Annotated in this window: 63 protein-coding genes, 1 tRNA gene, 5 pseudogenes and 1 riboswitch (2 of these 70 cut by a window edge); of the genes and pseudogenes, 28 read left to right on the top strand and 41 right to left on the bottom strand. The window is 58.2% G+C overall.

Translation table 11 applies throughout. The annotated features are described in order from the left end of the window. From CYB_RS14585 to glmU, 6 genes and pseudogenes are all read right to left on the bottom strand, one after another. The gene (locus CYB_RS14585; RefSeq protein ID WP_148202773.1) for an IS5-like element ISSoc13 family transposase occupies positions 1-312 on the bottom strand (it extends 431 nt beyond the left edge of the window). Within the gene, positions 1-312 belong to an annotated coding region that runs on past the window's edge; the region does not span the whole gene. A gap of 31 nt (positions 313-343) precedes the next feature. After that, positions 344-625, bottom strand: a complete 282-nt coding sequence (locus CYB_RS12550) for a transposase (RefSeq protein ID WP_083757664.1) — start codon at positions 623-625, stop codon at positions 344-346. Positions 626-645: 20 nt separating this feature from the next. Next, positions 646-829, bottom strand: a pseudogene (locus tag CYB_RS15740) (hypothetical protein); the annotation flags it as partial. 48 nt (positions 830-877) lie between these two features. Continuing rightward, a complete protein-coding gene (locus CYB_RS12545) occupies positions 878-1,330 on the bottom strand; it encodes an RNA-guided endonuclease InsQ/TnpB family protein (protein ID WP_041437627.1) in 453 nt (150 codons plus the stop codon). Between the two features lie 90 nt (positions 1,331-1,420). Beyond that, positions 1,421-1,927: a PPC domain-containing DNA-binding protein gene (locus CYB_RS15450; RefSeq protein WP_238376989.1), complete on the bottom strand. Its 507-nt coding sequence runs from the start codon at positions 1,925-1,927 to the stop codon at positions 1,421-1,423. Positions 1,928-1,969: 42 nt separating this feature from the next. Further along, a pseudogene (gene glmU / locus CYB_RS12540) lies at positions 1,970-3,319 on the bottom strand (bifunctional UDP-N-acetylglucosamine diphosphorylase/glucosamine-1-phosphate N-acetyltransferase GlmU); the annotation flags it as partial. A gap of 138 nt (positions 3,320-3,457) precedes the next feature. Between glmU and CYB_RS12535 the strand changes: the two are divergent. From CYB_RS12535 to CYB_RS12515, 5 genes are all read left to right on the top strand, one after another. After that, a complete protein-coding gene (locus CYB_RS12535; RefSeq protein WP_041436820.1) occupies positions 3,458-3,886 on the top strand; it encodes an SHOCT domain-containing protein in 429 nt (142 codons plus the stop codon). Positions 3,887-4,020: 134 nt separating this feature from the next. Next, the gene (locus tag CYB_RS12530; RefSeq protein WP_011434188.1) at positions 4,021-4,479 is read left to right on the top strand and encodes an MAPEG family protein; all 459 of its coding nucleotides are present in this window, start codon (positions 4,021-4,023) and stop codon (positions 4,477-4,479) included. A gap of 151 nt (positions 4,480-4,630) precedes the next feature. Further along, positions 4,631-4,900, top strand: a complete 270-nt coding sequence (locus CYB_RS12525) for a hypothetical protein (RefSeq protein WP_011434187.1) — start codon at positions 4,631-4,633, stop codon at positions 4,898-4,900. Positions 4,901-4,936: 36 nt separating this feature from the next. Beyond that, positions 4,937-5,617: an energy-coupling factor ABC transporter ATP-binding protein gene (locus CYB_RS12520; protein WP_011434186.1), complete on the top strand. Its 681-nt coding sequence runs from the start codon at positions 4,937-4,939 to the stop codon at positions 5,615-5,617. Positions 5,618-5,874: 257 nt separating this feature from the next. After that, positions 5,875-6,087, top strand: coding sequence for a CP12 domain-containing protein (locus tag CYB_RS12515; RefSeq protein ID WP_011434185.1), 213 nt, complete (start codon positions 5,875-5,877; stop codon positions 6,085-6,087). 398 nt (positions 6,088-6,485) lie between these two features. On the opposite strand, the gene CYB_RS12510 is transcribed toward CYB_RS12515, so the two are convergent. Then, a complete protein-coding gene (locus tag CYB_RS12510; protein WP_011434184.1) occupies positions 6,486-7,289 on the bottom strand; it encodes an FTR1 family iron permease in 804 nt (267 codons plus the stop codon). Positions 7,290-7,338: 49 nt separating this feature from the next. Continuing rightward, complete coding sequence (gene msrB, locus CYB_RS12505; RefSeq protein ID WP_041437625.1) at positions 7,339-7,830, bottom strand: peptide-methionine (R)-S-oxide reductase MsrB; 492 nt, start codon at positions 7,828-7,830, stop codon at positions 7,339-7,341. A gap of 275 nt (positions 7,831-8,105) precedes the next feature. On the opposite strand from msrB, the gene CYB_RS12500 reads away from it, so the two are divergent. The 7 genes from CYB_RS12500 to CYB_RS14145 all read left to right on the top strand — a co-directional run bounded on the left by CYB_RS12500 (position 8,106) and on the right by CYB_RS14145 (position 15,321). Beyond that, a complete protein-coding gene (locus tag CYB_RS12500) occupies positions 8,106-8,549 on the top strand; it encodes an NAD(P)H-quinone oxidoreductase subunit N (RefSeq protein ID WP_011434182.1) in 444 nt (147 codons plus the stop codon). A 94-nt stretch (positions 8,550-8,643) separates the two neighbouring features. Next, positions 8,644-9,678: an LdpA C-terminal domain-containing domain gene (locus CYB_RS12495; protein ID WP_238376802.1), complete on the top strand. Its 1,035-nt coding sequence runs from the start codon at positions 8,644-8,646 to the stop codon at positions 9,676-9,678. A 15-nt stretch (positions 9,679-9,693) separates the two neighbouring features. Next, positions 9,694-11,613, top strand: coding sequence for a R3H domain-containing nucleic acid-binding protein (locus CYB_RS12490; RefSeq protein ID WP_011434180.1), 1,920 nt, complete (start codon positions 9,694-9,696; stop codon positions 11,611-11,613). A gap of 237 nt (positions 11,614-11,850) precedes the next feature. Continuing rightward, on the top strand, positions 11,851-12,420 hold the full coding sequence (locus CYB_RS12485) for a Uma2 family endonuclease (protein WP_011434179.1): 570 nt from the start codon (positions 11,851-11,853) through the stop codon (positions 12,418-12,420). A gap of 240 nt (positions 12,421-12,660) precedes the next feature. After that, positions 12,661-13,113: a ubiquinol-cytochrome c reductase iron-sulfur subunit gene (locus CYB_RS12480; protein WP_011434178.1), complete on the top strand. Its 453-nt coding sequence runs from the start codon at positions 12,661-12,663 to the stop codon at positions 13,111-13,113. 93 nt (positions 13,114-13,206) lie between these two features. Beyond that, the gene (locus CYB_RS12475; RefSeq protein ID WP_011434177.1) at positions 13,207-14,346 is read left to right on the top strand and encodes a glycosyltransferase; all 1,140 of its coding nucleotides are present in this window, start codon (positions 13,207-13,209) and stop codon (positions 14,344-14,346) included. 117 nt (positions 14,347-14,463) lie between these two features. Beyond that, positions 14,464-15,321: a PRC-barrel domain-containing protein gene (locus CYB_RS14145; protein ID WP_238376801.1), complete on the top strand. Its 858-nt coding sequence runs from the start codon at positions 14,464-14,466 to the stop codon at positions 15,319-15,321. A gap of 144 nt (positions 15,322-15,465) precedes the next feature. Here the strand turns inward: CYB_RS14145 and CYB_RS12465 are convergent, their stop codons facing one another. Continuing rightward, positions 15,466-15,774 (bottom strand): alpha/beta fold hydrolase, encoded by a 309-nt coding sequence (locus CYB_RS12465; RefSeq protein ID WP_011434175.1) that lies wholly within the window; start codon positions 15,772-15,774, stop codon positions 15,466-15,468. Between the two features lie 84 nt (positions 15,775-15,858). Between CYB_RS12465 and CYB_RS15735 the strand changes: the two are divergent. Further along, positions 15,859-16,042, top strand: a pseudogene (locus tag CYB_RS15735) (hypothetical protein); the annotation flags it as partial. 38 nt (positions 16,043-16,080) lie between these two features. Here CYB_RS15735 and CYB_RS12460 read toward each other — a convergent pair. From CYB_RS12460 to rplC, 23 genes and pseudogenes are all read right to left on the bottom strand, one after another. Next, entirely contained in the window at positions 16,081-16,725 is a 645-nt protein-coding gene (locus tag CYB_RS12460; RefSeq protein WP_041436812.1) for an alpha/beta fold hydrolase, read from the bottom strand. A gap of 23 nt (positions 16,726-16,748) precedes the next feature. Continuing rightward, complete coding sequence (gene infA / locus CYB_RS12455; protein WP_011434173.1) at positions 16,749-16,973, bottom strand: translation initiation factor IF-1; 225 nt, start codon at positions 16,971-16,973, stop codon at positions 16,749-16,751. Between the two features lie 130 nt (positions 16,974-17,103). Continuing rightward, positions 17,104-17,877, bottom strand: coding sequence for a type I methionyl aminopeptidase (map, locus tag CYB_RS12450; protein WP_011434172.1), 774 nt, complete (start codon positions 17,875-17,877; stop codon positions 17,104-17,106). Positions 17,878-17,915: 38 nt separating this feature from the next. Next, positions 17,916-18,497 carry an adenylate kinase gene (locus CYB_RS12445; protein WP_011434171.1) on the bottom strand — a complete coding sequence of 194 codons (582 nt, stop codon included), beginning with the start codon at positions 18,495-18,497 and terminating at the stop codon, positions 17,916-17,918. After that, a complete protein-coding gene (gene secY, locus CYB_RS12440; RefSeq protein WP_011434170.1) occupies positions 18,497-19,795 on the bottom strand; it encodes a preprotein translocase subunit SecY in 1,299 nt (432 codons plus the stop codon). Before secY ends, CYB_RS12445 begins: the two co-directional genes overlap by 1 nt. A gap of 152 nt (positions 19,796-19,947) precedes the next feature. Continuing rightward, positions 19,948-20,400 (bottom strand): 50S ribosomal protein L15, encoded by a 453-nt coding sequence (rplO, locus tag CYB_RS12435; protein ID WP_011434169.1) that lies wholly within the window; start codon positions 20,398-20,400, stop codon positions 19,948-19,950. A 37-nt stretch (positions 20,401-20,437) separates the two neighbouring features. Beyond that, the gene (gene rpsE / locus CYB_RS12430; protein ID WP_011434168.1) at positions 20,438-20,974 is read right to left on the bottom strand and encodes a 30S ribosomal protein S5; all 537 of its coding nucleotides are present in this window, start codon (positions 20,972-20,974) and stop codon (positions 20,438-20,440) included. 18 nt (positions 20,975-20,992) lie between these two features. Then, positions 20,993-21,361, bottom strand: coding sequence for a 50S ribosomal protein L18 (gene rplR, locus CYB_RS12425; RefSeq protein WP_011434167.1), 369 nt, complete (start codon positions 21,359-21,361; stop codon positions 20,993-20,995). Positions 21,362-21,392: 31 nt separating this feature from the next. After that, positions 21,393-21,938: a 50S ribosomal protein L6 gene (rplF, locus tag CYB_RS12420; protein WP_011434166.1), complete on the bottom strand. Its 546-nt coding sequence runs from the start codon at positions 21,936-21,938 to the stop codon at positions 21,393-21,395. Between the two features lie 33 nt (positions 21,939-21,971). Further along, positions 21,972-22,382, bottom strand: coding sequence for a 30S ribosomal protein S8 (gene rpsH, locus CYB_RS12415; RefSeq protein WP_011434165.1), 411 nt, complete (start codon positions 22,380-22,382; stop codon positions 21,972-21,974). A 46-nt stretch (positions 22,383-22,428) separates the two neighbouring features. Continuing rightward, positions 22,429-22,971 (bottom strand): 50S ribosomal protein L5, encoded by a 543-nt coding sequence (gene rplE / locus CYB_RS12410; RefSeq protein WP_011434164.1) that lies wholly within the window; start codon positions 22,969-22,971, stop codon positions 22,429-22,431. 68 nt (positions 22,972-23,039) lie between these two features. After that, positions 23,040-23,438, bottom strand: a complete 399-nt coding sequence (gene rplX / locus CYB_RS12405) for a 50S ribosomal protein L24 (protein ID WP_011434163.1) — start codon at positions 23,436-23,438, stop codon at positions 23,040-23,042. Continuing rightward, complete coding sequence (gene rplN, locus CYB_RS12400) at positions 23,438-23,806, bottom strand: 50S ribosomal protein L14 (protein WP_011434162.1); 369 nt, start codon at positions 23,804-23,806, stop codon at positions 23,438-23,440. The genes rplX and rplN overlap by 1 nt, the downstream gene beginning before the upstream one ends. Further along, on the bottom strand, positions 23,803-24,054 hold the full coding sequence (rpsQ, locus tag CYB_RS12395; RefSeq protein ID WP_011434161.1) for a 30S ribosomal protein S17: 252 nt from the start codon (positions 24,052-24,054) through the stop codon (positions 23,803-23,805). Before rpsQ ends, rplN begins: the two co-directional genes overlap by 4 nt. Next, positions 24,054-24,275 carry a 50S ribosomal protein L29 gene (gene rpmC, locus CYB_RS12390; protein WP_011434160.1) on the bottom strand — a complete coding sequence of 74 codons (222 nt, stop codon included), beginning with the start codon at positions 24,273-24,275 and terminating at the stop codon, positions 24,054-24,056. Before rpmC ends, rpsQ begins: the two co-directional genes overlap by 1 nt. Positions 24,276-24,288: 13 nt before the next feature. Then, positions 24,289-24,756, bottom strand: coding sequence for a 50S ribosomal protein L16 (gene rplP / locus CYB_RS12385; RefSeq protein WP_011434159.1), 468 nt, complete (start codon positions 24,754-24,756; stop codon positions 24,289-24,291). A gap of 55 nt (positions 24,757-24,811) precedes the next feature. Then, positions 24,812-25,582 (bottom strand): 30S ribosomal protein S3, encoded by a 771-nt coding sequence (gene rpsC / locus CYB_RS12380; protein WP_011434158.1) that lies wholly within the window; start codon positions 25,580-25,582, stop codon positions 24,812-24,814. Positions 25,583-25,624: 42 nt separating this feature from the next. Then, positions 25,625-25,999, bottom strand: a complete 375-nt coding sequence (rplV, locus tag CYB_RS12375; RefSeq protein ID WP_011434157.1) for a 50S ribosomal protein L22 — start codon at positions 25,997-25,999, stop codon at positions 25,625-25,627. Between the two features lie 45 nt (positions 26,000-26,044). Further along, the gene (gene rpsS / locus CYB_RS12370; protein ID WP_011434156.1) at positions 26,045-26,326 is read right to left on the bottom strand and encodes a 30S ribosomal protein S19; all 282 of its coding nucleotides are present in this window, start codon (positions 26,324-26,326) and stop codon (positions 26,045-26,047) included. Between the two features lie 66 nt (positions 26,327-26,392). Next, a complete protein-coding gene (rplB, locus tag CYB_RS12365) occupies positions 26,393-27,277 on the bottom strand; it encodes a 50S ribosomal protein L2 (RefSeq protein WP_011434155.1) in 885 nt (294 codons plus the stop codon). Positions 27,278-27,326: 49 nt separating this feature from the next. Next, on the bottom strand, positions 27,327-27,626 hold the full coding sequence (locus CYB_RS12360) for a 50S ribosomal protein L23 (protein WP_011434154.1): 300 nt from the start codon (positions 27,624-27,626) through the stop codon (positions 27,327-27,329). 316 nt (positions 27,627-27,942) lie between these two features. Then, positions 27,943-28,569: pseudogene (rplD, locus tag CYB_RS15445) on the bottom strand (50S ribosomal protein L4); the annotation flags it as partial. Positions 28,570-28,619: 50 nt separating this feature from the next. Further along, positions 28,620-29,264 carry a 50S ribosomal protein L3 gene (gene rplC / locus CYB_RS12350; RefSeq protein WP_011434152.1) on the bottom strand — a complete coding sequence of 215 codons (645 nt, stop codon included), beginning with the start codon at positions 29,262-29,264 and terminating at the stop codon, positions 28,620-28,622. Between the two features lie 470 nt (positions 29,265-29,734). Between rplC and CYB_RS12345 the strand changes: the two genes are divergently transcribed. The 6 genes from CYB_RS12345 to CYB_RS14580 all read left to right on the top strand — a co-directional run bounded on the left by CYB_RS12345 (position 29,735) and on the right by CYB_RS14580 (position 36,575). After that, on the top strand, positions 29,735-30,742 hold the full coding sequence (locus tag CYB_RS12345) for a hypothetical protein (protein WP_187147240.1): 1,008 nt from the start codon (positions 29,735-29,737) through the stop codon (positions 30,740-30,742). An 18-nt stretch (positions 30,743-30,760) separates the two neighbouring features. Then, positions 30,761-31,747, top strand: coding sequence for a hypothetical protein (locus CYB_RS12340; RefSeq protein ID WP_148202771.1), 987 nt, complete (start codon positions 30,761-30,763; stop codon positions 31,745-31,747). 369 nt (positions 31,748-32,116) lie between these two features. Further along, positions 32,117-34,495, top strand: coding sequence for a tetratricopeptide repeat protein (locus CYB_RS12335; protein ID WP_148202770.1), 2,379 nt, complete (start codon positions 32,117-32,119; stop codon positions 34,493-34,495). A gap of 184 nt (positions 34,496-34,679) precedes the next feature. Continuing rightward, entirely contained in the window at positions 34,680-35,207 is a 528-nt protein-coding gene (locus CYB_RS12330) for a hypothetical protein (RefSeq protein WP_011434150.1), read from the top strand. Between the two features lie 36 nt (positions 35,208-35,243). Then, the gene (locus CYB_RS12325) at positions 35,244-35,762 is read left to right on the top strand and encodes a MogA/MoaB family molybdenum cofactor biosynthesis protein (RefSeq protein WP_011434149.1); all 519 of its coding nucleotides are present in this window, start codon (positions 35,244-35,246) and stop codon (positions 35,760-35,762) included. Between the two features lie 70 nt (positions 35,763-35,832). Next, a protein-coding gene (locus CYB_RS14580; RefSeq protein ID WP_076611515.1) for an IS5-like element ISSoc13 family transposase occupies positions 35,833-36,575 on the top strand; the annotation gives its coding sequence in 2 pieces (ribosomal slippage) (positions 35,833-36,151 and positions 36,151-36,575; 744 coding nt in all). A 28-nt stretch (positions 36,576-36,603) separates the two neighbouring features. On the opposite strand, the gene metK is transcribed toward CYB_RS14580, so the two are convergent. Both metK and CYB_RS12305 read right to left on the bottom strand, forming a co-directional pair. After that, positions 36,604-37,863, bottom strand: coding sequence for a methionine adenosyltransferase (gene metK, locus CYB_RS12310; protein WP_041436796.1), 1,260 nt, complete (start codon positions 37,861-37,863; stop codon positions 36,604-36,606). A gap of 298 nt (positions 37,864-38,161) precedes the next feature. Then, positions 38,162-38,273, bottom strand: a riboswitch (SAM riboswitch). 67 nt (positions 38,274-38,340) lie between these two features. Next, the gene (locus CYB_RS12305) at positions 38,341-38,709 is read right to left on the bottom strand and encodes a hypothetical protein (RefSeq protein ID WP_011434147.1); all 369 of its coding nucleotides are present in this window, start codon (positions 38,707-38,709) and stop codon (positions 38,341-38,343) included. A 159-nt stretch (positions 38,710-38,868) separates the two neighbouring features. On the opposite strand from CYB_RS12305, the gene cobO reads away from it, so the two are divergent. Together cobO and CYB_RS12295 are read left to right on the top strand one after the other, a co-directional pair. After that, positions 38,869-39,609: a cob(I)yrinic acid a,c-diamide adenosyltransferase gene (gene cobO, locus CYB_RS12300; RefSeq protein WP_083757680.1), complete on the top strand. Its 741-nt coding sequence runs from the start codon at positions 38,869-38,871 to the stop codon at positions 39,607-39,609. Between the two features lie 16 nt (positions 39,610-39,625). Beyond that, complete coding sequence (locus tag CYB_RS12295) at positions 39,626-41,038, top strand: cobyrinate a,c-diamide synthase (RefSeq protein WP_011434145.1); 1,413 nt, start codon at positions 39,626-39,628, stop codon at positions 41,036-41,038. Here CYB_RS12295 and CYB_RS12290 read toward each other — a convergent pair. Further along, a complete protein-coding gene (locus CYB_RS12290) occupies positions 41,035-42,282 on the bottom strand; it encodes a URC4/urg3 family protein (RefSeq protein WP_011434144.1) in 1,248 nt (415 codons plus the stop codon). The two genes, CYB_RS12295 and CYB_RS12290, sit on opposite strands and share 4 nt — an antisense overlap. A gap of 485 nt (positions 42,283-42,767) precedes the next feature. On the opposite strand from CYB_RS12290, the gene CYB_RS12280 reads away from it, so the two are divergent. Next, complete coding sequence (locus CYB_RS12280; protein WP_011434143.1) at positions 42,768-43,115, top strand: DUF1815 family protein; 348 nt, start codon at positions 42,768-42,770, stop codon at positions 43,113-43,115. A 310-nt stretch (positions 43,116-43,425) separates the two neighbouring features. Here the strand turns inward: CYB_RS12280 and CYB_RS12275 are convergent. Further along, positions 43,426-43,498: transfer RNA gene (locus tag CYB_RS12275), tRNA-Glu, on the bottom strand. A 390-nt stretch (positions 43,499-43,888) separates the two neighbouring features. Between CYB_RS12275 and clpP the strand changes: the two genes are divergently transcribed. The 4 genes from clpP (at position 43,889) to CYB_RS12255 (ending at position 47,240) form a co-directional block, all read left to right on the top strand. Continuing rightward, positions 43,889-44,491, top strand: a complete 603-nt coding sequence (gene clpP / locus CYB_RS12270) for an ATP-dependent Clp endopeptidase proteolytic subunit ClpP (RefSeq protein ID WP_011434140.1) — start codon at positions 43,889-43,891, stop codon at positions 44,489-44,491. A 509-nt stretch (positions 44,492-45,000) separates the two neighbouring features. Then, on the top strand, positions 45,001-46,425 hold the full coding sequence (locus CYB_RS12265; RefSeq protein ID WP_011434138.1) for a form I ribulose bisphosphate carboxylase large subunit: 1,425 nt from the start codon (positions 45,001-45,003) through the stop codon (positions 46,423-46,425). A 66-nt stretch (positions 46,426-46,491) separates the two neighbouring features. Next, positions 46,492-46,899 (top strand): RuBisCO chaperone RbcX, encoded by a 408-nt coding sequence (locus CYB_RS12260; RefSeq protein ID WP_011434137.1) that lies wholly within the window; start codon positions 46,492-46,494, stop codon positions 46,897-46,899. A gap of 8 nt (positions 46,900-46,907) precedes the next feature. Continuing rightward, the gene (locus tag CYB_RS12255) at positions 46,908-47,240 is read left to right on the top strand and encodes a ribulose bisphosphate carboxylase small subunit (RefSeq protein WP_011434136.1); all 333 of its coding nucleotides are present in this window, start codon (positions 46,908-46,910) and stop codon (positions 47,238-47,240) included. A 185-nt stretch (positions 47,241-47,425) separates the two neighbouring features. Here CYB_RS12255 and CYB_RS12250 read toward each other — a convergent pair whose 3' ends face one another. The 3 genes and pseudogenes from CYB_RS12250 to CYB_RS12245 all read right to left on the bottom strand — a co-directional run bounded on the left by CYB_RS12250 (position 47,426) and on the right by CYB_RS12245 (position 50,283). Beyond that, positions 47,426-48,184 carry a TIGR00297 family protein gene (locus CYB_RS12250; protein ID WP_011434135.1) on the bottom strand — a complete coding sequence of 253 codons (759 nt, stop codon included), beginning with the start codon at positions 48,182-48,184 and terminating at the stop codon, positions 47,426-47,428. Positions 48,185-48,278: 94 nt separating this feature from the next. Beyond that, positions 48,279-48,832, bottom strand: a pseudogene (locus CYB_RS15440) (IS5 family transposase); the annotation flags it as partial. A 98-nt stretch (positions 48,833-48,930) separates the two neighbouring features. Beyond that, positions 48,931-50,283 (bottom strand): serine/threonine protein kinase, encoded by a 1,353-nt coding sequence (locus CYB_RS12245; RefSeq protein WP_011434134.1) that lies wholly within the window; start codon positions 50,281-50,283, stop codon positions 48,931-48,933. Positions 50,284-50,434: 151 nt separating this feature from the next. On the opposite strand from CYB_RS12245, the gene CYB_RS12240 reads away from it, so the two are divergent. Continuing rightward, entirely contained in the window at positions 50,435-52,006 is a 1,572-nt protein-coding gene (locus CYB_RS12240; RefSeq protein WP_011434133.1) for a photosystem II high light acclimation radical SAM protein, read from the top strand. 129 nt (positions 52,007-52,135) lie between these two features. Then, on the top strand, positions 52,136-52,963 hold the full coding sequence (locus CYB_RS12235) for a DnaJ domain-containing protein (RefSeq protein ID WP_011434132.1): 828 nt from the start codon (positions 52,136-52,138) through the stop codon (positions 52,961-52,963). Here CYB_RS12235 and CYB_RS12230 read toward each other — a convergent pair. Further along, a complete protein-coding gene (locus CYB_RS12230) occupies positions 52,960-53,655 on the bottom strand; it encodes a chorismate pyruvate-lyase family protein (protein WP_238376800.1) in 696 nt (231 codons plus the stop codon). The genes CYB_RS12235 and CYB_RS12230 overlap by 4 nt on opposite strands. A 132-nt stretch (positions 53,656-53,787) precedes the next feature. Beyond that, on the bottom strand, positions 53,788-53,912 hold the end of the coding sequence (locus CYB_RS12225; protein ID WP_238376799.1) for an AbrB family transcriptional regulator. 379 nt of this gene lie beyond the right edge of the window; the window shows 125 of its 504 coding nt (coding positions 380-504); the start codon falls outside the window, past its right edge — the gene reads right to left on this strand; its stop codon occupies positions 53,788-53,790.

Genomic DNA, 53,912 nt, shown 5'->3' with positions numbered 1-53,912 from the left:
AGCACAGGAGTGCGCTCGAACCATGGTTGAATCAATAATGAGATGCTCTAAATCAGGGTCGTCAATAAAATACTTGAACATCCGTTCCCACACTCCAAAACGACTCCACCGGTGGAATCTTTGATAGATGGTGTACCATTTGCCATATCCTTCTGGGAGGTAGCGCCAAGGAGCACCGGAACGGGCTATCCAAAGAACTGCTTCAATGAACTGTTTGCAGTTTGCTTCTTTCCCAATGTTAACTCTCTCTTCTGTCTGTAAAAAAGCCAATATCTTCTGCCATTTGTTTTCATCTAAAAAAACCAACTTCATCCTCTTTCCTCTATAAATTATTCTCTCTATCCTAACATAAGATCAACACGACCCCCAACTGCACCACCGCCTTCTTGCGGTTGGCAGAGCCTTTCTGCTTACGGCTCAGCCGCCGTTGCAGCCTGACCAAACGCCGCTGGGCCTTGCGGTAGGGCTTGGGATTGGGAAACACTTCCCCGCCGGAGCAGGTGGCCAGGTGATGGATACCCAAATCCACTCCCACCACCTCTCCGGTCTTCTCCACCTGGGGTGTTGGAGCTTCGTACTTGAAGGAGATGTACCAATGTCCGGCTGATACATTTACGCTGAACACTGCTGAACATCACTGTTCAACTATGCAGCGATAGCATTCTGTTTGTTTCCAACCAGAATGGCGGTATCCCGCAAAGCTTTGAGTAGAATACCCAAAGCGCAGTTTCCGTGTCGTCTTACTACCAATTTTCTGCTTTGCTTTGGCTACCATGTTGGCAGACTCGAAAGTAAACAGAAAGATCAACTGGTAGTAATCCGTACTGAACATATTATACATTATTTTCAGTATAGTTGAGCTTATTATTGACTAGAGTCATGCTCTCAAGCTAACAACCACGTTCTTGGGTGTGGTCACCGGGAGCAGCTCTGCACAGCGCAGCCAACCGAAGATAGGTACCTTGATGCGGTTGCCAGAAGTGCGAATACTCCCTTCCAGGTAAAAGCTGTCTCGCACTCCCTTGCGTTTGAAGCGGGGAAACTTCCCCAACCCACCCCGCCAGCGCTTAAGGGCTTGCTCCAGGTTGCGTAATGCATGCTGAGGGGCGCATTTGGAGACCTGGTAGTACCAGCGATGTTCTTTCTTCACCTCGGCCACTAGGCGCTTGTGCAGGTCAATGGCGGTGGGAAGTTTTTGCTGGTTCTCCAGGGCTTGCCGACAGACTTCTAAGCCCCAGTTATAGGCGTGGCGGGCTACCCCAGCGTGTTGGGCGGCTAGAGTTGTTTGCTTGCGGTTAAGAATGAGTTGCGTCCGAAAACCCAGTAACATGCCCGCCACACCGCAAAGCGTCCATGAGTTCCGTGAAGCTTTCGGCTTGGCGCTCACAAGCCCCCTTTAGCTTTAGGTAACTCGTGTTGACTACTGTAGGCTTTTCGGCCTGCTGTTGTCAGCCTCTGGTTTTGTCTGCTGGTTTTGCTGGGGTTGGGGGGGTGGGGACGGCCAGCAGGGATCCCCTGCCACGGGTTGGATGTGCAACTCCAGGTAGCCGGTGGCCGGATCCGGTTGACGGGAGAAGCGATACTCCGGGCTGTCGGCGAGGACAATTTCGGCGGTGGTGTAGATGAGGCAGCCGGGGCGCAGGTGTCCCCCCCAGGTTTGGCCTCGGGCATCGGCAACGGTGAGATGGAGATGGACTCCGTCAGGGCACAGGGATCCACTCAGGGCCAGGATCTCCAGGCGTTCCGACAACAGGTGATCCCCCGTTTGGTCGGCCAGGCGCAGGGTGGCTTGGCTGAGGCTGCCGACAGCGCTGAGGACAAACCCCGCTTGCAAGGGCTGCTGCCGGGCCAATCGCTCTAGTTCCTGCTTGAGATCTTGGCCGGGGAAAAGGCGCAAGGGATAAATCTTGAGGGATCCCGGCGGCATGGGCTGGGGCTCCTGGGGGCGGGAAGAGCGGATCCCAAGTCGCCAACCGGGCTTGACCACCGGGCGGGAGCGAGCGATCACCAAGCAGTCATCCGGCAGGGGGTAGCGGGCAGGGATGGTGGAGCCGGCAGCAATGGTGACATCGGATCCCACCTGCAAAGGAGCCACCAGAACCGAGTTGGCGCCTGTTTTGCTGCGATCCCCAATTTCGGTAAAGTGCTTTTGCTGGCCGTCGTAGTTGGCGATGATGGTGCCCGCCCCGATGTTGACCTGGGATCCCAGCTTGGCATCGCCCAGGTAGGCCAAGTGGGCGGCGTTGCTGTGGGATCCGATCTGGGCATTTTTGGTTTCCACAAAGTTGCCGATGCGGCAGTGATCCCCGATCTGGCTGTGGGGGCGCACGTGGGCGTAGGGGCCTATCCAGACGTGGTTGCCGATGCGGCTGTGGCTGACCACCGAGTAGAGAATGTGACACCCAGATCCAATCTCGCTGGACTCGATCCAACTGCCCGGCCCCAGGCGGGTTCCCGGCCCAATGCGGCACACCCCTCGCAGATGGGTTTGGGGCTCGATCACCACATCGGGGGCCAATTCCACCGTTTCCTCGAGGCTGCTGCTGTCGGGATCCACAAAGGTGACCCCGGCTTCCATCCAGGCTTCTTTGAGGCGATCCTGCAAAATCTGGTACGCCTGGGCCAGTTGGCGGCGGTCGTTGACGCCCACAATTTCTTGCGGATCGGCAACATCCAGAGCGATGGCTTTGCCCACCCGCTTGACGGCATCTGTTAGGTAGTACTCCTGCTGTGCGTTGTTGCGATTGAGATGGGGCAAAACCTGAGCCAGAGCCGGCCAGTGAAAACAATACACCCCACTGTTGATGCGGCGATTTTGCCGTTGGGCTGGGGTGCAGTCTCGCTCTTCCACCAGTTCCAGCACTCGCTGTTGGGCATCGCAGAACACCCGTCCATAGCCATAGGGATCCGCCACCTGAGCCGAGAGCAAGGTTACCTCTGGGTTCACCTGGCGGTGGCGCTCCACCAGAGCTTGCAGGGTTTCTGCCCGCAGCAGGGGCACATCCCCGTTGATCACCAGCAGATCCCCCTGAAAACCGCCCAGGACGGGCAACAGCTGTTGAACGGCGTGTCCGGTGCCCAATTGCTGGGCCTGCTCCACAAATTCAACCGGGTACTCCCGCAGGGCTTGGCGCACCTGCTCTTGTTCATAACCCACGACCACCAGACAGCGGTGGGGCTTTAACGTCAGCACCGTGCGCAGCAGCCGCTCGATCAAAGACAGGGATCCCAGTTTGTGCAGCACCTTGGGCAACTGCGACCGCATCCGGGTACCTTTGCCCGCTGCCAAGATCGCTACCGATAGTTCCCGCTCTGCCATGTTCCTTCCCCGAACCGCCCCCATCAAGTATAGGCGGCGGGATGCTGCTCAAAAATCTTCTAAGGTTGGATCCAAGTTCCTGAGCCCTGTGCGGCCAAAACTGAGCTAGCTTAATGGCACATCTAGCTGGTGCAGTCTATGGCCGAGAGCAGGGATCCTGATACGCCCCCACAGGATCGTCGGCGGTTAATCCGAGAGGTGGCCGGTTGGCTGGCGATGCTGGGGGTGCTGATCCCAGGGTTGCAGCGCTTCTATATGGGGCACCAACGCTGGGGCTGGGGCTACTTGGTGGCGGGGCTGATGGTGTTCGTTCCTTCCATCCCGCTGCAGATCCTCAGCTACGGGGTACGCGCCCTTTGTTTGCTGGAAGGGCTGTGGATCCTGACCATGAGCAATGCCGATTTCGATTTTCGATTCAACCGAGAGTTGATCGAGCTGGAATGGACCAGTGTGGAAGGGCGAGAAGCCCGGGATCCCGAACAGCAGTTGGAAAGCCTGTTGAAACAGGGCTTGATCACCCGCGCTGAATATGAGGAGCGCCGCCGGCAAATCCGCAAGATTTCCTGACGCAAGCATCTGCCTGGATAGACAGCCCGATAGATGGATAATGGTTCTGGTGTTGATTTTCCCGGCAATAGTTCCCACCCAAGCTGGGCTCTTTTCTCTCCTCTGTCATTGTGCACCGCCCTTTTGCCTATCTTATGTTGCCAAATCCTCCTCTCGTAGCCATCCCCCTGTTCTCTATTGCGGCAGCCATGCTCTTGGTCTATCTGCCCATGGGGGTGGTGGGCTATGCCCGTGCCCGCGTCGGCTACGACCTGCATGCCCCTCGGGCTATGTTCGATAGGCTACCTCCCTACGGGCAACGGGCCACCTGGGCCCACGCCAACGGGTTTGAGACCTTTGGGATGTTTGCGGCAGCAGCGTTGATCGCCTACATCACCGGCCCTCACTCGGATCCCTGGTATTTTGGCCTCAGCGGAGACGAAGGGGTAGCCGTGCTGTGTGGGGTGTTTCTGCTGGCGCGGCTGCTCTACAACTTTTTCTACATTGCCGATATTCCCATTGGGCGATCCCTCTCCTTCTTGGCGGGATCCCTGGCCACGTTGGGCCTGTTGCTGATTAGCCTGCTGCCTTTTCTCGGCACCGGCCTGGCCTAATCTGGCGAGAGAAACTCCCCCGTCATTTGTTGAGCCTGCCGGTACCCTGGCCCAACCTGCGATACTGGAAAAGGACTTCGTCCTGCTGTCGCCAACGGCGTCCTCTGGGTGCCTCTCTTTTGTCCCACGGCCCACTACGCAACGGTCAGCCATGTACACTCTGGAACTGCTCCTGAAAGGGAACCCTGCCCCCATCGTTGTCCACCAAAAAGAGGAAGAAGCGGCCAACCGGGCCTACCAAAGCATCGTCAATGCTCTGCAGAGTGGATCCCCTCAGAGTTTGGAGCTGACCTGCGACCGCACCGGCAAAAAGGTGTTTCTGCTCACCGGTGAGTTGTGTGGCGTGCAAATGACTTCTAAGTCGGGCAGCGCCAGCCCCATGGGAACCCGTCCCGGTTTTTTGGCCCAGTTGCAAAGCTGAGGACAGCCCTTTTCTCTCTGCCGCTAAGGGATCCCCATGTCTGAGGTGGCCATTCGGGTGGAGAGCCTGACCTTTGCTTGGCCGGAGCGTCCGCCGGTTTTGCAGGCGTGCAGTTTTGTCATTCCCAAGGGCCAGTTGTGGATGCTCTTGGGGCCCAATGGCAGCGGTAAGTCCACCCTGTTGCAGTTGTTGTCCGGATCCCTGACCCATCCCCAGCCCCTTTCGGGCCGCCTGGAGATTCGCGGTCGGCTGGGCTATGTGTTTCAAAACCCGGATCACCAACTGTTCATGCCCACGGTGGGAGCCGATGTGGCCTTTGGCTTGGGAGCAGAGGCTCTGACCTTGGCGGAAATTCACCAGCGGGTGGAAACAGCCTTGGAGCAAGTCGGATTAAAGCACCTGATCCGTCGGCCCATCCACGGCCTCAGCGGCGGACAGAAGCAACGAGTGGCAGTGGCAGGGGCTTTGGCCCGGCGCAGCGAGGTGCTGCTTTTGGACGAGCCCACAGCCCTGTTGGATCCCGACAGCCAGGCAGATTTGCTGCGGTGCATCCGGCAACTGGTGGATCAAGAAGGCATCACCGCCCTCTGGGTAACCCATCGGCTGGCGGAACTGGAATGGGCAGATGGGGCGATTTTGCTCTCGGAAGGTCAAGTGCGTCAACAGGGATCCCCAGAGCAGGTGCGGCAACGGATTGAACAACTGTTTGGGGCCTGAGGGATCCCTGCGCATCCTGATCCCAAAGAGATCGCGAAAGCGCAGCTGCACCCCCCTGCCGTCACTGTTTAGAATGGGTAATGTATCCGGTTGATCAATTCGGTTGGCACAAGGTCATTATCCTGGACTCATTCCTCATCTGGATCGGCTGGTTTTTACCTGTTGATCCTCGGTTACACCGAATCCCTACAGGTTCTGCGTCAACCGGTTACATCAGCGGGCCACCGGCCCCATCTAGTCTAAAGGAGCTTGAGAACATGGGACTGTCTGAAGTGATCGCCAAAGAGCTGGAAAATGCTCGCAACGTCTGCTCTGAGTACGGCGAAGGGGATCCCCACTGCCGTGCGGCCTGGGATGCGGTTGAAGAAGTGCTGGCAGCTCGCAGCCACCAGCCGAGGACTCCCAGCAGCCTAGAGCAGCACTGCGCTGAAAACCCAGATGCTGTTGAATGCCGGGTCTACGATACCTGATTCTCGGGAACCCCACAGAGTGGATGCTCTCTGTCGATTCCGTAGCGATCGACAGGGTTTCCTACTGGGGATCTCCGACAAAATCCAGCGGCCTGCCGGATCCCTGCCGGTAGGCTTTGCTTTCTTGGACTGGAAGGCTTGACTGGGTGCGGTTTCAGGCGCGACGTACAGAGCGCTTTCTTTTTAGGGTCATTTTGATTCAAACCAGGACACTGCACCCGCACTTAAAACGTTAGATGCACAGGGCCAGAAGGCTTTTCCCAGTACCTCGGTCGCCTTGTCCCAACCTGAAACGACTATGAAATTGTGACCTGCATCATTGCCATCCATCAAAACCAGGACAGGGATTCATCAAACTTATGGCTTATGGGATCCCCAGTGCCGGTGGAGAGCGTTTTTCACGAAGAAAGCCTCTGAGCAGAATCAGCCCGCAGCCATTGCCTCACCCACAAGGCGAAAGCTATTCCCAGCAGCAGCAGTTGGGGGAGCAGCGTCTGCCAAGTGGGATATATGCCCAGCCAGCGCAGCTTTGGGATCCCGACCAGGGGGGTGATGGGCAGCCAGTCCGCCACCTGCAGAGCGTGCAGGCCACTGCCCAAAAACTTAAAGCCCAAGTAGAAAACCAGCAGACTTAGACCCCGGAAAAAAACTCCCAGCGGCAATTTCAGCCCCACCTGCAGCAGCAAGATCGCCAGTGCCACCAACACCAGGGATCCCAGGCCGATCCCCGCCCAAAAATCTTTTGCCGAGAGGGAAGGGGCCAACCCCACATAAAACAGCACCGTTTCCGCCCCCTCGCGAAACACCGCCACAAAGGCCAGAAAAGCCAAGGAAAAAACCTGACCCGTGGCCAGTGCCGCCTGCGCCTGTTCCCGCACAAAGGTTTGCCAAGAAGCCACTGCAGCCCGGCGGTGCAACCAAAGGCTGACCGAGAACAACAAACCTGCTGCCACCAGCCCGGTGATCCCTTCCAGCACCTCTTGTCGCGTGTGGGTGAGCATCTGCTGGAAAAACAGCTTCACCAGCAGACCGAGCATCACCGCTGCCAGCAAGCCCGCGGATCCCCCTATCCACACCCAGCGCTTCTGAGCCGATTGCCCGCTCTTGCTCATAAGGGCCAGCAGTGCCACCAGCACCAAGAGAGCTTCCAGGCCCTCCCGCAGCAGAATCGAAGCAGCATCCAGGAACGTGTAGTCCGACATAGGCTCACCCAGACAGGCGGCTCAGTTTTAGCTGGAGCCAAGAGGATTTCTAGGCGGTGGCTGGGATGAACTTGAGGGCAGCAGAATTGATGCAGTAGCGCAAGCCCGTGGGCGGGGGGCCATCCCGAAACACGTGCCCCAAATGCCCGCCGCAGTTGGAGCAGTGGACTTCTGTGCGGGGCACAAACAATTTCCAGTCCGTCTTGGTACCGATCACATGGGGAGCAATCGGCTCCCAAAAGCTGGGCCAACCGGTGCCACTGTCGTACTTGGCCGCCGAGGAAAACAGCTCCTGACCACAGCCGGCACAGACATAGATACCTGGGGCCTTGTTGTCGTAGTAAGCGTTGCGGAAGGGGGGCTCAGTGCCCTCTTGGCGCAGCACATAGTATTGCTCTTCGGTGAGCAGTTGCCGCCACTCGGCGTCGGTTTTGGTGAAGGGATAAGTCTGTTGGGCCATTGCTCTTTGCTCTCCTGCTAAGCTGAGGGGTGCTGTAATCAACCCGGCCACCGCCGAGGTCAACAGCTCGCGTCGTCGCATGATGAGGTTCATCTGTTGTCGCTGTGTAAGTGGCGGGGAGGCCATCCCTACTAGGGGGATCCATCCGCCTTTGTCCGCCACCTGTGGGTTGAGACCTGCAAGCAGGTTACCCGTATCTTAACCCTTCTTTACGCTCCCTTCTGCAAAACAGGGAGATAGCCAGTATTCTATGGGTTCCATTGGCAGCTTCTATCCCCAGCTTCAGTCGCCATCCCGTTACAATGAGCGCAGGTGGGCTGCTTGTCCAACCCTAGACGAGTCATGGAGTTTTTCCTATGCTGCTGGTCGGCTCAGGTGCAAAGTTTGTACAGCAACTGGAGCAAGCTGGAGCTTTGGCCATCTATGTAACCCCAGAGGGGGGATCCGAAGGGCACTACCTGCGGCGGCTGCGCGGAGCTGGGTATGAGGTGGTCACCCTCTCCAGTAAGGGAATCGGGGACCTGGCCAGCTATTTGACGCGCATTCATGGGGTACGGCCTGCCACGCTGGGCAAATCGGAGCGGCGCACCTATTTCTTTCCCGCGTTGATCGAGCAGTATCGGGCCACCTTGCCCCCAAAAGCTAAGGGGTTGGTGTTCTGGTTTTACGAAGGGCATGTGTTCAGCCAACAGGAACTCTCCTACCTGGTGAAGCTGAGTCGGGAAGACAAGGGAGTGAAGTTTGTGGTGGAACTGGGCCGAGAACGGTCAATTCGTTGGCAACCTCTGCAGAGCGCCTGAACCTCTCTTCGGGATCCTGGAAATTTCTTTGCTACCATCTCAAGTAGATGGCCTGCGGCTCAGATCCCCATCCTGCTAGCGGTTTCTCGTGCCTGTGACCTTGCCAACCGCCTCGCTGCAACAGGGTACTTGGTTTAAGCTGATCTGCGGCGCAAGTTTCCACCACTTGCCCTCGGTTCGGGAGCTGGCTTTCCTTTACACGCTGGCCGGGGCAGATTGCATTGATGTTGCTGCCGATCCGGCCATTGTGCGGGCTGCTCAAGAAGGGATCCAACGGGCACAAGCCGAAGATCCCCAGGCGGGATCCCCTTGGTTGATGGTCAGCGTCAATGACGGCGAAGACGTGCATTTCCGCAAGGCGGTGCTGACGGCTCCCGTCTGTCCTGCCGACTGTCCTCAGCCTTGTCTGGCAGTTTGTCCCCCTCATGCTTTGACCCAGGCAGCCCTTCCTGCTCAAGTCCACATCCAGACAGAGCTGTGCTACGGCTGTGGGCGCTGTGAGCCGGTTTGCCCCCACCGGCGCATTGCCACCTTCGGCTACCAGGTCGCTTTGTCAGAAGTTTTGCCGCCTTTGGTCGAGCTGGGCATTCAAGCGGTGGAGATCCACACCTGCATTGGTCGCCAGAGGTCATTCGAGCAATTGTGGGGATCCCTGAAGCCCTGGCTACCTCAGCTCCAGGCAATCTCGATTAGCTTTAACGATGGTCCGGGCCTAGAGGCTTATTTGAGGGATCTGCTGGCCCTCATGGATCCCTTGCCGGAAGTGTTGATCTGGCAGGTGGATGGCCGGCCTATGAGTGGCGATATCGGAGCTGGCACCGGCAAAGCCACCCTGAAATTGGCCGAGAAGGTGCTGAACATGGGCCTGCCGGGCTATGTGCAATTGGCGGGAGGAACCAATGCCCAAACGGTGCCGCTGTTGGATCCCCGGTGGCCGGTGGCGGGGGTAGCCTTCGGCAGCTACGCGCGACAGTTGGTGTCAGCCTATCTGGAAGAGCCAGCCCACAGCTCATCGGAGTCAGGATGGAATCCTGGATTGGTGGCAGGGATCCCGTTGGCCAAGCAGTTGGTGCAGCAAGTGAAGCGGCGATCCGTTGCCTTTAAACAAACCCGTTTTTCCTGCGTTTAACGACGTTGCTCAGCCATGAGTTTCCCCGTACAGCCCTTCAACCCGTCGGCGGATCTGGAAAGTGCTCCACACCGCTTGCACGAACGTACCGGCTTTCCCGGCCAGGTTCAATACAGCGACGACCTGAGCAAACTTTTGGATATCCTGCCTGCTCCGATTCGCGAGCGCCTAGAACAGCATCCCCACCTGGATCGGTTGGTGGAGGTGGTGCTGGATTTGGGCCGCCGCCCCGAAGCCCGCTTCCCCGGTTTTGCCGATTATCTCTTAGAGGACGTCATCACCCGGGCTGACTTGGATCAGGTGATCAGCCGAGTTGGAGAGTTCAGCAGTGACAACCGCGCAGGCATTGCCTCTACCCTGCACCGGATCAGTGCCATTCGCAACCGCCAAGGCACGATCATCGGCCTTACCTGTCGGGTGGGTCGCTGCGTTATCGGAGTGATCAGCATGATCCGCGACTTGGTGGAACAGGGGCGCTCCATGCTGTTGCTGGGCCGACCGGGGGTGGGCAAAACCACGGCCCTGCGGGAAATTGCCCGTGTGCTGGCGGATGAGCTGGGCAAACGAGTGGTTATTATCGACACTTCCAACGAGATTGCCGGCGATGGCGATGTGCCCCACCCGGGCATTGGCCGGGCCAGACGGATGCAGGTGGCCAGCCCAGAGCTGCAGCACAAGGTGATGATTGAGGCGGTGGAGAACCACATGCCCGAAGTGGTGGTCATCGACGAGATCGGCACTGAACTGGAAGCTTTGGCCTCTCGTACCATTGCCGAGCGGGGGGTACAACTGGTGGCCACTGCCCATGGCAACCGCATCGACAACCTGATCAAAAATCCCACCCTCTCCGACTTGGTGGGCGGGATCCAATCGGTCACCCTGGGAGATGAAGAGGCGCGGCGGCGCGGCTCTCAGAAGAGTGTGTTGGAGCGCAAAGCCCCCCCCACGTTTGAGATTGCCATAGAGATGCTGGAGCGATCCCGCTGGGTCATCCACGAAGATGTGGCCGCCACTGTGGATCGTCTCTTGCGCAACCGCGAGCCGCTGACCCAAACCCGCAGTTTAGACGAACACGGCCAGGTGGTGATAGTGCGGAGCACCGCTGGCGCAAACGGGCGCCCGGCTCTATCTGGCCCCCAATGGCCCCCTGCCGGCAGCACAATCTCCGCAGCACGGGAGCGGGGAGGATGGCAACGCTCTGGACGGATGGAAGCTCTGCCTTCAGAGCCGCTTGAAAGTCGCTCGCAGCAGCAAGGAGAATCGGGTTTGCTCCTGGAGAGGCGAGAGGACTCCGTCCCGCTAACGCCAGCGGGATCCCGTCCTGCCGCTCAGGTGGTGGCCGAATCCAAAGCGGAATTCGGCTCTGACGAAGAAGAAGATTTGGACTGGGAGGGATCCGCCCTAGCCCCGACAGGACGGCAGCAGAATCCGGATGGGCCGCTGATGATCTACCCCTACGGAGTGAGCCGCTTCTACCTGGAGCAGGTGATCCAAACCCTGAAACTGTCGGCGGATGTCACCAAAGATCTAGACGAGGCAGACATTGTCTTGGCCTTGCGATCCCAGGTGCGCAGCCGTTCCAAGATCCAGCAGATGGCCCACTCCCGCCAGATCCCGATTCACACCGTTAAGGCCAATACTCTGATTGCCCTGGCTCGCGCCCTGCGCCATATTCTCAACATTGAAAGCGAAGAGGGATCCGATTCCGACCTGGAGCTGTTCATTCGCGCCAGCTCAGGCGATGAAACCGAAGCTCTGGAAGAAGCCCGCCTGGCGGTGGAGCAAATCGTCATTCCCAAGTCTCAGCCGGTGGAACTTTTGCCCCGTTCGCCTCTGATCCGCAAGCTCCAACACCAGTTGGTGGAACATTACCACCTGCGGGCCCAAAGCTTTGGCGAAGAGCCCAACCGCCGCTTGCGCATCTATCCCAACTAGCCCCACACGATAGCTCAACCGATAGTTCAGCTCCGTAGAAGCTCTACCCATTGAGCCGTCGTGGTTAGAGAGGAAGGACTCCGTCTCGCTTCTGTGAACGGGATCCTGGGCTAAGATTTGGCTACGCCAAGTGCGGTTCCCGCTGTTGCGACAGCGTTGCAGTTGTCGGCCCAGTGTCGTAGGTACAGCAGCAGGGTGCCCTGGGCATAGCACCATTTATTGCTATAGGGATAGCTAATGACTGCTACAGAAGTACGCTGGACCACTCGGGATATCGAGGCTCTTCCAGAGAATGAATGGATCCGCTACGAGATCATCGACGGAGAACTGCTGGTGACTCGCTCTCCTCATCACAAACATCAGCACATTATCGGGTGTTTGTTCTCCGCACTGCATCGGTGGTCGCTAGAAACAGGATTGGGAGAACCCTCAATCATGCCAGGGATCCTCTTTTCCGAATTTGATAATGTGTCTCCCGATGTTGTTTGGGTTAGTTATGAGCGGCTATCACAGATTCAAGATGAAGCAGGACATTTTCGGGGTGCCCCTGAGCTGGTGGTTGAAGTCCTATCACCTGGAAAAGTTCATGAGGATCGAGACCGCTTGGCAAAACGGAAACTCTACTCTGTGTATGGGGTGCAAGAGTACTGGATCGTCGATCGGCTGGCTCAGAGAGTAGAGGTGTATCGCAGACAACAGGCCCAGTTGGTCTTGGTAGAAACGCTGTTGGCTCAGGATGCGTTGTCTTCTCCCCTGTTGCCCGGCTTTGTCTGCACGGTTGCTGAGCTGTTTACCTCCCGACCCTAGGCTCCAGGCGTACAACAGCCGAAAGGGATCCCATCCCATCCCATCGGCCAAATCAATGAAGCAACCAAGATGCCTGCTGCTGCGTACTCTAGCCGGAAAAAGTGCGGCTTGGCCCTGGCCGAAACCGTTCTGGTGTAACAAGATGTTAAGGGCAGCATTTGCACTGGGATCCCTTCCGAAGGGGTCAGGCTTTTGCTGGCTCATGACGCACATTTTGCACACCTCCAAGGACACATGGCCATGTACAACAATCGTCGCGGTTTTCTTCGCTGGCTGGCTCTCGGTTTGGGCTCGTTGGTGGGTTGGTTACCTGGGTTTGCCCGGCGCCGTTTTGCCCTGGCCCAGGGAACTGCTTCTGGCTCCAAGGCTTCTGAGCCTGAGTTTGTGAAAGTTGCCACCCTGGCCGATCTCAAAGATGGCCCCTTCAAGGTGGAAAACGCCTTTGGGAAAAACACCGCCACCCTCTGGCTGGTCGGGGATCCGCAAAAAGAAGATTCTCTGCTGGCTTTGGATGCCGCCTGTCCCCATGCGGGGTGTGATGTGAACTGGCGGGGGGAGAACTTTGTCTGCCCCTGTCATGGCTCGGCTTTTGCTGCCGATGGCAGCCGTACCCGTGGCCCGGCCAATGCAGACCTGGCCATCTACAAGGTCAAGGTGGAGAAGGGAGAAATTTTTGTAGCCAAAGCCTCATAAAGTTCTGGGCAGGCTGTGGGCTTTGAGGCCAGGCAGAAGGAGTCGGGTATCCGGATTGAGAAGACAATGGGCTGAGCTACCGAGGCTCTCCCTATGGCTCGTCCCTACCGCTATCTGTTCCTCTCCACCCCTGTTGGACCTCTGGGATCCGGGGCCGGTGGTGGTGTGGAGCTCAATCTTGCGAACCTGACTCGTGTCTTACTCCAGATGGGATCCCAAGTGCGGGTGTTGGCCCCTGTGGGATCCCGAATGGCGGAGTTGCCGGAGGAGGTGATCGAGCCGGTGGCGGGCCTTCCCCCGGCCTATGCGCAAACCCAGCGCCGCGATCAGCCGGTTCTGATCCACACCCCCTCTCTGCTGGCCAACCTGTGGCAGCGGGCTGCCCACCTGCAAGATCAGTTCGATCTAATCGTGAACTGGAGCTACGATTGGCTCTCGTTTTATTTGACGGATTTTTTCCGCACCCCGGTGGCCCACATTGTTAGCATGGGATCCCTCAGCGATGCCGTCGATCAGGCCCTAGAGCACATTGCCCATCGCTACCCTGGTCGGCTGGCGGTGCATTCGCGGGCGCAAGCCCAGACCTTTGCCTTTGCCCGAGCCGAGATGGCGGCAGGTCGGGATCCCTTTGTCTATCTGCCCTGCGGGGTGGATCTGCGCCTCTACGACTTTGTGCCCCAAGGGAATGGATCCCTGTGTTGGATTGGCCGCATTGCCCCGGAGAAGGGCCTGGAAGACTGTGCTGCCCTAGCCGAGAAGACGGGAAGGCCGGTGGTGATCTTAGGCCACCTGCAAGAGCCAGGCTACTGGCAGCAGATCCAAGAGCAGTACCCGCATGCCCAATTGGATTACCGAGGGTTTTTGCCCACCCCGCAAATGCAGCGGATCTTGGGGCAATGCTCAGCCTTGATCATGACCCCCAAGTGGGTGGAGGCCTTTGGCTTGGTGGCGGTGGAAGCTTTGGCCTGTGGCGTGCCGGTGATTACCTACCGCCGGGGTGGGCCCGCGGAAATTGTCAGCAATGGAGAAACCGGCTGGATCGTCGAGCCGGACAACGTGGCAGCTTTGGCAGAGGCTGTAGAGCGCCTAGATCACATCGACAGGAGCCGCTGTCGGCAACGGGCAGAAGAGCACTATTCCCTGGGCGCGATGGCAGAGCAGTTTCTGGCCTGGAGCAGGCAGATTGGCCGGGATCCCACCTGGGCAGCCCGCGAGGGAGGAGACAGGCAGTGATACTATTAACTTACTTAATTCTGGCGAACTGTGTCAGACACGCAGCCCAACAACGGGAACGTTTTGACTTACGACGGGGAAACCATCATGACGACTGGGAAAGGATCTGTTGCGCTGGTGCGATCAGAGGTTCGTCGGCGGTCACAGGTTCTGGGAACGCAGGTGATCAGCCAGGGCAACGCAGCCCGGCTTGGGGTAGTCAGCGAAGTTTGGGCGGATCTGGAAGCCAAGCAGGTTCTGGTGCTGGGGGTGCTGGAAAAAGCCCTTGCCGGATCCCCCCGTTTGATGGAGCTGCGGCAAGTAACAGCGTTGGGTCAGGATGCAGTTCTTGTCCCCAGCGAAGAAGTTTTCGATAACTTGGATTTGGAGGGCCTGAGTCGCGTGGTTGGCAGCGAGGTGGTAACCGAAGAAGGGATCCGCCTCGGCAAAGTTAAGGATTTTGAGTTCAACTCCGTCTCCGGCATCATCACGGGCTTGGTGCTCTCCAACCTTGGCCTCACCTTTTTACCTGGCTTTATCCTCAGCACCTATCTGCTCTCCACTGACGAGATTGTCTCTGTGGGCGGGGATCGCCTTATTGTTGCCGATGGCGCCGAGACCCGCCTAACCCAACTGGCCAAGGGGATTTTGGAAACCCTGGGAATCGGCAAGCCCCCTTGGGAAGCCGGAGTTAGCCCGGCTCCTGCCCTGCCCAGTGCTGTCGAGAGTTCCGCCGTCGAGGAAGATTACGAAGAAGAATACGACGAGGAATACGAGGCCGAAGAAGAAGACGTTTACGCAGAAGAAGAGCCTGAACCTGAGCCGCAGCCTGTGCGTCCACGCCCGCCTGAGCCCGCACCCGCCCCCGAACAACCGGCTTGGGAACAGGAGTATGCCAAAGAAGAGGCCCCTCCTTCTGAGCCTGCCCCTCCTCCTTCCAGCTCCACTCCTGTGGATGGTGATCCCTGGGAAGATAAGGCCGGGGAGCCCACTTGAGTTGCCGGACTCGTACCAACTCCCCTCTGCGCTCGGGATGGTCACGTCAACCGAGAGCACGGCCCTTACCCCTGGCGCTAGGGCTGCTTCTTGCGCCAATCTCCCACTTTTTTCTGCCAAGGGGCAAAGGGATCCCCCATCTGTCTATCCCGGCAGGGCAGGATCGGCTTCGGCCAAGAAGCGCAAAGCCACCGACAAAAAGGTCTGCGGCGCTTCAATGTGCGGAAAAGCAGCCCCCGGCAATCGGTATATCGGCACCTCCGGGCGCAAAGCGCGATACCGCTCTGCCTGTTCTGGGCCGGTGAGACGATTTTGTTCTCCCCAGACCAGAGCCATGGGCTTGGCCACCACGCGAAAGTCGTCTTGGATGGGCAAATTGAGCCTGCCGGTGAGAAAAGAACGGGGGGCAAATTGAGCCCCCGCCTGGTGGGCTGCCTGGTAATAGTAGTCCACCACCGCCTCATCCAGGGCGTAGCTGGGGGAGCATGACTCTAGTCAATAATAAGCTCAACTATACTGAAAATAATGTATAATATGTTCAGTACGGATTACTACCAGTTGATCTTTCTGTTTACTTTCGAGTCTGCCAACATGGTAGCCAAAGCAAAGCAGAAAATTGGTAGTAAGACGACACGGAAACTGCGCTTTGGGTATTCTACTCAAAGCTTTGCGGGATACCGCCATTCTGGTTGGAAACAAACAGAATGCTATCGCTGCATAGTTGAACAGTGATGTTCAGCAGTGTTCAGCGTAAATGTATCAGAACAAGCTCTGCTCTGTAAACAAGCGTACACTCCAGGGGGCGGTGATGCCGTTGTAGAAGGCCAACCCCAAAACGGGCAGGCTGAGAAATCCATAGGCAATCTGAGCCAAAGGGATCCCGAGGGAATCGGGGATGAGGCTGTTGTCTCCCAGAGGGGCGATGAGCAGCAGCTTCTGCCAATGGTGGGGCTGTAGGCGGGCCGAGCGCAGCACAAACCCTGCCGAGAGGGAATTGGCAATGACGTGACACGGTCGCCCGATCACCTGCTGGACAAAATCCCCGATCATCTCGGCATAGAGGCTGCCGGTGTACTCCAAATCTGGACGTTCTGAGTTGCCCCACCCCAACAAATCCAGAGCATAGACTTGATGGTGCTGCCCCAGCTCCGCCATAATGGCACGAAACTCATAGCTGGAGGAGCCTGCCCCAATGCCGTGCAACAACAACAACGGCTGGCCGGATCCCATGACCTTGTAAAACAGGCGATGGCCGCGCCAGAAGTGATGCCTTTCCTCTCCCGGCAGCAAGCTCTGCAGAGGCTGAGTTTGGGAAGAGATCCAAGCGTTGAAAACGGCTAGAGCACCCAAGCCGCCGACAGTAGTCCAGAGCCCGATCTTGAGAACTTGGCTCAGCTCTTTCATCCTCAGCAGCCCAGCTAGGGAACCTACTTTTTCTTAAGGCGGTAGGTGATGCGCCCTTTGTTGAGGTCATAGGGGCTCAGCTCCACCTTAACCCGGTCGCCGGGCAAGATCTTGATGTAGTTGCGGCGAATTTTGCCGGAGATATGAGCGAGCACGTTGAAGCCGTTGTCCAGATCCACTCGGAACATGGCGTTGGGCAGGGATTCCGTAACAACCCCCTCCATTTCAATGGCATCTTCCTTAGACAATGAGCCCTCCCAAAAACGACATAACAAACAACAGAACAATCCACAGCCGCGACGACACGCGCTGTTAAGAAATGAAAATATACTCCATCTCTTCTATCCTAACCGTTGCAGTCCTTCATCAGGGGATCCCTTAGGACTGAAAAGGCGTGCGATCGGTCAAAATTTCTGCTCCAGACTCGGTGACCAAGACCGTGTGCTCAAACTGAGCCGACCAAGAGCCATCCACCGTGACCACCGTCCACTGGTCTGGCAACACTCGGGTTGCCTCTCCCCCCGCATTCACCATCGGCTCAATGGCCACCGTCATGCCGGAGCGCAGCTTGGGATTGGGCAGATCGCGGGTGCGATAGTTGGGAAACTGCGGCTCCTCGTGCAGGTTGCGCCCCACCCCGTGACCAACATACTGCTTCACCACAGAATAGCCCCGCCCCTCGATGTAATCTTCAATGGCACCCGAGACATCCTGAAGCCAAACGCCGTGGCGCACACAGTCGATGCCCGTCTGCAGGGCTTTGGCCGCAGTATCGATCAGATCCCGAGCTGCGTCGCTCAGGGGTTCCAGGCCGATAGTGATACAGGAGTCCGCATGCCAGCCCTCGACGATGGCACCAAAATCCACTTTGACCACATCTCCCGGCTGCACCACTTTACGGGGACTGGGGATCCCGTGCACCACCTCATGGTTGACACTGACACAGACGCAGGCGGGAAAGCCGTAGTAGCCCTTGAAACTGGGCAAAGCATTAAGTTGGGCCACCCGTCTCTCGGCATAGGCATCGATATCTGCCGTGGTCCAGCCCGGCTCTAGGCGCTCCGCGATCTCCTGCAATACTTGGGCCACCACCCGACCGGCCCGCCGCATTTTCTCCACTTCGCGGCGAGATTTGATCTCAATAAGCTGCATGCCCCGCCGCTGGGAGGGATTTCCAGCTCCTGCTCTGATCACGCCGTCCTCCTGAAGCCTTCCAAAAGAGCCTGCAGATGTTCCTGTACGGATTCCATCGGCTGGTTGCCGTTGACCCGCTGCAAGCGCCCCTTGGCCTCATAAAAATCGATCAGGGGAGCCGTCTGCTGCCGATAGACCTCCAGACGCTTGAGAATCACCGACCGATCCGCATCATCGCTGCGCCCCTGTTCCTTGCCCCGGGCCAGCAGCCGGGCCACCACCACCTCATCCGGCACCTCCAAGTTGAGGACGTAGTCGTAATCTTGTCCCAGCTCTTGCAGCAGCTCTTCCAAGGCTTCTGCCTGGGCTAAGGTGCGAGGAAATCCATCCAGGATCCAACCCTGCTCCGGAGACTGCTGCAACTGCCCCTTCACCATTCCGATCAGCACCTCGTCAGGCACCAGCTCTCCCGCATCCATGTAAACCTTGGCCTGGCACCCCAGGGGCGTTTGGGCTTTCACCTCGGCCCGCAACAGATCGCCTGTGGAAATTTTGGGCGTGTGGTAAATGGCCGCCAGCCGCTCCGCCTGTGTACCTTTGCCCGCCCCCGGCGGCCCCAGAAAGATCAACCTCGGCACTACTGTTTGACCATCCCTTCGTAGCGTTGTGAGATGACATAAGTCTGGATCTGCTTGGAGGTCTCGATCGCCACCCCCACCAAAATCAGTAGCGAGGTCGCCCCCAAACCTTGGAAAGTGGTGATGCCGGTTGCCCGTTCCACCGTCGTCGGGATGATGGCCACCGCGCACAGGAACAAAGCCCCCAGCAGCGTCAGGCGGTTGAGGATCCCTTCGACATACTCGGCAGTGGCCTTGCCCGGGCGTACCCCTGGAATGCTGGCCCCCATCTTCTTCAAGTTTTGAGCCAGATCCACCGGGTTGATGAGCAAAGAGGCGTAGAAGTAGCTGAAGAAGAGGATCAGCACGAAATAAAAAGGAATGTAGAACCAGGAGGTGGGGGATAGGAAGTTGGCCACTTGCACCAAAGTCAGGTTTTGGGTGTACTGGGCCAGGGCCAGAGGCAGGGACATCACCGAGTAGGCAAAGATGATCGGCATCACCCCCCCTTGGTTTAGCCTCAGGGGCAGATAGCTTTTCTGCTCGCGGAACAGCTTGTTGCCCACCTGGCGCTTGGCGTAGACGATAGGGATCTTGCGGCTGCCTTCTTGGACAAAGACAATGCCGACAATGGTGACCAAAAAGATTGCCAGCAACAGCAAGATGCCACCGATGGTGCTGCTATCGGCACGGGCCAGGCTAATAGTCTGTCCGAGGGCACGGGGCAGAGTGGCAACAATGTTGACGAAGATCAAGAGCGAAGGGCCACTTCCCACCCCTTTCTCCGTGATCATCTCTCCCAGCCACATCACAAACAGGGATCCCGCCGCCAGAGCCAGGGTGGTGGAGGCCATGAAGGCCAACTCATTGGTGGTACTGGCAAACTCCCGCACCCAAAAGGAAATGCCAATGCCCTGGATGATGGCCCAAACCAAGGTGACATAGCGGGTGTATTGAGAAATCTGCCGCCGCCCCTGTTCTCCCTCGTTTTTCTGCAGGTTCTCCAAGGCTGGAATGGCCGAGACCAGCAACTGCATGATAATTGAGGCATTGATGAAGGGCAGGATCCCAAGGGCGAAAATTCCCAAAGCAGAAATCCCCCCGCCGGAGAAGACATCCAGCAGGCCAAACACAGGGCTGTTGGCAGCTTCGGCAGCAAAGCGGGCCCGATCGATACTGGGAATGGGGATGTAAATGCCCAGTCTGACCAACAGCAGCAAGCCCAAGGTGAGAAACAGACGGCTGCGCAGGCCAGAGGCCATAGCCATCTGCATAAAGGTCTCTTGGGCAGAAGGGGCGGAGCCTCGTGTGTCAACCATAGGGAAGAGAATCTCGCGGGAGCAAAGGGCAAGGTTAGCTATCTACCACTCTACGCTGCTGGTGGAGCAGTCGGCAAAATCAAAGCAAAATCAAAAAAGTGCAACTCAGCGCCACCCGGCAGAAGCCGGCCAGAGCAACGGGAAGAAGGGGTTTAGGATCCCAAAATCTCCACCCGACCTCCGGCTGCCTCGACCTTGACTTTGGCTGAAGCAGTAATGGCCGCCGCCCTGATCGTCAGGGGCACGCTGACTTCCCCATCCCCCAAGATCTTCAGCGGGCCATCGTTGGTGGTGACGATCCCTCGTTCCATCAGGCTTTCCAGGCTGACCTCGCTGCCGGCAGGCAGATCCGCCAAGGCGCGCAGGTTAACCAGGGTGTATTCCAGACGCCGCCTGTAGCGAGGGAAATGCTTAAGCTTGGGTAAACGCCGGTAGAGGGGAGTCTGGCCCCCTTCAAAGCCGGGCCGTGTACTGCCCCCCTTGCGGGCCTTTTGCCCCCGCATCCCCTTGCCACAGGAGGCTCCCTGTCCAGCAGAGACGCCACGACCTAGGCGCCGCCGCCGCCGCGTCGAACCTGCTTGAGGCCGAATGTCTTCCAGTCGCATGGCTACCTCTGGCTCACTTGCTCGATATACCTGTCCATCACTTGCCCAATAGGCGGCGCACATCGATGTCTCGGTCTTGGGCCACCTGCTTGAAGGTACGCATCCGCCGCAGCGCATCGATGGTGGCACGGGCATTGTTAAGGGGGTTGCTAGATCCCAGTTGCTTGGCCAAGCTGTTGCGTACACCCGCCAGCTCCAGAACGGTGCGGACTGCCCCCCCTGCAATGACTCCTGTGCCAGGAGCTGCTGGCATGACCAAGACAGTGGCACCGCCGCCTGCCCCCTGCATGGGATGGGGTACGGACAAACCTTTGGTGAGGGGCACCTCAATCAGGTGTTTTTTACCGTCCACAACTCCCTTGCGCACTGCTCCGATCACATCGTTGGCTTTGCCCACGCCAACCCCGACTTGGCCCCGCTCGTTGCCGACCACCACCACAGCGCGGAAGCTCAACTTCTTGCCGCCCTTGACCACCTTGGTGACGCGGCGAATCTGGATGACCCGCTCTTGCCACTCGGTGGGTTGCTCTTCGCGGTTTTTTTTGCTTCTGCGACGTTCCCTCTGCTCAGCCATGTGCTATTTCCTCAGTAGCTAGAACTGTAACCCTGCTTCTCGGGCAGCTTCTGCCAAAGCCTGAACGCGCCCGTGATAAAGCTTGCCCCCCCGATCGAAAACCACGCGGGAAATGCCCATCTGTAAGGCTCGTTCGGCAACTGAGCGGCCCACCAAGGCAGCCGCTTCTTGAGTAGCCGTCCCGGTTTCTTTGAATTTTTCGCGCAGCTCCCTGTCCAAGGTGGAGGCGGAGGCTAAGGTATGCTGGGCTACATCGTCGATCACCTGGGCGTAGATGTGTCGATGGGAGCGAAACACGGCCAGGCGAGGCCGCTCGGCAGTGCCAAAGACCTTGCGGCGAATGCGTCGATGACGACGTTGGGTGGTGATTTTGCGGCTGGTTTTCATAGGACTCCGTCCCGCTTTCGCAATGGGCTATTTACTTCTTCGCTTTCCCGGATTTACCCGCCTTGCGGCGAACTTGTTCCCCTAGATAACGGATCCCTTTCCCCTTGTAGGGCTCCGGAGGCCGGACCGCTCGGATGCGGGCGGCAGTATTGCCCACCAGTTCTTTATCTGTGCCTGAGACAACAATGATGTTGTTTCCCTCAACGGCAATTTGGATGCCGGGGGGAAAGGGGATCTCCACAGGGTGACTGTAGCCGACGTTCAAAACCAACTTGCTGCCTTGGATGGCAGCCCGGTAGCCCACGCCCACCAATTCCAGCCGCCGCTCAAATCCCTTGGATACTCCATCGACCATGTTGGCGACCAAGGTGCGGCAGAGGCCGTGCAGTTGGCGGGCAGGACGAGAATCGTTGAGACGGCTGACCGTGAGCATCTGAGCGTTTTGCTGGACTGTGATCAAGGGCGGCAAACTGCGGGACAGTTGACCTTTCGGGCCTTTCACTGCAATGTGTTGGCCGTCGATCTGGATCTCCACCTTGGCAGGAAGGGCGATGGGGCGTCTACCGATACGGGACATGGGAAAAACTCCTGACCAGAGAAAACTTAATGTCTAGTAGACAAGGCAGAGGACTTCGCCGCCAATGCCCTGCTTACGAGCCTCCCGGTCGGTCATAATGCCGTTGGAGGTGGAGATGATGGCAATTCCAATTCCTCCCAGCACTCGGGGCAGCTCTTTGTGGTTGCGGTAAACCCGCAGGCCGGGTCGGCTCACCCGCTTTAGACCATTGATGATGGGCCTGCAGTTGCGGCCTTTGCCTTTGTACTTCAATCGCAACACCACCCGGGCTTGGATCCCTTCTCCCTCCTCCTTCCATTCGCTGACGAACCCTTCCTCATGAAGAACGCGAGCGATGCTGCGGGTCATGCGGGTGGCCGGAACTGCCACCGACTCGTGCCGAGCCATGGTGGCATTGCGAATGCGGGTGAGCATATCGGCGATCGTGTCGTTGGTGTGGGCCATCAGTGCTCCTCGGAAGATCAATCAAGGAAACTCAGGGTGGGCAAAGCTAAGAGGCAAAGGGCATGCCAAAGGCTTTGAGCAGGGCACGGCCCTCTTCGTCGGTTTTAGCAGTGGTCACAATGGAGATATCCATACCTCGCAACTGATCCACAGAGTCATAGTTGATTTCGGGAAAAATCAGTTGTTCACGGATGCCGAGGGTGTAGTTGCCTCGTCCATCAAAGGCCTTGGGGCTGACACCGCGGAAGTCACGGATACGGGGCAGAGCAACATTGATCAAGCGATCCAAAAACGCATACATGCGCTCCCGTCGCAGGGTCACCATCAGGCCGACAGGCATGCCCTTGCGAATCTTGAAGCTGGCAATTGCCTTCTTGGCGCGGGTGATCACCGGACGCTGGCCAGTGATGGCGCTGATCTCGGCAATGGAGGATTCCAGAGCCTTGGCATTTTGGGAAGCTTCCCCCAAGCCGCGGTTGATGACGATCTTCTCCAGGCGGGGCACCTGGTGGATGTTGGTGTAGCCCAACTCCTTTTGCAGCTTGGGGACGATGACGGTGTTGTAGAGGATTTGCAGACGTTGGGGCATGGTGGCTTCTCCTTGCGGCTCTGGGCTGGGTCAGAGCCAAACCAATGATGGAAAAAAGAATGTAATGCCTAGTCGAGAATCTCACCCGTTTTCTTAAGGACGCGAACCTTGCGACCATCGGCGGTGATTTGATAGCCGATACGGCTGGCCACCTCCTGCTTCTTGGAATAGGCCATCACTTTGCAGACGGGAATGGGAGCTTCCTTGGTCTCAATTCGGCCACTTTCCCCTTCTCGCTGGGGTTTACGGTGGTAGGTAACAATGTTAACCCCTTCCACCAAAACCATGTTGCGCTCGGGAAAAACGCGCAGCACCTCGCCGATTTTGCCTTTGTCATCGCCGGAGATCACCTGCACGGTATCCCCTTGCTTGATACGCATTTTGTAGCGCAGGCTGTTGCGGTGCTTGCGAATGCCCGGTCGCCGAACTAAGCGCCGAATTTGGCTGGGTTTGAGGGGGCGAACCATCAGAGTACCTCCGGGGCAAGGGAGATGATCTTGGTGAAGTTTTTCTCCCGCAGCTCGCGGGCTACAGGGCCGAAAACACGAGTTCCACGGGGATTGCCATCATTGTTGATGATCACGGCGGCGTTGTCGTCGAAGCGGATGCACATGCCGTCAGGGCGACGTACCGTATCGACGGTGCGGATAACAACGGCCTTGACAACATCGGATTTTTTGACGGGCATGTTGGGCAGGGCATCCTTGACGACACCAATGATCACATCGCCCAAGCTGGCGTAGCGACGGCCACTGCTGCCCAGCACGCGAATACACATCATCTTGCGAGCACCGGTGTTGTCGGCCACCGTCAGCATAGTTTGCTGCTGAATCATAGTTTCTTCACCTCCCTCAGGATTTCGGCAACTTGCCAACGCTTGGTGCGGCTAAGGGGACGGGTTTCCGTGATGCGCACCAGATCCCCTTCTTGACAGCGGTTTTCCTCGTCGTGGGCCTTAAACTTCTTGGTCTTGACGACGATCTTGCCGTACTTCGGGTGAGCAACTCGATTTTCCACAGCAACAACCACCGTTTTTTGCATCTTGTTGCTGACAACAATGCCAATCTTCTCCCGAACAGCCATTACTCCTCCTTGGTTGGGCGTTTGCCCCGCTTACGCTCTCCCTCCACGGTTAGTAGTTGCGCCAGCTTGTGTTTGCGCAGCCGGATGAGATGGGGCTGGTTCAACTGCCGCGTGGCCTGCTGCAAACGCAGCTCAAACAGCTCTTTCTTGACGGCGTAGATTTCGTTGCTCAGCTCTTCGTCCGATAAAGCACGGGCATCAGCAATTTTGGGCATGGGCATGGCTGAACTCTCCTCATACACTGCTGGTGGCCACCTCTGAAGCCGTTGCCTGGGCGGGCTCTGGCTTTTCAAAGTCGGCTTTGGTTACAAACTTGACCTTAATGGGCAGCTTCTGGGCGGCAAGGCGCATGGCCTCGCGGGCGATGGGCTCTGCCACTCCCCCCATTTCGAAGAGGATACGGCCCGGCTTGACGACACAAACCCAGTACTCAGGGTTGCCTTTGCCGGATCCCATGCGGGTTTCCGCGGCTCGCTGAGTAACGGGCTTGTCGGGAAAGATGCGAATCCAGATTTGGCCGCCCCGCCGAACATAGCGGGTCATGGCTCGACGGCTGGCCTCGATCTGTCGAGCTGTAATCCAGGCGGGTTCTAGGGCCACAAGGCCGTATTCCCCAAAGTTGATACGGTTGCCACGGGTCGCTTTGCCTTTCATGCGCCCGCGCTGTTGCTTGCGGTACTTGGTGCGTTTGGGGCTTAACATGGCCGTTCCTTAAGTCAACTGCGATAGGGATCCCTGGACGTTCCGGTGTTGGCCCTCAGGCCTCCTGAGCCGAGCGATCTTCAAAGGTGGGCCGCCTCCGCTGCTGCCGACGTTTGGGCTGTTGCAGGGGAAACTTCTGTTCGTGGCGTTCCTGCCCGGGCAGAACTTCCCCTTTGAAGACCCAGACCTTGACCCCGATGATGCCGAAAGTGGTGTGGGCGAGGTGCTCGGCGTAGTCGATGTCGGCCCGCAAAGTATGCAAAGGGATCCGCCCCTCCCGCGTCCATTCGGTGCGGGCAATCTCGGCCCCGTTCAGACGCCCGGCAATTTGGATTTTGATCCCTTGTACACCTGCCCGCTGGGCCCGTTGGATCACCTGGCGCACGATGCGGCGAAAGGCAATCCGCCGTTCCAACTGTTGGGCAATGTTTTCCGCCAACAAGGTCGCCTCGGCATCGGCACGGGTGACCTCTACTACATTGATGCGAATGGTTCGCTCGCCACCACCTCGTGAACCAGGGCTTTGTCCCGCTAGCGCGGACAGCTCTTTCTGTAGACCTTGGCGCAAAGTCTCTAGGCTGGATCCGCCCCGACCCACAACTACCCCAGGGCGAGCAGCCCGGATCTCCAGGTCAATTTGATCCGCTTTGCGCTCGATTTGGATATCGGCCAAACCAGCACTGCTCAGTTGCTTGGTCAGGTAGGTGCGAATCTGGTCGTCCTCCTGTAACAAGGCTGGGTAGCGGGCTGGATCGGCAAACCAGCGGCTGCGATGCTCCTTAATCACGCCGAGGCGGAAACCGGTGGGGTGGATCTTCTGTCCCATGGTGGTGTCGGTTGAAGGGTAAAGGGCTAGAAATACAGGAGGTTAAGAGGCCGTCGCCGCTTCAGCTTCCTCTATGGGCCGGACGGCGATGGTGATGTGACAGGTGCGCTTGCGAATGGGGTAGGCCCGCCCTTGGGCGCGGGGGCGAAACCGTTTCAGGACGGGCCCCTGATCAGCATAGGCCTGGCTGATCACCAGATCCCGGGGATCCAAGCCGTTGTTGTGCTCTGCGTTGGCCACCGCCGAGCGCAGCACCTTACGAACCGGCTCACAGGCAGCGTAGGGCATGAACTCCAAAAGAATCAGGGCATCGGCATAGGTGCGCCCACGGATCTGATCCAACACCCGCCGCACTTTAAAGGGGGACATGCGGATATAGCGGGCTACCGCTTTAACCTCAGGGGATGAATCGGCCATGGCCCTCTCCTTGCCTACTCGATACTTTCCTGTTCGTTATTCCTCTCAACGGCGAGCGGCTTTTTTGTCGCTCCCCGCGTGACCGCGGAAGGTACGGGTGGGAACGAATTCCCCCAGCTTGTGACCCACCATCTGGTCAGTGATGTAGATGGGCACATGTTGCTTGCCGTTGTGAACAGCGATGGTGTGACCGATCATGACGGGCAAGATGGTGCTGGCCCGCGACCAAGTCTTGATCAGGTGTTTCTCGTTGCGCTCGTTCATCTTCTCCACCTTGAGAAGCAGCTTGGCATCCACAAAGGGGCCTTTTTTCAGCGAACGTCCCATAAGAACCTCAACCGTTTGATAAGCAATTCACTGTCGAAAAAGCTTCGGGGAGCGAATGGCCAGCGGCTACTGAGCAGCCCTTCCGCCCTTGTCCCGGCGGCCTCCGCGACGGCGACCGCGCACGATGAATTTGTTGCTGGGCTTGTTGCGTTTGCGGGTCTTGTACCCCAGGGTGGGCTTGCCCCAAGGGGTGACAGGGGTACTGCGGCCTATGGGGGCTCGCCCTTCCCCGCCGCCATGGGGATGATCCACAGGGTTCATCACCGAGCCACGCACCTTGGGACGGCGCCCCAACCAACGGCTACGACCCGCCTTGCCCAGGCTGATGTTGTTGTGGTCAACGTTGCCCAGTTGGCCGATGGTGGCGTAGCACTCGCCGCGGATCATGCGGACTTCGCCGGAGGGCAGCTTGAGGGAGACATATTTGCCTTCTCTGGCCACCACTTGAGCGCCAGCCCCAGCGGCGCGAACCATCTGCCCGCCGCGACCGGGATACAGCTCCACATTGTGAACCACCGTTCCCAAGGGGATCCGCTCCAGGGGCATGGCATTGCCGATCTCAAAGGGGGCCTCTGGCCCGGCCATGATGGTGGATCCCACCTGTAGGTTGCGGGGAGCGAGGATGTAGCGTTTCTCGCCGTCTTCGTATTCCACCAGGCAGATGTGGGCGCTACGGTTGGGATCGTACTCGACGGTTTTGACGGTCCCCGGGATCCCCCGCTTGTCGCGACGGAAGTCGATGATGCGGTAAAGCCGCTTGTGGCCACCACCGCGGTGCCGGCAGGTGATGACGCCACGGTTGTTGCGCCCTTTCTTGCGGTGAATAAATTGCAGCAGCGACTTTTCCGGTCTGGGCCGCTTGCCGTTCTCGTCACGGGACAGCTCCTCGAAGTCAGAGACCGTCATGTGACGGGTGCTGGGGGTGTAAGGTCGGAGAGTACGAATGCCCATGGCTCGGGTAGGGGTGGGGGATGGGATGACAACAACTCAAAAAGGGGGGTTAGGTGTCCGGGAAGAGGGTAATGGAATCTCCCTCGGCCAAGGTCACAATGGCTCGCTTGGGACGGGTGCGATAGCCAACGAAGCGGCCCACCCGCCGCTGCTTGCGCGGGGGCTTCAGGGTGTTGACGGAAGTAACTCGCACGCGGAACATTTCTTCGACGGCAGCTCGGATGAGCGGCTTGGTGGCGGTGGGCAGCACTTCAAAGACATATTTGCGCTGCTCCATCAAGGCGGTTGCCTTTTCGGTGATGACGGGGCGCAACAGGACGTCGGCCAGGATCCGCTTGCTCTCAGTCATCGCTTTCCTCCTCTGCTGGGGCTGTTTCGGCCTCTTCTACCGTTGACGGCTCTGCTCCTTGAGCCAGTTCTTCTGCTGGATCTTGGGGCTCTTCGGTTTGCTCTTCTGGCCCCTGCGGATCTGCTGGACGTCCTTGGAGGGCAGCTTGGTTTTCCTGGGCCTCAGGTTGGGCTGGGGTTTGCTCTGCTTCCTCGTGTTCGCTTTCTGGAACGGCCTGATCTTCCGGCCCATCTCCGGGCAGGGCCTGATCTTCGGCTATGTCGGCCTGAGGTGCATCCTCAGAGGGAGTCTCCAGAACTGCCGGCGCAGCGTCGGATCCCCAACGGGCCTTGAGCTGCTCTAGGGCAGAAACGGTGATCAGCACCCAATCGACGTTGAGCAGATCGAAAACGTTGATCTGATCCAGGCCGATCAGCTTAACGCGGGCGATGTTGCGCACGGCCCGCTCTACGGCTTCCGAGCGTTCGGCAACGATGAGCAGAGCCGATTGATCTTCCATCACCCCCCAGCGCAGCAAAGCCTGGGCCACAGCACGGGTTTTGGGCGGGTTGAGCTGCTCCTGGAAATCCTCCACGACGATCAGGTCTTCCACCCGACTTTGCAGAGCGGTGCGCAGGGCCAGTTGCCGTTCTTTGCGGTTCATGGCCAGGTTGTATTCCCGCTTGCGGGGGCCGAAGATCACCCCCCCTTTGCGCCAAAGTGGGGAGCGGATGGAGCCGGCACGGGCCCGACCGGTGCCTTTCTGCTTCCAAGGCTTGCGACCGCCGCCGCGCACCTCAGCTCGGGTCTTGGTGTGGGCGTTGCCCTGACGAGCATTGGTCATCTGCCGGCGCAGTGCCAGATAGAGGATGTGGGCGGCTGTTTCGGGACGAGCAACTTTAAGGCTCAGCTCCGCGCTGCCCACCGTTTCCCCTTGCCAATTTTTCACCACACAACTTGCCATGGTTCCCTCGTCTTTGCGGATGCGGGTCAGCCTTTGCCAGGGATCCCTCCTTAGCGCTTGTTGCCCACCTGCTTGGCAGGGGTGATCTCCAGCAGCCCTCCTTCTACCCCGGGCACGCAACCCTTGATCACCAGCAGATCCCGCTCTGGATCCACCTGCACCAACTGCAATTTGCGGGTGGTGACTCGGCCACCTCCCAACCGCCCCGCCATGCGCATCCCCGGAAACACGCGGCCTGGGGTTGTGCCGGCGCCAATGGAACCCGGTCGGCGGTGGTTTTTGGAGCCGTGGGACATGGGGCCACGACCGAAGTGGTGGCGCTTTTGATAGCCGGCAAACCCTCGCCCGATGGAGGTACCTGCCACATCCACCAACTGGCCGGGGGAAAACATCTCGACGGTAATTTTCTGCCCCAACTGGTAGGCTTCTGGCTGGTCAACCCGGAACTCCCGCAGGTGGCGCAGCAGCTCTGTCACCCCCGCTTTGGTGAGGTGGCCCCGCTGCGCCCGCGTGAGATGCTTTTCGGCAGTGGGCAAGTAGCCCAACTGAATGGCGTTGTAGCCATCTGTGGCTTGGGTTTTGATCTGGGTCACGGTGCAAGGCCCCGCCTGCACGACAGTGACCGGAATGGCCAGCCCTTCTGGAGAGAAGATCTGGGTCATGCCGACTTTTCTTCCGAGGATGCCAAGTGCCACAAGAACCTCCAATCGAGCCTGCACGACTCGTTTTCATCAACTGAGAGCCAGCTCACTCCGACAATCGGCTAGCCGTTCGCGAAGCGGGCCGTAGGCCAATGGCTCAGTTAGCCGGATGGATAGGCATACAGCAATAGCGTGGCAGCAGGAAGCTCAAGACAAAGCTGAGTCTGCCGGCTGAGGCGAAAGAGCAAGGTAGGGATCCCCCGAGGCCAAGTTCAGCGCCGGCAACGCTGAGCCTTTTGCTTAGTTCACCCCCAAAGCTGCACGCCAAACTGCTTTTGTTGAGAGCTGCTCAGACTTACCTGCTAAAGAGGCAGTATCTGGTGTAGCAGCGCGCCGGGTCGCCAAAGCGGATGGACTCAGTTGGCAACGGAAAACAATCATAATGAAGCGAAGGCCCGTTTGTCCAGACTTTTGCTGAGAAAATGGGTTGGTTGGAGAGGCCGGAGAGGGTAAGGGCAGCTCAAGTGGAAGAAAAGAGCCATTGGCCAGGGAAGCCATCTCCCTTCCAAAGTGTGATGGGCTGGGCAGGCAGTGGGCTGACCCAGGCTTGTGTAGATCACTATCGGAGATTGTTGCAGGCAGGAGCCGATCCGGGCCGGGTCTTATTTTTGGTGCGGAGTCAACGGCAAGCGGATGAGGTGCTGCGGCGCTTGCAGCAGTCCAGTTCGGGCTTGGTGGGGCCGTGGCGGATCGAAACGTTCTTGCAGCGGGTGGGACGCTCGTTGGCCGATCATTGGCCACAGGTGTGTGAGCGTGTCCCCCAGTTGCCACGCTCGTTGGAGCCGATCCCCTTGGCCAAAGATCTCACTCAATTTCTCTGCGAACGAGCCTGCGCTTTGTGCCCTCGGCATGGGGAAGCCTTTGCCGGGGTCGGGCTCAAGGAGTTCCAGATCTGGGATCAGATCAGCAGTGCTGCTTATATTGCGGGGGCTTCGGGTTTGCCGGCAGAGGTGGTGGGATCCCGGCTGGCCCGGGCTTGGCCCGAGGAGGCAGATCCGCGGCGGGCAGAGGCTTTGCAGGCAATGGGCTGCTGTGTGGGTCGGCTGTGGGAGGCAGCACTTCGGTTGGGATCCCTGGATTTTGGTCTGCAAATTCGGCTGTTTGGCGAACACATCCTGCCGCTGGCGGAGTTTTGGCAAGAGTGGGATCATCTGATCGTAGATCAGGCGGAAGACAGTTGCGGGGTGGCGCTGGAGTTTTACCGGCAGGGGCAAGCCCATTTGCAAAGCCAATTTTTCAGCTACACCCTCGGCGGCGGGGTCTCTTTGACCGGGATCCCAGAGGCAGTAGCTGACTTCTTGATGGCAAAAACGCAGGTTCGGTTTCTGGAGGGGAGCCATCGCGCTTCAGCAGGCATGATCCGCTTAGGGGTGCAGATTGCGCGGGTGTTGGATCCCCAGTTTTCTCATCCGCTGCCCGAGCCGCAGGGGGGAGGACTGCCGCTGGTGCAAACGCTGGAGGAAGAGACCTAGTTTGCGGCAGTGGAGGTGATGGTTGCTCAAATTCGCCGGCTTTTGGGGGCCGGGATCCCGGCCCATCGCATTGCTGTTTTGCTGCCCCGTATGGATGTGGGGGTGAGCCTGAGCTTGCAGGAGCAGTTGTCGGAAGTGCCGGTTTTGTCGATTGCCCCCTTCCCGGCGTTGATCCGCTATCCCTTGGTGCGGGCGGTGCTGACGGCAGCAGAATTGGCCCATCCCGAGTGGGGTGCTTTTCCCACTTTGCCGGCTTGGCGGCTGATGTTGAGCTGGGTGCTGGGGCTGGATCCCATCCGGGCAGCTCTGTTGGCCGAAGATACCTGGGATCCGGTGGGGCGTTCTCTGCGTCCCCGAACGGCAGTACGGCAGCCGGAGCGGGTGGGGTTTGCCAACCTGGAGCGCTACCAGCGACTGTTCGATTGGCTGCGCGGCTATCGTCCCGGCCCTTCATTGGCCGCTTTCTTCCAGCAGTTTTTTGCCGATCACTTAGCCCCGGCGATTGCTTCCCCTCAGGATCAAGAGCTGCTGCGCGTGTTGATGGAAGCGGCACGGCGGTTTCGCCAGGCCTTCCCCGCCGAAGGGGATCCCGCCTTTTTGGCCATGATCCGCTCGGGACAGACCCCCAGCAGCAGCCGCTTCGAGCCCGACTATTCCCGTTACTTGGTAGTTGCAACTCCGGGGGCCTACATCACTCGGGGTTTGGAGGCGGATTACCAATTTTGGTTTGATATCACCAACCCCAGCTGGTCCCGCTCCCTCTGGCATGTGCTCTACAACAGCCGTGTGCTGACGCCGGAATGGGACGGGGAGGTTTTCGATGCGGCGCGGGATTTACAGGCGCGTCAACAGATTTTGGCCCGCACGCTGCTGAACCTCTGTTGCCGCACTCAGAAGGGGCTGTGGCTGGTGCGCTCCAATTTTAATTATCGCGGCGAGGAGAACACCAGTATTCTGGACTACCTGATTTTGAAGGGGTTGAAGGCCATGGCAACCGCCGGCTAAGGGAGAGCCTATCCTGAAAGGGTGCTGGCAACTCAGGCCTCCAAGAAATCGGGGGATGCACTGCAGGAATGGTCAAAGGCAAGGGTTTTAGAAGAGCGGCGCAGCCGCCCCTCTTATTGTGGGGGTAGGAGTCGGCGGCAAAGTGTCTTAATCTTGTTTGAAACAACGATAAAGCAATACAGCAGAGCCTTTCCAAGAAATGGCTGGCCGGGATCCCTCTCAGGCAGGGGTAAGACTGATGACCTTGGGTGGCGCAGAGGGCCGGCGTCTCAAGCCGGCTGGAAACGGCTGTGGGCATTCCCTCTGTCTTCCAACACAGTCGAGTATCGAGTAGAGTGGGGGCGCCTGCTTTGATTTGGATTGGGTTTTGTGAATCCAGCTACCCCTCCTGCTGCGCCCTCGTCCCGCCGCTTTCCCCTTCGTCGCGTAGCAATGGTGGCCCTCACTGCCGGCTTCTTGGCGGGGTTAGGAGCGGGGGGCTATGCCTTACTGCAGCGGCTACGGCTGCAGATGCACCGGGATCTGATCTTCTATCGGTACACCGTCTTTTCTGAGTTTGGCTATGGAGGCTCGCCAGCGTTCGATCCCGGCCAAAGTGATCGCTGGTTTCCTCTTACCTATCCGGTGTTGGCCCGCTGGGGGGGATCCGCCGACCCGAGCCGCCGCAGCTACGCCTTCTACACCTTGCAAAGCCATGGCCTGCCCTACAGCCGTTGGTGGTTGGAGGATCGGCTGCGGCAAAATTCGGCTCAGTTTTTCGCCCCAGCAGCTTTGTTCGGGGGCTATGACTACTCAAGCGGGCAGGAGATTGCGCCTCAATACGAGCTGTTTGGGCTGGATCGGCCAGAGTCGGTGCAGCGCCTCACCGAGCTGGCCTTGGCCGGGATCCAAGCCGATAGCCCCGAGTGGAGTTTTAATCTCAACTGGCTCAACAGCTTGCTGACCCAAGAAGAATTTCCCTTGCGAGATCGGGTCTACAGAGCGCTGCTCCCCGCCTTGGAAAGCAGCTCTCCGCAGCGGGCAAAGAAACTCTTGAGCGCCTTGCCCTACGAGGAGGAAAGGATCCCCTCTTGGGCGCTGTCGCAGGTGCAGGCGGTGCGGCAGCGGGTTGCGGGGAATGTTTCTCCATACACTGATGTTTATGGGCGTGCCGGCCAAGTGTTGATCCTAGAACAGCCGACGGTGCAAACGGTGCGCCCTTTGTACGAAGATTTACCGCCCCCATCCCGACACTTTTTTCTGCTGCAGATAGCGGATCCAGAAACTCTCCCCCCTGCCGCTCAGGTGTTGCTGCGCAGCGTGGTGGGCGATGATGCTGACCCGCAGCGGTTTTTGGCGGCGGCTCTTCTCTACTTAAAAGGGGATCCCAGCGGGGAGCCGCTGCTGCAGAAGGCTCTCAACGAGGACTTTGCCTCTCTTCACGGCATCGACGACCACCTGGTTTTGCTGCAGTTGGCAGAAGCTTTTCCCAATTCCCGCTTTACGCAAGCTTGCCGGGAATACGCCCGCATTCGGGGGGGCAGCTATTTTGGCCATTCCCTCTACAACCCCGAGACCGGCGAACCGATCCCGCGGCCTTTCCCCCCGGCAGAGGAAGAGACCCTTTGGCGGACTTGGCTGACCGTCTACCCGAATCATCCCGGTGCCGACGATGCCCTCTTCTGGCTGACACGCACCTTGGAGTGGCAGGGCAAAAGGGAAGAAGCACTGGTCCTTTTGGCCAATTGGCTGGCGGATCCCTTCGGCGATGGAGACATGCGCTACGTCTTGCGCCGCCGCCTGCTTTTGCTCTTAGACAGCGGTGCAACCCCCAGCGAGTTGCAAGCTTTTCTCGACCGCCACGGCGAGCATCCTCTGGCCGCCGCCGTCCGCTATGCTCTGGCGGTTCGCTTCGCCCGCGAACACCGCTACGACCTAGCCCTGCAGCTGACGGAAAATCTGGCTTTGGATGCTGTGTTGGATCGCTACCCCTTGCTGGATGGCGGCTACTGGCTGGACGACTGGGATCCCGTGCCCGCCAGCCGCACCCCTCTGCAACCGAAAATCCAGGCCCAACGAGAACGCTGGCGCCAATTGAGCCGTTGGCAAGCCCAATCCACTCCCCAACAACGCTATCAACTGGCCGCCCACTGGGCCGCTGCCGACGGTTGGCGCAATGGGTACCTGTGGCTGTTTAACCAAACCCGTGCCGGTGGCCTGAGTGGGGATGCTGATGGAAGCGCGCCGCCGCAACCAGCTTCCTCCAGTTCTCTATCGGACTATCAGCGGGCCAATCACCATGCTGTAGCAGCAGAGTTACTCGGCTCTGTGCTGGCGGATCCCACCGCCCCTGCCCATCTTCAGGAAGAAAGCCTGTACCGGCAGGTGCTGATCCTCTACCGCCAGTACACCACCTACCCTCCCGAGGAAACGGCAGCCATCTATCCGCTGCCGGGCTTCCCCCCAGAAGTGACAGAAGATACCAGCTTGTTCGACACGTCACTGCCGGACTACGTGGATCCTGGCAGCCTCAGCTACAGCTACTTTCTGGAAGCCAAAGCCCTGCAGGATGGCTATGCCCGCCAGGCGATCTACGCCGGCAATGAGCTGCTGAACCGCTTCCCCCAGAGCCGCCATGCTGGGGATGTGCTCATGGCTCTGTACGGCCTGACGGGAGATGTCGCCTTCCTAGGACGGCTGCTGACGCAGTTTCCTGATAGCGAGCGCGCTCTGGAGGCAGCGCTTGAGCTGGGGCCCGTCAGCCACTGAGTCTTTAAGCGTACCGCAGCTTTGCAGCTTTATAGCCTCTTCACAGAGCCTTCATGAAAGGCAAATAGGGGTATTCTTGGACGAGAGCTGTCTTGCGAGATCCAGGGAGAAAGGCTTTATCTCCCCTTTGTCTCGGCGGATCTGGACTAGCTTGGGTTGAGTTTCCTTGGGCTGCCATGGGCTGATGGATCCTGCCACCTTTCTGGAGCACTATGGGTTTGAGCTGGAAGGTCAACCCAGCCAGGTTTGGGTGGAGCGCTGGAGCCAGTTGTTCCCGGATCTTTGGATCGAGGCAGCCTTGCTAGAAGCCCTCTACCAGGGGCGGTACAAGGCCGCCTCTGTGGAGCAGCTTCTCCGCCTTTGGCAGCGTCGCGGCTCTCCTCATCTTACCTTTCCCCCAGAAATCGGCCAGTTCCTTTGGCAGGAGCAGCAGGAGCGGATCCGCTCTTTGGCTGCGGCTGCCTTTGCCTGTTCTCCTCTGCCGCCGGTACCCCCCGCGGGATCCCTGTTTTCCAGAGAACCGGCCATATCTCTAAACTTGTTGTTGGAGCAGTTGCAGGAGCTTCCCCCCAAGCTGCGCCGCCTGCTCGCCCAGTCCCCTCCTCCCCAACTCGCCCGTGCTGGTGGGGCAGAGTCCTCAGGGATCCTAGAGCTCCAGCAGACGGTCGTTGACCCGCCAACTCCTGCCGAGCCCCCTCAGGGACAGTCTTGATGGGCTTGCCACTCTCTTTCCTCAGGGATCCTGTCCATGACCTTTCCCCTCGATTGCGACAGCGGTGCGGAGCACATTTTTGCCGCCTTGCCCTGTGGGGTGATCACCGTCAGCGACACGCGCACCCCTGAAACCGATCACAGCGGCCAGTTTATCTGCACAGCCCTCCAGGAGTCCGGCCACCGGGTGGAGAGATATTGCATTCTCCGAGATGAACCGCAGCTCATTCGAGAGCAGGTTCAGGATTGGGCCGGATCCCTGCCGGTGATCTTGTTGAATGGTGGCACAGGCATCGCCCCCCGCGACACCACTTACGACGCCATCGAGGCTCTCCTGGAAAAGACCTTGCCCGGCTTTGGGGAGATCTTCCGCCAGCTCAGCTATGCCCAGATTGGCAGTCGGGCCATCGCCTCTCGGGCCATCGCCGGGATCCACGGAAAGTGCTTGATCTTTTCCATGCCTGGCTCCCCAGCAGCCGTGCAACTGGCTATGCGCAGCCTGATCCTGCCGGAGCTACCCCACCTGGTTAAGCAACTGCACCAGGGCAAGCATTGAGGCAGCAGGCCGTCTTAGGTCGTGTTGATCTTATGTTAGGATAGAGGGAATAATTTATAGAGGAAAGAGGATGAAGTTGGTTTTTTTAGATGAAAACAAATGGCAGAAGATATTGGCTTTTTTACAGACAGAAGAGAGAGTTAACATTGGGAAAGAAGCAAACTGCAAACAGTTTATTGAAGCAGTTCTTTGGATAGCCCGTTCCGGTGCTCCTTGGCGCTACCTCCCAGAAGGATATGGCAAATGGTACACCATCTATCAAAGATTCCACCGGTGGAGTCGTTTTGGAGTGTGGGAACGGATGTTCAAGTATTTTATTGACGACCCTGATTTAGAGCATCTCATTATTGATTCAACCATGGTTCGAGCGCACTCCTGTGCTGCCGGAAAAAAGGGGAGCAAGCTTTGGGGAGAAGCCGAGGCGGATACAGCACCAAGATTCATGTGAGTGTAGATGGGTTGGGAAATCCGCTGGAATTGAGAATAACTGGCGGGGAAAAGAGCGATATTACTCAAGGGGAAGAATTGATAGAGGGCTGGCAGAGAAAGGATACCAAAGTAATTGGGGATAAAGGATATGATGCGGATAAGTTGATTGAGAAGATAGGGGAAGCTCAAGCGGTTATTCCGCCTAAAAGGAATAGAAAGACGCAGCGGCATTATGACAAGCATCTGTATAAAGAGAGGCATTTAATCGAATGCTTTTTTCATAAGTTAAAGCAGTACCGGCATCTATTTTCTCGTTTTGACAAATTGGCCAGGAACTTCTTGAGTTTTCTCTATCTCGTCAGTGCTCTCTTTTGGCTCAAATGAAAGATCAACACAACCTAGTGATCCCCTCTTAGGCCAAGAGGGCAGTCGCCTTGGCAAGAGCCTCCTCCCGCAGCAGAGCGGCTTTATCGGTGCGCTCCCAGGGCAGATCCAGGTGAGTTTGCCCGAAGTGACCATAGACCGCTACATTTTGGTAGAAGCGTCCCCCCCGTTGGCGGGGCAGCTCCCGCAGTTGGAACTGGGCCAAAATGGCTGCCGGCCTCAGATCGAAGTGGCGCTGCACCAGCCGCAACAGCTCTTCGTCGGGGATGCGCCCTGTGCCAAAGGTTTCCACCAAAATGTTGATGGGGCGGGCTACCCCAATGGCGTAGCTCACCTGCACTTCACATTTTTGCGCCAAGCCAGCTGCCACGATGTTCTTGGCCACGTAACGAGCCGCATAGGCAGCGCTGCGATCCACCTTGGTGGGATCCTTGCCGGAGAAGGCCCCACCCCCATGGCGAGAATAGCCGCCGTAGGTATCGACGATGATCTTGCGTCCGGTCAGGCCCGCATCTCCCTGAGGGCCGCCGATGACAAACTTGCCGGTGGGATTGGTGAGGAAGCGGGTGTGGCTATCCGGCTTGATGGGCAGCTCGGCAAACACCGGCGTGACCACTGCCTCCCAGAGATCGGCGCGGATCCGCTCTTGCACCGCCGCCTCTTCCGTAATGGCGCCAATCGTGGGTGTGTGCTGGGTGGAGATGAGCAGGGTGTGAATGCCCACCGGGCGACCTTCCTCATAGGCCACAGTCACCTGCGTTTTGCCATCCGGGCGCAGATAGGGCAGGGTGCCGTTTTTGCGAACCGTGGCCAACTGGCGGCTGAGGCGGTGGGCCAAGCTAATGGGCAAGGGCATCAACTCGGGAGTTTCATCGCAGGCAAAGCCAAACATCAACCCCTGATCCCCGGCCCCGACCAAGTCGAATTGATCTTCCTGGGAGCCGCGACTTTCCAGGGCCATGTTCACCCCTTGGGCAATATCGGGAGATTGCTCATCGAAAGCCACCAACACCGCGCAGCTTTCTGCACAAAACCCATTCTTGGCATCGGTATAGCCAATTTCGGCCACCTTGTCCCGCACCAGACGGGTGAAGTTGACCTGCGCTTGTGAGGTAATCTCCCCGGTCAACAGAACCAGGCCCGTATTGACCACCACCTCGGCGGCCACCCGACTGAGGGGATCCGCCGTCAAGAGGGCATCCACGATGGCATCGGAGATCTGATCGCAGATTTTGTCGGGGTGCCCCTCCGTCACCGACTCCGAGGAAAACAAAAACGACTTGGACAACGAACCTTCTCCTTAAAAGCTAGAACTGAGAACCTGAACAAAAAACAAGGCTCACCCGCTCGTTCATTATCCGTCGGAGAAAGAGCCAACCAGGGATCCCCAGGTGCTCCGCACCAGCCCCAACTCAGCCAGAGGAAAGGCCCAGCAACCAGCAAGCGTTCTGCACCGCTGACGCACCAGCACTGCCGCGAAGGCCTTGCCCCGCTGCCGCGACCAGAGCTATGGGAGCTGCTAAAGGATAAAGTTGCCAGAAAAGTCCCCCGCCAAAGAGGGCTATCCTCTAGAGAAAACTTTATTGCCTTTATCTTTCGGTTACTGACTAACCGCAGGAATTGGCACCGTAGCGGAGGCTTCCGCCGGGTTGCCGCAGCTTCATTGGGCCTGGTCCCTCAGTCTGCTCTGGATAAAGAACGGAACTTGTCCCTATAGTACCCCCAACCTCCGCCCATTTGTCAAAAAAATAAGCTGTGGGCGGCTTCAGCCAAACAGACCCTGCCACCAGTCTGTCCCCTGAGCGGCTTTGAGAAAGAATGCGCCGGCCAAGCCCAGGGGGGAGAGAACGCCGAGAAAGCCAACTGTCCCCAATCCCCAAGCCAAGCGGTGCAGATGCTTTTTGTCGGCAGGATTTGGCGTCGTTTCGGCTGAGATGGCCAACAGGGATCCCAAGGCTGCCAATAGGGATCCCCCCAGACCTGCAAAGTAGCTGGGCGCTAGCCACGGTTGCAACTCGGCGGCAGATACGACTTGGATGCGGGGCAAGACTTGAAAACACCCTATTGCCAGCACTGCCCAGATGAAGCAGTACATTAGCAGGCTATCTCGGAAAGCGGCAGCCGGTTCTCTCATGATCCCAGCCAATGCAACCAGATGAGGGATTAGGATGGGGGCGGTCTGCTGTGGGGGAACTTGAGTTTGCCCTAACAGTCGCGTCAGCGGTGCAGTTCCCCTGCCGTAGGCACAGCACCTTCCCCTCAGCTTGTGTGGCGAATCTCAATTTTTATGATTATGGCCCAACCCGCCCTGTCTGGCTGGCCTGCACCGGCTTCCGGATCCCAACCCCTCTCGACAACAGAACTTGAGGACGCTTGCGATAGCGGTGCGGAGTCTTCACCGGGCGCAGAGGCCGACCCAAACTGGCGGCATCGCCAAAGAATGCAAAAACGCCAGCAGATCCAGCGGCAGCGTCTGTCGGGCATGCGAGATGACAAGGGCTTGATCATCGTACACACCGGGCAGGGCAAGGGAAAGACCACGGCTGCCTTTGGCATGATCTTCCGCGCCCTCGGCCAGGGATTGTCGGTGGGGGTGGTGCAATTTATCAAGGGGGCCTGGGATCCGGGGGAAGCCAAGCTGTTGCGAAAGTTGGCCGAGCATCCAGAGCTGGGCCTGGGGAAAATAGCTTTTTACGCCATGGGAGAGGGCTTTACCTGGGAAACCCAAGACCGGGAGCGAGACATCGCCCATGCACAGGCGGCCTGGGAAAAGGGGCGGGAGCTGTTCACCAGCGGGGAGTTTCAGTTGGTGCTTCTGGATGAGATCAATGTCGCCCTCAAGTTGGGATATCTCTCGCCGGACAGGGTGTTGGCCGGGCTAGCGGAGAAACCGGAGCGGGTTCACCTGATCTTGACGGGGCGGGGCGCGCCGGCAGCGTTGATCGACCGAGCCGATCTGGTGACGGAGATGACTTTGGTCAAGCATCCCTTCCGTGACCAGGGGATCAAGGCGCAAATCGGCATCGAGTTCTAACCCTTGGGCAGGAAAGATGGCCATTCTGCTGGCGGCGGCAGCAAGCGGCAGCGGCAAAACCACCATCACTCTGGCTCTGTTGGCCGCTCTGAGGCGACGGGGCCTGCGCATCCAACCTTTCAAGGTGGGGCCGGATTACATTGATCCTCTGTTTCACACGGCGGTGAGCGGGATCCCCTGTCGCAATTTGGATCCCTTCTTGACCGACGAGGACTTTGTGCAGCGCTGCTTTCGCCACCATTGCCAGGGCAAGGATGGAGCCATTGTAGAGGGGGTAATGGGCCTCTTCGATGGACGAGCGCCGGGATCCCTGCCCCTCCCCGAGGGCGGAACGGAGCCTTTTTTTGCCAGCAGCGCCCATGTGGCCCGCCTGCTCGGGATCCCTGTGGTGCTGGTGATCGATGGCAGTGGCATGGGAACGACGGTGGCCGCTTTGCTCTACGGCTTGAGCCGCTGGGATCCCCGCCTCTCCATTGCCGGGGTGATCTTCAACCGGGTGGCCTCGGAGCGGCATGGACAAATCTTGCAGCAGGCAGCGGCTGCAGCGGGGATCCTAGTCTTGGGCCAGTTTCCCCGGCGGGAGGATTTGCGGTTGCCCAGCCGACACCTGGGGTTGGTGCCTGTCTCAGAACTGGATCACTTCCCCCACTGGCAAGCTGCCTGGGCCGAGCTGGCCGAGCAACACGTCAATTGGGATAGCCTATTGCCCCTCATTCGGAGGCTTCCTCCAGCGGTAGGAGAGCTGTGGCCAGGGATCCCCCCTCTCACCGAAAGGACTCCGCCCCGCCGCTGCGAACAGGTACGGGTGGCGGTGGCCCAAGACCACGCCTTTAACTTCTACTACGCCGACAACTTGGATCTGTTGCGGGCCTGTGGAGCCGAGCTGCTGGAGTATTCCCCCCTCCAGGTGGGGCTATGGCCACCGGAGCCCTGCGACGGCGTGCTGCTGGGGGGAGGGTTCCCGGAATTGTTTGCAGCACCTCTATCTGAGAGAATTAACCAACAACCTCCCCCGCCCACCCACCCACCCCTCTATGCCGAGTGTGGCGGACTGATGGTGCTGGGCCAATCCCTCACCGATTTTCAGGGAAAGACCTACCCGATGGCCGGGCTATTACCCATCCAGGTAGACATGGCCGACCGGCTGTGTTTGGGCTACCGCGAAGCTGCGGTTTTGCGCCCAACCCTGCTGGCCCCAGCCGGGGATCGCCTGCGCGGGCATGAATTTCACCGCTCCCGCAGCACCCCCATCTCCCCCAGCCCAATCTACAGCTGGGGATCCCCCGCCCAGCTTCAACAGGAAGGATGGGCCACCGAGCGCCTTCACGCTTCGTACCTGCATCTGCACTGGGGATCCCGTCCCGACCTGGCCATGCGGCTGCTGCGAAGTTTCATAAGGATTACTCGGGGCCTGCCCATCCCCTCTTAGAACACCGTGCCATCGCTGAGCAGTTGGATGGGAGGAGAAGCATCTGGCCTGAGCTGGGCCGCGATTTGCCGTCCTGCCGTCCAGGTTCCCCCTTGCAGTATTTTCACCAGGGGCAACTCCTGGGCAGAGCAGCCAAGCCTTTCCCGGATTAAGGAGGCAACTTGATCCAGCAAAATCACCGTCAGGGCTCGCCACTCCACAATCACCGTCGAATCTGGGGGATGCGGTTGCTGCCCAATCTCCGGCTGCTTGAGCTGGATCACCCCCAAATCCACAAACAGCCCCCCGTTGCGATACTCCGCCAAACCCGTCAGCTCATCCAAACCCCCGATTGGGATCCCCTCCTGCTGCAACGGCTCCAGCAGGGAATAGGTCATCCACTGGGACAACTTGTGAAAAGGCACCCAATGGCTCCCCGGCTCTGTTTGGGGCAGGTGGGGATAGGGCCAGACATCCCCCAGAGGGATCCCGGCCAGCGAGACTCGCCCAGGCCAAATGGAGCTAAACCCCCTCTGAACTGCCTGGAAGACCTGTGCTGCTTTGATCCCACGGCTGGGATCCTCAGGCTGGATGGCGTCCCACAACCGGCCTGGACGAGGAAGATTGTGACCGGATCCAAAGTAATGGGGTTGAGCCCGCAAAGTTTGTGCCAACCTTTGCAGCAGTTGCCAGCGCCCCTCCAGTCCCAGTAAAGGATTTTCCGGCCCCACCTGGAAAGCTGCTGCCAAATCCGCCAAGGTGATCCGCTCCAGGCCCGCCGCATCCACCTGCAGAGGCTGCTGGGGATCGCTGGAAAACCCACCTTGCCAGAACCAGTCGAAACTGGCCAAGGCCAAACCTTCGGAACGACCCACCGCCGTCTGACTTTCTGGATCCCGGTACTTCCAGGCAGAGCCTGCGCCTGCGTCCAGCAACACGCTGACGATGGCCAGATCCCACTTGCATCGCAGCCGCTCCAGCGGATCCATGTCTTTAAGTCGATTTTCCAAACGGGCTAGGCGCTCCCCGGATCCCACTTGAAAATGTTGCCAGCGGCTGTGGAAGGGAATTTCCCCGGTGGGATAGTGGGCCCGCATTGTGGTGATCACATAGTCGGCTACGGATCCCATCCGATTCAGGTCGAGGCGAAAATGCTCTGATTCACCGGCCAAAACCCTTTCCAATAGCAACCGACAGCGATCCCGAACGGCTTGGGGACTCTGCAAATAAGCCACTCGTTTTTCCAGATCAACAGGTGTCAGCATCAAGCCGTTCCTTCTCAATTGTCCATGCCGAGAATTTTCTCAGCATAATCGGGCGGGAACCCACCTTGATCTGCATTCGTCTGCAAGCCTTGGCCCACTTGACACTCCCGCCGGTCTCTTGTCAAAAGACCGCGTCTTACTTCGCGATCGGTGAGACCCTTGCAAGAGAAAGCTTTGAGGCAACTGTCCTGCTGACACGAGCAGCCCTGAGCCATTTTGAGAAAAGACTGGGCCAAGCACTGGGTGAGGATCCCGATAGATAAGAGCATTGACTCGAGGTAAATTTTGATGTCCCTGTTAAGAGAAGTGTTGAATACTACATTTCACTGAAGTAGACTTCGCCTACTCTGTGGCCTTAACCACTTCCTTGAGGGGTTGTCGATTGTTATGATAGATGTAAACCTAGCCCTAAGCATAAATTACTAGTTAGGTCATTTGCAGCTAGGCGGAGCCCCAAAAGTGCCAATCCATCAGGGAGGAGTGTGATGTTCACACGGTTGGCGGAACAATACCGCAGCTATGTTCAAGATCTGGTGATGAGTTTGCAGGCTCTGGCCATCGTTTTGGAGAAGCGGGGCTACCCAGCCTCTTGCTACACCTGTGGTACGTCTTTCGAGAGTGCCTCGTTTATGGTCAGTTTACGAGAGGGGCACCTAATCCGCTTTTTGGTTTCCGAATGCTCCATTAGCTGGACAGAAATGCGGGATGACCGGGAGCTTATGAAATTGGAAGGGGCAGAGGCGATTCGCCAACTGCAGGAGCTGGCAGAGCTTATCAAAGATGAGCTGTTGGTCGCCGCCACGCCGGCTGAAGCTCTGGTGGCCAGCACCTGATCCTGGCAGGCCCTAGGTCTGCTCAAACCCAAGCCGTAGCCGATTGGACAACTAAGCCTAACCTTCTAGGCCGCTGCTTTGGAGATTTTTCCCCTGTTGAGGAGTAAGGGTGGAATAGGGATCCCCCTCGACGGAGTGGCAGTTGGCTGGCTGCCCATGCCGCTTGTATGGGGATCCCAGATAACCCGCTCTCCCAGCTTGTATCTGGAGTGGTTTGTGGCGGCAAAGCCTCTCTGAGTAAAGTCTGAGTAAGGTGTCACCGCTGCCAGGGATCCCCTGTTGACGGCTTCATCTTATAACTCTGACCCAATACCCCCAAGGGGATTCGAACCCCTGTCGCATCCGTGAAAGGGATGTGTCCTAGGCCTCTAGACGATGGGGGCGCTCTCCGACAAGGTGATCCTAATCCTAAAGAAGGATAAGTAAGCTTGTCAACCTTTTAATCTGCATCCCCAGACCCACGCCCTGCCAAGTTCAGAATCAAGATCCCCAGCAAAGCCAGGCTCAGCAGGCTGGCAATCACAATCGGTTCATCTGGGATCACGTCCATCTTGGCTTCACCTCACCACATCACAAAGAGCCACACCTCAGACCCGTTCCACATCCCAGAAGAAGAGGGATCCCGCTATAACCACCCCGTCTCTTTGCTGTTCTAGCCGGCTCACACCCCATCGAGCCCCGTACGGAGGCGGGCCGGTGAGTCGTCCTGAGCAAAGCATCCGTCCAGTGGCTTAGACTACACTAGTAAGGACTGACCCATCGTTTGGACTGGCATGATTCCCACCGTTATTGAGCAATCTGCGCGAGGCGAGCGCGCCTTTGACATTTATTCGCGTCTCTTGCGGGATCGGATCATTTTCTTGGGCACCCAGGTGGACGACGACATTGCCAACCTGATTGTGGCCCAGATGCTCTACTTGGAATCGGAAGACCCTGAAAAAGACATCTACCTCTACATCAACTCCCCCGGCGGCTCTGTCTATGCCGGCATGGCCATTTACGACACCATGCAGCACATTCAGCCGGATGTCTCCACCATCTGCATTGGTTTGGCTGCCAGCATGGGAGCCTTTCTGCTGGCAGGGGGCACCAAAGGCAAGCGCATTGCCCTTCCCCACGCCCGCATCATGATCCACCAACCCCTTGGTGGAGCTCAGGGGCCAGCTACCGATATTGAAATTCAGGCCAAAGAGATCCTCTTCATCAAAAACAGCCTCAATAGCTTGCTGGCCTACCACACCGGTCAACCTCTAGAGCGCATCGAACGAGATACCGACCGCGACAACTTCATGACCCCAGAACAAGCCAAAGAGTACGGCCTTATCGACCAGGTGATCAGCAAGAGACCCCAGCCAACCCTGGCAGCCGTTTCTTGACCCTCCAGATCCTGTGGGTGGACTTGCTCCGCTCCCTCAAAGAAGGGAGCTTTTGGTTTTGGCCGGGGATCCCACCCGAAGGATATTAAGAAAGCCAAAGAAATCTGTATTCTCGGCAGGCAGCAACGGGACTCACTTTAACCAAACTAATCAAACTCATAAAGAAAGTAATGTTCAGCCCACTATTGCGGATGATAGCTTAGGATTAAACCAATATAGAGTTGTGTTTGCCGAGATTCTAGCTTAGGCACTGTATAAAAATCTTTCTACTGGATTTGCAAGTCCAGGGAGTCCAAGCTAGCAATTGAAGGCACTCGAAAAGAAGGGTTTGGGGCTTCCATCCCCTGGGATGAAGAGTGTCTTAAGGCCCAACTTTGGCCTCGCGGTTGTGGGGCGAGTTCGTTCACGAAAACTCGGTGGTCTTGAGTTTTGGCCCTGGGTTTTTTCCTCTTGGTTGCATCCGTGAATGGCATTTTCTGGTTCTGTGATTCGTTCAGAGGGAGATCAACGTGGCCTATTCAGCAACCCAATCCAAAAGCGGCTATCAAGCCGGTGTGAAGGATTACCGACTCACCTATTACACTCCCGACTACACGCCTAAGGATACCGATGTCTTGGCCTGTTTCCGGGTTACTCCTCAGCCGGGTGTTCCTCCCGAAGAGGCGGGGGCAGCCGTGGCGGCTGAGTCTTCGACGGGCACCTGGACAACGGTATGGACCGATTTGCTTACCGACTTGGATCGGTACAAAGGCCGCTGCTATGACATCGAGCCGGTTCCCGGCGAAGACAACCAGTACTTCTGCTTCGTCGCCTATCCGCTGGATCTGTTCGAGGAAGGCTCGGTGACCAACATGCTCACCTCGATTGTGGGCAACGTTTTTGGCTTTAAGGCCCTAAAGGCGCTGCGGCTGGAAGATGTACGAATTCCGGTGGCCTACCTGAAAACCTTCCAGGGCCCTCCCCACGGCATTCAGGTGGAGCGGGATAAGTTGAATAAGTATGGCCGTCCGCTGCTGGGCTGCACCATCAAACCCAAGCTGGGCCTTTCTGCCAAAAATTACGGGCGGGCCGTGTATGAAGCTCTGCGGGGCGGCCTGGACTTCACCAAAGATGACGAAAACATTAACTCCCAGCCCTTCCAGCGCTGGCGGGATCGCTACTTGTTCGTGATGGAGGCTGTCCACAAGGCCCAAGCGGAAACCGGCGAGATCAAGGGCCACTATTTGAACGTGACGGCGCCCACCTGCGAAGAGATGTTCAAGCGGGCCGAGTTTGCCAAGGAGTTGGGCGCCCCTATCATCATGCACGACTACTTGACAGCCGGCTTTACTGCCAACACCAGCTTGGCCAAGTGGTGCCGGGATAACGGCATTCTGCTGCACATTCACCGGGCCATGCACGCGGTGATCGACCGGCAGAAAAACCATGGCATCCACTTCCGGGTGTTGGCCAAGTGTTTGCGCATGTCCGGTGGCGACCACCTGCACTCTGGGACGGTGGTGGGCAAGTTGGAAGGCGACCGCGCCATCACGATGGGCTTTGTGGATCTCATGCGGGAAAACTACGTAGAGGCCGATCGCTCCCGCGGCATTTTCTTCACCCAAGATTGGGCTTCCATGCCAGGGGTGATGCCAGTGGCTTCCGGTGGGATCCACGTTTGGCACATGCCGGCGCTGGTGGAGATCTTCGGCGACGACTCGGTGCTGCAGTTTGGCGGCGGAACCTTGGGACACCCCTGGGGCAACGCGCCGGGCGCAACCGCCAACCGGGTGGCCTTGGAAGCGTGTATCCAAGCTCGTAACGAAGGTCGAGATCTGGCCCGCGAAGGCAACGACATTATCCGGGAAGCAGCCAAGTGGTCGCCAGAGCTGGCGGCTGCCTGCGAGCTGTGGAAGGAAATCAAGTTCGAGTTCAAGGCCGTCGACACCCTCTAGAGATCTGCTGGGGGCAGGGGATCCCCACGGTTCTCTTGCCCTACTGGCTCCCTCCCTGGATCGGCAATGGATCTGAAACAGATCGCCAAAGACACCGCCAAGACCTTGATCAGCTACCTGACTTATCAGGCGATGCGCACGGTGCTGGCTCAACTGAGCGAAACAGATCCCCCCAGGGCTCTTTGGCTACAGCAGTTCTCCGCTCGGCAAAACCTTCAGGATGGGGAAGCCTACCTGCGGGCTTTGCTGGCTGAGCGTCCTGAGTTGGCCTATCGCATCATGACCGTTCGTGAACACATTGCTGCGGAGGTGGTCGATTACCTGCCGGAAATGGCCAAAGCCGGCATCCAGCAAGCCAACATGGAGCACCGCCGCAATCATCTAGAACGGATCACCTCAGCAACAGGATCCCTACCCGTTACCCACCCGGAAGCGGGATCCCCCCCACAAAACCCTAGGCTCGAAACGGAGTGACACCGATCATGCAAACCTTACCAAAAGAGCGCCGCTACGAAACCCTCTCCTATCTGCCGCCGCTGACGGATCTGCAGATCATCAAGCAGGTGCAGTACATCTTGGATCAGGGCTACATCCCGGCCATAGAGTTCAACGAATCGTCTGAACCAACGGTTCGCTATTGGACGCTGTGGAAGCTGCCCCTGTTCAGCGCCACTTCTCCCCAGGAGGTGCTCAGCGAAGTGCAGGCTTGCCGCAGCGCCTACCCCAACTGTTTCATTCGCGTGGTGGGGTTCGACAACATTAAGCAGTGCCAGGTGCTCAGCTTCCTGGTCTACAAGCCCAGCGGCCTGCGCTGAGAGAGGTTCAGAGTTTTGACCAGCTTGGGGGAGAGAGCTTCTGGAGCGTCTCTCTCCTTTTTCTTATGCGAGGGGATCCAACGGGAGCCTTCCCGATTGCAGGGCAACAGTTTGTCCCGTGTTGGCGTTAGCGGCGCAGTTGCTCTGGGCCAGAGTTGGGCAACTGTCCCGAAGCAACCCTGTTCTCAGGATCCGATCCCCAAAAGCGCTCCCAACCCCACGGCCAGGAGAGCGGCCAAGGTTGTTTGAATGCCGTTCACCACTTCATTGCTCATCCAGGCCAAACGGGGTTGTAACACCACTCCCATCCAGCTTTCCGCCAGGGTGGCCAGGATCCCGGCCAGCCAGCAGATGACCAACCAGAATGGGCTGCCCCCTACCCATTCCCCGCCAATCCCCCAGGCCAACCCGGCCATCCCTGCCGCTGCCGCCACTCCCGCCAGGGATCCCTCTAGGCTCACGGCTCCTTCTGTGCCCGCCGGCACGGACTGGAAGGTGGTGATCAAAAAGGTCTTGCGGCCATAGGCTTTCCCCACCTCGCTGCTGACGGTATCGGCCAATTTCGCTGCAAAGCTGGCGCTGTATCCCAACCACCACAGGGGATGCGGGAAGAAAGCGTATCCTAGCGCACATACTGCCCCGGTTAAAGCGGATCCCCAGACGTTCTCCGGCCCTCGTGCCCCCTCTCGCTTTTCGGCGATCCCCTGCGCCTGCTTGCGCCGGATCCCCAGTTTGGTTACGGCTGTTCCCACTAAAAAATAGGCAGCTACCACCGCGTAGCCCCGCCCCCCCAGCCCCCCCCACACCAGCAGGCCCAGCAGGCCCGCGTGGATGACCCCTGCTCGCGTCAAAGCCTTCTGAGGGCTCAGCAGACCCAGCACCACCAGAGCCAGGTTGAGCCAGAGTGCCACCCCCCACTGACTCAGAAGCCACGCTTGCCACATATACCCTTAAACTTTAGCCACAGCAATTTGGCCAGATAATTCTCAGCACAAGCACCAATATAGCAATCCGTGTTAAATCGCAAAAAAATCTTTTATCGACTAAATGCCTCTCCCTGTAAACGTGCCGGTCAAATCTCCCACCACCCTCCTATTCCTCTTAGAAGGAATCAGCACCCGGCCTTCCCTTGTCTATCCTCTCCCTGAATTCCTGAGAATCTTATCCCCTATCACCTTCGTATGCTCTTCTTGCCAACTCTCTGGTAATGCCTCTGCTTGGGTAATATCCTGCTTTGCCCTGCTGTGATTCTAAACACTAACGGCTTCCCCAAACCATCCACACTCACATGGATCTGAGTGCTGTATCCACCTCGACTCCTCCCCAAAGCTTGCTCCCCTTTTTTTGCGGCTGCCCAGGGGTGAGCACGAACGACAGTTGAGTCAAGGATAAGATGCTCTAAGTCAGGGTCTTTCCCAAACTCCCAAGCAACTCCAGCGATGGAATCTCTGGTGTATCATTTTCCATATCTTTTTGGGAGGTAGCGCCACGGGGATCCAGAGCGAGCTATTACAGCAGGCCTTGGATAAACTGTTTGCATCCTGCCTCTTTGCCGATGTGGATCTGGATTCTGTTTTCAGGAAAGCTATAATTTTTTGCTATTTTATTTGCTGTGATCTGCAGCAAGATAACTCATCAGACCTTACCCAAAAACTGTCCTTATCATAACTAAATGCAAAAAACCTAACGACTACACCTTTCGCCGTTCAACTGGGATCTTCAGCCAACGGCTTAGTTCCGAGGCCAACCACTCCAGCTCTGGCTCCTGCAAAGGGATCCCCGCTCCCAACTCGTATTTGCGGTTGCCCGCCCAGATGTTCAACTGTGGGCTTTGGCATGGGATCAGCTCTAGCCGGTCAATATCCCATCGCCGACTGGGGGGAACTCTGCGAAAGCGCAGGCCAAACACCTCGTAAACCAGGCGAATGTATTTTGTGTCGATCCGTAGGTGGACTTTGCCGAATAGACCGTAGAGGATCACGCCCACCATCACCAACCCCACCGTCCAGAAGGGCAGCATGAATAGGCCAAACACCAGATTGCCCGGAAAAGGCACAAGCCCAACCAACATGATCGCGGAAAAGGTGATGGAGGAGACGATAGACAGCAACAACAAAACATCGGTTTGCCGGGCCGGGATCACCACCTGAAAGGTCTGTTCGGACTTGTGCAGTTGAATCCGGCTGCCTGCTGGCTGTCGAGTAGGGACTGCTGCTGCGTCTGAGGGAATCAAGGCGGGACGACGATCCAAATGCTCCAGCGCCTCCAGGGCCTGCCGGGCGGAAGCAGGACGATCCGCCACCACAGGTTCCGTCATCCACCGCAGCCAGTCGCGAAAGGGCGAGCTCAGGTGCACCGCTTGCTCGAACACAATCCGGGCTCCCTCCTGGGGCAGATCCGCCGGGTGTTGGCCGGTGAGCAGGTGAATCAGGGTGGCACCCAGGCTGTAGAGGTCGGAAGCGGGCACGGTTCTGCCGCCAAATTGCTCCAGGGGCATGTAGCCGTAGCTCCCCACCACGGTGTAGGATCCCTGCTCCCGTGGAGCAGCCGCCTGAACCGAGCCAAAGTCCACCAGATACACCTGCTGGTCGGATCCCAAGAGAATGTTGCTGGGCTTGAGATCCCGGTGAATGACGGGGGGATGGAGTTCGTGCAGGTAGACGAGAATGCGCAGCAGCTTTTGCGCCAGATCCCGCACCTCCGGCTCGGCAAAGCGCCGCCCTTGCTCCATCCACTCTTGCAAAGAGGGGGCGTCGATGTAGGTTTGCACCAGGGCTAGGCCCCGTCCTCCCTCAAAGCTAACCTCGAAGTGGTCGCGGTATTCAGGAATGGCTGGATGGGAGAGGGTCTGCAGGATCTGGGCTTCCCGCTCGAACAGCTTCAGGTCGGCCCAATCAAAGTCTGGCCCAAAGAGCAGCAGCTTGATCACCACCTGTTCCGAGGTGAGCAAATCCTGGGCCAGATAGGTGTGTCTGCCGTTGCGCTTGCTCAATCGCCGCTCTGGCCGATAGCGACTGTGCCAAATTGGGCCCTCTGGAGCCATACCCCCTCCTCAGGTCTGCCCCTGCTGGTTGCTTCAGCTTTAGCTTATCTTTGTCCCTTTCGGATCTTTGTCCCTTTCGGATCCCTGCCGCCGCGCCCCTCAAAAACCGACTAGAGTGAGTGAAGAGATGTGAAGTAAGCTCTCAGGTTGTATGGCCTCGAACCTGAAGATTCAAAAAATCCTCTATGTGCGGCTGCCCTGCAACCCCATTTTTCCCATTGGGGTGGTTTATTTGGCCGATCATGTCCACAAGCTGTTCCCCCAAGTTGAGCAGCGCATCTTCGATATGGGCACCTTCCCGCCCTTGGATTTTCGCCGCCGCATGCTGGAGCAAATTGATCAGTTTCAGCCGGATTTGCTGGTTTTCTCTTGGCGAGATATTCAAGTCTATGCGCCGGTGAACGGGCGGGCCGGCAACCTGTTGCAACACTCTTTTGAGTTTTTCTACGCCCGCAACCCCCTGAAAAAATTGCGGGGATCCCTGAATAGCCTCAGGCTGGTGCTGGCCTACTATGGCGAGATTTGGCGCAACACCCGGCTGGTCTGGCAGGGGATCCGCAGAGCCAGGCGCTACAAACCTCACGCTGAAGCGGTGTTGGGGGGTGGGGCAGTCAGCGTCTTCTACGAACAATTGGGCCGCTATCTGCCCAAAGGCACCATCATCTCGGTAGGGGAGGGGGAAACCCTGCTGGAAAAAGTGATCCAAGGGCAAAGCCTTGCTGCAGAGCGTTGCTATCGGGCCAAGCTGGAGCAGCCTCGCCCAGGTTTGATCCACGAGCCGCCTCAACCTCTGCAAAAAACCGCCTGTGATTACACCTACATCACCGCCATTTGGCCGGAAATTGACTACTACTTAGAAGGGGGCGACTTTTACATTGGGGTACAAACCAAGCGCGGCTGCCCCCACAACTGCTGCTACTGCATCTACACCGTCATCGAAGGCAAGCAGGTGCGCCTCAACCCTGTGGATGAGGTGATCCGAGAAATGATGCAGTTGTACGAGCGAGGAGTGCGAAACTTTTGGTTTACTGACGCCCAGTTTATCCCTGCCCACCGCTACATTGAGGATGCGGAGGAATTGCTGCAGAAAATCCTTGATGCCGGCATGACCGATATTCGTTGGGCTGCCTATATTCGGGCCGACAACCTCACCCCAAAGCTGGCCGAGCTCATGGTGAAAACTGGCATGAGCTACTTCGAGATCGGCATCACCAGCGGATCCCAGGAACTGGTGCGCAAAATGCGCATGGGCTATAACCTGCGCACGGTACTGGAGAGTTGCCGCTACCTCAAACAGGCAGGATTTAACGACCTGGTTTCGGTCAATTACTCCTTTAATGTTATCGACGAGCGACCGGAAACCATTCGGCAAACAGTACGGTACCATCGCGAGCTGGAAGCCATCTTTGGTCGCGACAAAGTTGAGCCGGCCATCTTCTTCATCGGCCTGCAACCCCACACTCATCTAGAAGATTTTGCTCGCAAAATCGGTGTTATCGACGACCGCTTTAACCCCATGCACATGACTCCTTGGACGGCGCGCAAACTGCTCTGGAACCCAGAACCCCTGGGATCCTTTTTTGGGGAAGTGTGTCTGGAAGCCTGGGATCGCAACCCCCATGATTTTGGCCGCGAGGTGATGGATATTCTGGAGCGTCGTCTTGGCCTGGCAGAGTTGGAAGAAGCCCTGAGCGCGCCTCTAACAGGGGTTTACGTGTCTTAGCTCTTGGGCCAGCAGCCTCGCTGAACCGGGCAGGATATGCTGGTCCGAAAGGAGGGATCCCTGTTGGGGTAAGGTGGCTGGCCTTCGAAGGCAGCCGGTTCTCCCTCTGTTCTGCAACCAACTGCTCCCATGCCTACTCTGCCTGCTTCCCCCACCTACTACCAACAGCTGGGGCTTTCTCCCCAAGCCAGCCTGGAGGAGATCAAAGCTGCCTACCGCCAGCGGGCACGCGAACTGCACCCGGATCGGTTGCCTGCCGATATCCCCGCAGGGTTGCGGCAGTTGGCCCAGCGGGAGTTCCTCCAGCTACAACACGCCTACCGAGTTCTCAGCGATAGCCAGCAGCGTCGGGCTTACGATCTCAGCCTCATGTCCAAACCCTTGCCTCCTCATGCGCCGGTGCAGGTGGTGCTTGAGCCGACTGCGACCTCTGTCAGTTGGCTCGCCCTCTTGAGTGCTGGACTGATAGGGGCTGCTCTGTGTTTGGCGGGCTTGGCCCTTTGGAATGCCCTCAACCCGGCCCAAGACTTGGACGCAGCCGGCAGAGTGGCCCTCCAGGCTCCTGCCAACCCGGATCCCTCTCCCTCGCCCAGGCCAGACTCCGGATGGGATGGGGATCTGCCCGCAACCTCTTCAGAGACGATGACCTCGGCCCCGGCTAGTCTTTCTGAAGCCACCTCTCCACCTTCTTCTGAGCAGATTGACCGCTTTGCCCGCACCCTCCTGGCGGTGCAACCTCTTCTGGAGAGCACCCAAAATCGCCTCCAACAGGCCAACAGCAGCGAGGAACGTCGGCAAATCGAACAACAGTTTGAGGCTGCTGCTGCCGAGATCATCGTCGCCCATCAACTGACCCCAGAGGACTATCAGCGCATCTCCGCCAGCGCCCAATTGGATCCGCAGGTGGCAGCCGCCATCACCGCAGCCGTGCGCCGTTGGAGGTCTCCGTCGCGCTAGCGGGACAGGGCCCTTGCGGCCAGCCGTGGAGAAAACACCTCGTAGATGACGGTCAAAGGCTGGCCCCTGTGCAACAAAAGATAATGCCTAGCCCAGAAGGGACCGGGACACTGCAGCAGCCGGGCAACCGGGTCTGCCTCGCCGTGGTAAAGGCCGCGCAGCTCGCGAAAGGTCTCCAGTTTTTCTTGGATCAGATTTTGGCCGATGGGCTGATCGGGATGGGGCAAGTATTGGGCCAAATGTTCAGAGTTCCACCAAGAGGTGGCATAGAGCAAGGGCTGTTGAGAGGTTGCCCCGCACAGCCAAACCCGCCGCCGCATCAAAGGGGATCCCAGCCGCCCCAAATCTCTGGCCAGCTGTTGCATGGACTTGGGGGCAGTGCCCTGCTCTGCCTGTAAATCAACCCGGCCCGTGTCCAGCAGATGAGCCTGAATCGGCTCTTGGATCAAGGCAGCAAGATTACGGGTGGTAAAGCCATCCCCCAAAAGCAGCAAGCGCAGCACGGGATCCACCTGTACCAGCTCAGGTTGCACCGGATCTGCCTCCCCCTGCCAGTGCAGTTGTAGAGGCCACCAATCACCCTGGCCGGAGGAGACATTCCCCAAAGAGCCATCTGCAGAACAGAGAGTAGCGCTCCAAGGGGATCCGGCAGCGTCGGCATGGTAGGTGAGGGGAGAAGGGGAAAGTTCCAAGGCAGCGGTTCAGTTGTTAAGTTCTGTATCGCCCTTAGTCTAACCCACCCACCATCTCTGCTCCGAGGACTTTCGTGACATACTCCGGCACTCATGCTGATGCACAGAGGGCGGGGCTTCCCGGCGGTCTAGCTAACTCGTGCCCGGCTGAACGAGCAGTCGCACCACCCAGGGGACGACCACGACGACACTGATCAGGCGTGCCAAGTGCATGACCACCACTGTGCTGGTTTGGGCTCCCATGTCCAGGGCTATCA

The organism is Synechococcus sp. JA-2-3B'a(2-13) (genome assembly GCF_000013225.1).
Classification (GTDB): domain Bacteria; phylum Cyanobacteriota; class Cyanobacteriia; order Thermostichales; family Thermostichaceae; genus Thermostichus.
The sequence above is the reverse complement of the archived record's forward strand: the minus strand, read 5'-3'. Positions and strand labels throughout refer to the sequence as shown.

Excerpts from the sequence above, each read along its gene's own strand:
- secY (WP_011434170.1), bottom strand. The coding sequence starts at position 19,795 with ATGGTTGACACACGAGGCTCCGCCCCTTCTGCCCAAGAGACCTTTATG.
- rpsC (WP_011434158.1), bottom strand. The coding sequence starts at position 25,582 with ATGGGACAGAAGATCCACCCCACCGGTTTCCGCCTCGGCGTGATTAAG.
- CYB_RS12340 (WP_148202771.1), top strand. The coding sequence starts at position 30,761 with ATGGTTGCTCAAATTCGCCGGCTTTTGGGGGCCGGGATCCCGGCCCAT.
- CYB_RS12500 (WP_011434182.1), top strand. The coding sequence starts at position 8,106 with ATGCTGCTGGTCGGCTCAGGTGCAAAGTTTGTACAGCAACTGGAGCAA.
- rplR (WP_011434167.1), bottom strand. The coding sequence starts at position 21,361 with ATGAAAACCAGCCGCAAAATCACCACCCAACGTCGTCATCGACGCATT.
- rplP (WP_011434159.1), bottom strand. The coding sequence starts at position 24,756 with ATGTTAAGCCCCAAACGCACCAAGTACCGCAAGCAACAGCGCGGGCGC.
- CYB_RS12515 (WP_011434185.1), top strand. The coding sequence starts at position 5,875 with ATGGGACTGTCTGAAGTGATCGCCAAAGAGCTGGAAAATGCTCGCAAC.
- rplB (WP_011434155.1), bottom strand. The coding sequence starts at position 27,277 with ATGGGCATTCGTACTCTCCGACCTTACACCCCCAGCACCCGTCACATG.
- CYB_RS12250 (WP_011434135.1), bottom strand. The coding sequence starts at position 48,184 with ATGTGGCAAGCGTGGCTTCTGAGTCAGTGGGGGGTGGCACTCTGGCTC.
- clpP (WP_011434140.1), top strand. The coding sequence starts at position 43,889 with ATGATTCCCACCGTTATTGAGCAATCTGCGCGAGGCGAGCGCGCCTTT.
- rplF (WP_011434166.1), bottom strand. The coding sequence starts at position 21,938 with ATGTCCCGTATCGGTAGACGCCCCATCGCCCTTCCTGCCAAGGTGGAG.
- rpsQ (WP_011434161.1), bottom strand. The coding sequence starts at position 24,054 with ATGGCTGTTCGGGAGAAGATTGGCATTGTTGTCAGCAACAAGATGCAA.
- CYB_RS12530 (WP_011434188.1), top strand. The coding sequence starts at position 4,021 with ATGTTGCCAAATCCTCCTCTCGTAGCCATCCCCCTGTTCTCTATTGCG.
- map (WP_011434172.1), bottom strand. The coding sequence starts at position 17,877 with ATGCAGCTTATTGAGATCAAATCTCGCCGCGAAGTGGAGAAAATGCGG.
- CYB_RS12490 (WP_011434180.1), top strand. The coding sequence starts at position 9,694 with ATGAGTTTCCCCGTACAGCCCTTCAACCCGTCGGCGGATCTGGAAAGT.
- CYB_RS12305 (WP_011434147.1), bottom strand. The coding sequence starts at position 38,709 with ATGAGAGAACCGGCTGCCGCTTTCCGAGATAGCCTGCTAATGTACTGC.
- CYB_RS12485 (WP_011434179.1), top strand. The coding sequence starts at position 11,851 with ATGACTGCTACAGAAGTACGCTGGACCACTCGGGATATCGAGGCTCTT.
- rpmC (WP_011434160.1), bottom strand. The coding sequence starts at position 24,275 with ATGCCCATGCCCAAAATTGCTGATGCCCGTGCTTTATCGGACGAAGAG.
- CYB_RS12535 (WP_041436820.1), top strand. The coding sequence starts at position 3,458 with ATGGCCGAGAGCAGGGATCCTGATACGCCCCCACAGGATCGTCGGCGG.
- CYB_RS12295 (WP_011434145.1), top strand. The coding sequence starts at position 39,626 with ATGGCCATTCTGCTGGCGGCGGCAGCAAGCGGCAGCGGCAAAACCACC.
- CYB_RS12235 (WP_011434132.1), top strand. The coding sequence starts at position 52,136 with ATGCCTACTCTGCCTGCTTCCCCCACCTACTACCAACAGCTGGGGCTT.
- msrB (WP_041437625.1), bottom strand. The coding sequence starts at position 7,830 with ATGCGACGACGCGAGCTGTTGACCTCGGCGGTGGCCGGGTTGATTACA.
- CYB_RS12525 (WP_011434187.1), top strand. The coding sequence starts at position 4,631 with ATGTACACTCTGGAACTGCTCCTGAAAGGGAACCCTGCCCCCATCGTT.
- CYB_RS12510 (WP_011434184.1), bottom strand. The coding sequence starts at position 7,289 with ATGTCGGACTACACGTTCCTGGATGCTGCTTCGATTCTGCTGCGGGAG.
- CYB_RS12330 (WP_011434150.1), top strand. The coding sequence starts at position 34,680 with ATGGATCCTGCCACCTTTCTGGAGCACTATGGGTTTGAGCTGGAAGGT.
- CYB_RS15450 (WP_238376989.1), bottom strand. The coding sequence starts at position 1,927 with ATGCCGCCGGGATCCCTCAAGATTTATCCCTTGCGCCTTTTCCCCGGC.
- CYB_RS12520 (WP_011434186.1), top strand. The coding sequence starts at position 4,937 with ATGTCTGAGGTGGCCATTCGGGTGGAGAGCCTGACCTTTGCTTGGCCG.
- cobO (WP_083757680.1), top strand. The coding sequence starts at position 38,869 with ATGGCCCAACCCGCCCTGTCTGGCTGGCCTGCACCGGCTTCCGGATCC.
- rpsH (WP_011434165.1), bottom strand. The coding sequence starts at position 22,382 with ATGGCCCACACCAACGACACGATCGCCGATATGCTCACCCGCATTCGC.
- CYB_RS12255 (WP_011434136.1), top strand. The coding sequence starts at position 46,908 with ATGCAAACCTTACCAAAAGAGCGCCGCTACGAAACCCTCTCCTATCTG.
- rplX (WP_011434163.1), bottom strand. The coding sequence starts at position 23,438 with ATGGTTCGCCCCCTCAAACCCAGCCAAATTCGGCGCTTAGTTCGGCGA.
- rplO (WP_011434169.1), bottom strand. The coding sequence starts at position 20,400 with ATGCGACTGGAAGACATTCGGCCTCAAGCAGGTTCGACGCGGCGGCGG.
- CYB_RS12460 (WP_041436812.1), bottom strand. The coding sequence starts at position 16,725 with ATGAAAGAGCTGAGCCAAGTTCTCAAGATCGGGCTCTGGACTACTGTC.
- rplE (WP_011434164.1), bottom strand. The coding sequence starts at position 22,971 with ATGCCCCAACGTCTGCAAATCCTCTACAACACCGTCATCGTCCCCAAG.
- CYB_RS12260 (WP_011434137.1), top strand. The coding sequence starts at position 46,492 with ATGGATCTGAAACAGATCGCCAAAGACACCGCCAAGACCTTGATCAGC.
- CYB_RS12280 (WP_011434143.1), top strand. The coding sequence starts at position 42,768 with ATGTTCACACGGTTGGCGGAACAATACCGCAGCTATGTTCAAGATCTG.
- rpsS (WP_011434156.1), bottom strand. The coding sequence starts at position 26,326 with ATGGGACGTTCGCTGAAAAAAGGCCCCTTTGTGGATGCCAAGCTGCTT.
- rplN (WP_011434162.1), bottom strand. The coding sequence starts at position 23,806 with ATGATTCAGCAGCAAACTATGCTGACGGTGGCCGACAACACCGGTGCT.
- rpsE (WP_011434168.1), bottom strand. The coding sequence starts at position 20,974 with ATGGCTGAGCAGAGGGAACGTCGCAGAAGCAAAAAAAACCGCGAAGAG.
- CYB_RS12545 (WP_041437627.1), bottom strand. The coding sequence starts at position 1,330 with ATGTTACTGGGTTTTCGGACGCAACTCATTCTTAACCGCAAGCAAACA.
- CYB_RS12325 (WP_011434149.1), top strand. The coding sequence starts at position 35,244 with ATGACCTTTCCCCTCGATTGCGACAGCGGTGCGGAGCACATTTTTGCC.
- CYB_RS12245 (WP_011434134.1), bottom strand. The coding sequence starts at position 50,283 with ATGGCTCCAGAGGGCCCAATTTGGCACAGTCGCTATCGGCCAGAGCGG.
- rplV (WP_011434157.1), bottom strand. The coding sequence starts at position 25,999 with ATGGCCGATTCATCCCCTGAGGTTAAAGCGGTAGCCCGCTATATCCGC.
- CYB_RS12290 (WP_011434144.1), bottom strand. The coding sequence starts at position 42,282 with ATGCTGACACCTGTTGATCTGGAAAAACGAGTGGCTTATTTGCAGAGT.
- CYB_RS12240 (WP_011434133.1), top strand. The coding sequence starts at position 50,435 with ATGGCCTCGAACCTGAAGATTCAAAAAATCCTCTATGTGCGGCTGCCC.
- CYB_RS12360 (WP_011434154.1), bottom strand. The coding sequence starts at position 27,626 with ATGACTGAGAGCAAGCGGATCCTGGCCGACGTCCTGTTGCGCCCCGTC.
- CYB_RS12475 (WP_011434177.1), top strand. The coding sequence starts at position 13,207 with ATGGCTCGTCCCTACCGCTATCTGTTCCTCTCCACCCCTGTTGGACCT.
- CYB_RS12480 (WP_011434178.1), top strand. The coding sequence starts at position 12,661 with ATGTACAACAATCGTCGCGGTTTTCTTCGCTGGCTGGCTCTCGGTTTG.